This window comes from Paenibacillus sp. Mc5Re-14, from assembly GCF_001049835.1.
Taxonomy (GTDB): domain Bacteria; phylum Bacillota; class Bacilli; order Paenibacillales; family Paenibacillaceae; genus Paenibacillus; species Paenibacillus polymyxa_C.
The window spans coordinates 1,915,344-1,967,500 of sequence record NZ_CVPD01000001.1; the positions used below are offsets into that span (position 1 = coordinate 1,915,344).

A 52,157-nucleotide genomic window follows, 5' to 3' on the forward strand; every position below is an offset into this window, starting at 1 on the left:
TCGTTGATACTGAAGGTGCCAAGACCGGCTGCATACGCGATATGCCGTTCCGACCAGTTAGAGACCGGACCACCTGCGGCACCGTGGATGCTGTACCAATCCGTATCCAGCGGCGCCACAGCTCGGTAACCAAGCCCGATCAGATATCCCGCCAAATGCTGCCTTGCCGAACGCACAAAATATTCATCGCCAAAGGTCCGTAGCAGCGCCCACTCTCTGGAGGCTCTTGCTTTTTGCGCACGATTGGCCTTGCGGATCGTCTCACTGATCGGCAGCACAACACTGACAACGGTGCCTCCACCAAAACTTCCTGTGCCGAAGGTCCGTTCGAAGGCTTCCTGTGGCGTAGCATGGTCGGAGCCCACCACTGTTTTATACTGCTCAAACAAAGGATCATTGGCCTCTGCAAATTGAATAATCGGTTCCTCGTAGTACGGGCTCTGTAATTCTTGGCAGAAATTGCCCTTGTCTTCACTCACATAGGCTTTCATCTCGGCTGCGATAAGTTCTTTCATGTCCGGTACGGGCGTTACCATCCTGTCCACATCCCTCTTCTTAAGTTATTGTGAATTCTCTCGACTTCCTGGCGGATACCTGTTGACCGATGAATGGCTGCGTTACACATCCGAACCCTTTTCGTGTATATACACGAATGAGTCGGCATACCTCCCTTATTAGGCAAAAGCTAATCACAGTCGCAATTTTTCAATTTTAGATAACAGTGTGGTCAATATCTGCAAATCGGCACTTCCCAGTGACTCCTGTAAAAATAACTGCGCCTCCTCCCAGAGCTCTGCTGCATCGTTATATAGTGCTTTTCCACTCTCCGTCAGGGTAAGGCAGCGGTTCCGGCTTCCCTCGGCGGATGTATCCTCCACATACCCGCTTTGTTCCAGTGCCTTCAAATTGCGCACAAGCGTGGTTCGGTCGAGTCGCATCTCCAATGCTAATTCGCTTACACTTACCGGTCCCAGTACCGTTAAATGCTTGAGCAGCGAAAACTGGCTGATATTGAGTCCACTTGGAGCCAGATACTGGTCATACAGCCCTGTTACAGCCATCGAGGCACGACGCAGATTAATGCATGTGCAGACTGAGGGCGAGTTATTCTGTGATGTTTTTTTGTCTTTCCTTGAGGCAGTCATAGTTCTTAATTTCCTTCCATCTTTTCGTGTAACTACACTATTTCAAAATTCGAGTGCTTTGTCAGAGCAATTTATCACAGTCTCCATTTTCTGCAAATGCAAATGAGTCTAATTCATTGCAAAAAGTGCATTATTTCCAGTCTACAATCAAAAAAAACCATAAATACCTTGCGTTTTAGAATTAAGCTTGTTATACTAATAAAGTATGTATTAACCCCATAGGATTCCACGCAAGAAGCTATACTCCTAATACCGCATGGAGCTTCTCCAAATTTTATGTATAACCCTAATGTAGAATTTTGAGCTTTTGCCGAAGATTTTCACATTCACACTGGCGCGGTCATCGGAGCCGCAAGGACGAAAGAGAGGTAGGGCTTTTGTCGTTTGGAAAATGAACAGAGGAATCAGACTGCCCCTTATGAACATGCTGACCATATAATGCAAGGTAGCAGGGGTTAAATATATATTATGCCGTCAAACGATGAAGTTTGAGCAGGCCGTGCAGTATACGCAAGCTGCACACATCCTCCGGATGATCCCCGGGGGATTTTTTATATACGGAAAACGTATCTATGAACAAAAAAGTGACCCTGCCGATACATCGACAGGGCCTATAGCTTGATCAAAAAGGGGTTAATAGGGTCATTATAGTCTTGCTTTCTTAAAACTAAATGATATGCACCTTAAAAACTCATTAATTTTCCAGCTATATATCGCTACTAATAATTCGTCCAATATTCCGTACTACCAGACTGTATCGTTTGGGTAGAAGGGCGTCCAGCTTCCACTTGGGCAGGCTTGTAGGTGGAAGGACGCTCCCATCCTTCCAGTAACACAATATGCTGGGTACCTGTGTTTTTTTCCCATGTGATATAGCGCTCTTGTTCCATATGCCGCAATGCGGCTGTAATTTCAGAATCTCGCCTACCCGTTTTTGCTGACAATTCAGCCATTGTAGGCATGTGGCGATGCTGGGCAAAATAATTATACAAAATACGCAGTAGCTTCCGTTCCAAATCCGGCAACATCATTACCCCTCCTGTAAAGAACATATGTTCCCATTATAACATATAAAAATGCACCCTCCTACTGGAAGATGCATACGGGCTTGTATGCCCATGCTGAATTTAGTTTTTTTCCTTCTCCTGACGACCGATAGAGCGCAACCACCAAGAGATTCCTCCAACACTTCCAAGTGCCAGAACCGTCAAGAAAATAATATAAAACAAATGAAATGCACGATCACTCATGGCAATCGCCTCCTCACTTTATGTATACACTTTACAGCTAAGCCTGTAAACCTCTTTTTGATCCCACAATCACATTTTCGCCAAACATTTGACAATACATACTTGCTTGGGATGCATCGGTGCACACTTATTAAAAATGGTTAATATCAAATAGGAGACAGATCAAGGAGGTTATCGAATATGAAGTTTCTATTGATCGTGATCATCATTGTGCTGATCGTTGTTTTGCTCATGAGAAGACGTAGATGAACGAAAACATCCTGTATCGTTAACTAAGAATACAAAAAGGGCTTTCGGTACATCACCGAAAGCCTTTGTTCATCTGAGGTTAAGGCTGAACTACGCCTTGTTCCTTTTGCTATATTTAATAAAAGCAATCACAAGCGCTACAGCAAACAATATTCCGCTGACTACCCATGTGGTCAGAAACGCCATACCCAGACCGACATTAGCCCCCATGGTCGGATGCTTCATAGCAGTAAACACCGAGCCCTGCATCATAAATATGGTACAGAACAAAACAATGGGTGCCAAAATAATCGTGCTTGCCGTCTTCCGACTACCAGATACTGCAATCACACACAGAGCAGAAATCACCAAGATCACCCAATAGATAACTGCTTCCCAAATCGCTGAAGTGCCCACCTGTTCGACCTCTTTTCTATCCATCATATATGCCTCTTCTATTGTAACAGACGTCACACAGTGAACCAAGCCATAAATTTAATCAGAAAAGGGGTAAACCCTGCCGACAATGTAAATAATGTATGTTAGCAGACAGCCCTACATAGAAGAAATGAGAGGATTGGATCCCATGAGAAGTGCAAGTCCTTTTGTCATTGTAAACGATGTGCAGCAATCGATTGACTACTACCAATCTGTTCTAGGCGGGAAAATCAAAGTACTGAACAAGCAAGAAGGCAAGCTCTTACATGCCGAACTGCACCTGGGTAGCAGTCATATCCATTTTTCCGATTCCTACGGTAAACCACTGAAAGCACAGCATGTCCAAATCATTCTCGACTGTGAGAGTGAGGATGAGCTTAAACAGGCTTACTACTCACTATCAGAAAAAGGTACCATCACTGTAGAGCTACAAGATACCTTCTTTGGTGCGTTGCACGGCGAAGTAACGGATCATCTTAATCAGATTGGATGGGTAATGAACTATTTTAAAAGATGACCACGTTTAGCCATAACCGAATATGTTTTGTAGCCACCATCAACGTTCCTTACCCGATAGCCCGATTGGGTCAGAATTCTGGCCGCTAGATAGCCACGCAGCCCGACTTGGCAGGATACCGCGATCTCCAGATCACGAGGAATTTCCGACATCCGCTCTCTGATCTCGGCCAGAGGAATATGCATGGAACCTGGAATGGTTCCTCCCTGTAGCTCCACCGCATCCCGGACATCAATTACAAGACCATCATTGCGGTGGAAATCGTCAACTTCATGCCATTGTATCGTCTGGACCAGTCCATCCATGATATTCGAAGCCACGTAACCCGCCATATTCACAGGATCTTTAGCTGAAGAATAAGGAGGTGCATAAGCAAGTTCGATATCTGCCAATTCACGGACATTCAAATGACCGCGAATCGCCGTGGCAATAACATCAATCCTTTTGTCCGCGCCATCAGCCCCAACAGCCTGCGCCCCGTAGATCATCCCAGTCTCCGGATGAAAGAGCAGCTTCATCGAAATGGGTGACGCGCCAGGATAATAACCGGCATGTGAACCGGGATGAATATGAATAGCCTGATAAGGAACAGCCAGTCGCTGCAATGTTTTTTCATTGTTGCCTGTAGAAGCTGCGGTCAATGCAAAGGTCTTAATTACGGATGTTCCGAGCGCACCATCATAGGAAATCGCCTGACCATTAATATGATCTGCGGCCAAACGCCCCTGCCGATTGGCTCCCCAGGCCAGCGATACCATCGTTGCAAACCCATGATTGCGGTCTTTGACCTGGATGGCATCCCCTACCGCATAAATGGACGGATCACTGGTTTGCAGCTGAGCATTCACCTGAATGGCACCGCGAAAACCTAGTTCCAATCCGCATTGCTTGGCCAGCTCATTTTCAGGCACAACACCAATCGCCAGAATAACCAGGTCCGTCTGAAGCATCTCCCCGGAAGTCAAACGGAGCTGTGTACCCTGTTCTTCAAGAGCTACGACTCCTTCCTCTAAACGCACCTCCACCCCGTTCAGCTTTACATGCTGTTCCACCAGTTTAGCCATTTCGGGGTCAAGCGGATTCAACAATTGTTGTCCCTTATCCATGATGGTTACTGCAAGTCCACGCTCCCGCAAATTTTCAGCCATCTCCAGCCCAACAAATCCGGCCCCGATTACCGTGGCATGCTTGGGATGCCTTTCATCTACATATGCCTTAATAAGGTCGGTGTCATGAATGTTTCTTAACGTAAATACATTTGTAGCTTCATATAATCCGGGAATATCCGCTATCATCGGTTTGGCTCCCGGCGATAATACCACAATATCGTATGGCTGCTCATCCGTCTCTCCTGTGATCATATCGCGGTAATGGACAAGCTTATGCTCGCGGTCTATTTGTATTACCTCTTTTTGCACCCGTACATCTATATTAAAACGGTCTCTAATGCCTTGAGGCGTCTGGAGAAACAGCTTCTCCCGCGCCTGGATTGTCCCCCCAATATAGTAGGGAAGGCCACAGTTTGCAAAAGAAACATGCTCACCGCGTTCAAATAGAATAATCTCGTCTTCCTCACTCCATCTACGCAATCTTGCCGCAGCAGAAGCTCCACCTGCTACCCCGCCAATAATAATTATTGTCCTACCCAATTTCTTCCCCTCCTTATATACCCTATGGGGTATAATATATACCTATGGGGGTATGTTGTCAACATACAAAAAAGGCGAAGGTTGCCCCCCGCCTGATCAAACTCTGAATGAAAACCGATTGGAATCAAAAATCACTTGCGAATGCTACAAAACTTCCCTATCTCACTGGGCCTAACAAGACGCCAACTACTGTTTGTTATTGTTGACTGGCCGCGATTGCCTGCTCCAGATCATACAAAATATCGTCTATCGCTTCGGTCCCAACAGATAAACGTAACAGCTCCGGTTTGACTCCGGCAGCCACCTGTTCCTCTGCATCCAGTTGCTGGTGAGTCGTGCTTGCCGGATGAATAATCAAAGACTTGGAATCGCCCACATTCGCCAGATGAGAAAACAGCTTTACATTCGCAATCAGCTTGCTTCCCGCCTGGCTCCCGCCTTTGATACCAAAGGTCAGAATTGCCCCTTGTCCTTTTGGCAAATATTTTTGGGCTAACTCATAGGATGGATGGCTCGGCAATCCGGCATAGCTGACCCACTCCACATCCTTGTGACTTTCGAGATATTGCGCTACCTTCAGGGCATTCTGACTATGTCTTTCCAGCCGCAGATGCAATGTTTCCAAGCCTTGAAGCAGCAGCCATGAATTGAACGGAGAAATGGCTGCTCCCAAGTCACGCAGCAATTGCACCCGTGCCTTGATAATGTACGCAATAGGTCCCACCGCCTCGGTGTATACAACCCCATGGTAGCTCGGGTCCGGCTCAGTCAGTCCTGGAAAACGGCCACTCGCTTTCCAGTCAAACTTGCCGCTGTCCACAATCACTCCGCCAATAGACGTACCGTGTCCGCCAATGAACTTCGTTGCCGAATGCACAACAATGTCCGCTCCATATTCGATAGGACGCAATAAATAAGGGCTCGGGAACGTGTTGTCCACAATCAGTGGAATACCATATTCGTGTGCAATCGCAGATACTGCTTCCACATCCAGCACATTGCCCTGTGGATTGCCAATCGTTTCGGCAAAGATGGCCTTCGTTTTATCCGTAATGGCATGACGGAAATTCTCTGGATCATCCGAATCGACAAAATGCACCTTAATACCCAATTTAGGCAGTGTGGTAGAAAACAGATTATATGTACCGCCATACAGGCTGGAGGCCGATACAATTTCATCTCCAGCTCCCGCAATGTTCAGAATGGAGAAGGAAATCGCCGCCATTCCCGAAGCTGTGGCCAACGCACCAGCCCCGCCTTCCAGTGCGGCGATCCGTTGCTCGAACACATCCGTAGTTGGATTCATCAGACGCGTATAAATGTTGCCGAATTCTTTCAGCGAGAACAAATCAGCCGCATGCTCGGCATCCCGAAATCCATATGAAGTGGTTTGGTACAACGGAACGGCGCGGGAAAAGGTAGTAGGATCAATCTCTTGTCCGGCATGGACAGCGAGGGTTTCGAATGACAGCTTGCGTTCTTCTGACATGATTATTTCCTCCCTTGTTATACGTGCTGTATGAATCGTCTCTTCCTGTATGCGTAGTCATGGATGATTTTTCAATTATTCTCGCACAAAAAGGACGATTTGGGAAGATAATTCTCATTATTCAGGTAGGATAATATTATTTTATTTGAAGTATCAGGTTTCGGATCGGAAAGTTTTGCCCAAATGCTCACCCAAACCAAAATAATGGCGAAAATTATAGATGAGTGGGCTCCACTTTGCCGGATCAATATGATTCTCACCTAGGATGATATCCTGATGAACATGCACCTGAATGGCTTGGGTTTCGACGATCGCAAAATAAGGAGAATGATCAGGAATACGGACTTCCTTCACCTTGGCTTCAATTTGAATAGGGCACTCCCTGATTCGGGCGGGCTTGACCCTATTCGAGTCAATCGCAGTCAGTCCGCTGATCTCATACTTATCTTTTTGATATGTAAATCCATGTTTCTCTTTTTCCACTGGAACGGGATTCTTACCTGTAAAAGGAGCCAAACGCTCTACATTTTCCCACATGGAAGGCCCAGGAACATTGATTACACATTCGGGATGCCGCTCCATATTTTCTAATGCTTTGCCACCTGTTCCAATGCCTAGTACCACACAATCTCCTAATGCCCACGAGGAGGAAATAGGGCTAATATTGGTCGTTCCATCCTCATTCAGCGTGTTGAGTAAAATCACAGGGGTTCCGTAATATAAAATGCTAGGGGTTATCGTTTTTATACTTGGGCTGTAGTTCATCTGATTTATTTGATTCATTGGGTCCATGTTCTCTTCTCCTTCTGTTCAGATCTGCCTCCTTATTGTAAAATGTAAACATTTCAACCTTCATCGAAGTATGGATTACAAAGGGGGATAACCGTGCCATGAGCACCAAATCAAATGTAGCCATGATTGCTTCTCTCGTCAGTGAGCCTTCCCGGGCAGCCATTCTCACCGCTCTATTAGATGGCAGATTTCACACGGCAAGTGAATTAGCCCATATGGCAGGTATCAAACCGCAAACCGCCAGCTTCCATCTGGCTAAAATGACCGAGGCACAAGTCGTTACCGTAGAAAAACAAGGTCGGCACCGTTACTATGGCATTCAAGACCCCGAGGTTGCCCAGGTGATGGAGTCACTTTTATCCATAGCTCCACCTGTTCCAATCAAGTCATTCAAACAAGCCTCCGAAAACGAGGCCATACGGTTGGCAAGAACTTGCTACGATCATGTTGCGGGTCATTTAGGCGTACAAATCATGAGTTTTTTCATTCAAAAGGGGATTCTTTCCGAGGATCAGGACGGACTTCATATTACCCAACAAGGAGAGATTTTCTTCGCTGACTTTCAGATAGACCTCAAGAACACAAGACAAAAGCGTCGCTCCTTCTCACATAAATGCCTGGATTGGAGTGAACGACGCCATCACCTTGCCGGTGCTTTAGGAAGTGCTCTTCTGGACAGATTACTTGAATTACATTGGGTCGAGCATCTGCCCACAACCCGAGCGATACGCATTACAGCCGAGGGTAAAAGAGGTTTTAAAGAGGTATTTTCGATAGAGATCGGCTAGATAATCATAGTCTAATGCTTTTCTTGTTCTGTATTGGATGTTATGACCGGAGACAAGGACCTTTGTTTTCTGGTCAATGGCCGGACATAGGCATAATTGTTTTTTGGAGCCTTTCCTTTTGCCACACCTTCTTTATATCCTCCAGCAGCAGCCGGAATGGCAACCAAAGTCCCATAGGTTCTCATCGCCCGTTCAATTGGGAAAGATACAGAACGCGTTCCATCGGTAGATCCGGCAAAATGAACCGCGGCTGCATAATTGTTCAGCCGGTCGTTACTGTCATTCAGCCATACGGAACCCGAATCTCCAGGCCCAGTTCGTCCCTGGGTAAAACGAATGACGGTTTGATCACGGAAAGTCTTGATTCCCGAATCGCCCCTCACTCTTTGCTCCACGCCAATCGCCTCCACAACTCCTCTGGCGAAGCCATTTGTTTTAGCCATTCTTTTAAACGTCATCCCCAGACGATAGCTCAATAAGTGCCCAGGTACGGTAATGAGACCACCACTTTGGTTAATCAGATACCTCGGATTAAGCAGACTATTTGAATTGGCAATAGCTATGGCAGAGTCCTGAAAGTTAACACCTGTCGTAGTAAGCGGGACAAATTGAAAAGCTCTCCCGATCTGATCCGCCGTTCTACCCCCGTCTGCCGGAGAAGGCTGAATGGTATTGTGAAATTGGCTTGTATTCGTTGGGACTAGAACATGGGCATTACTCAAAATAAACAAAATATTATTCTTAATAACAATGAGTCCTCCGGTCCCTCCTGCAGTGGTGGGAACCGTTGTTCCTACACTGACTGCACCGGGCACGGGGCGCCATCTTTGGCGAGGGTTCGTTTGGGTAGGCGTCGCCGCTTCGCTTTTGAAGGAACCCACACCTAAAATTAGGATAGGTATCGCAGAAGCCCGACTTATATTTTGGGTTACTGCCTGCAATTTGGTTTGCGACACAGCCGAAAGATTTCTCAAGGTGTATAACACAATCGCCGCACCCTTTGCCGGTCTATTGGGATCAGCATAACCTACTCCAATCCCTGTTACTCCGTTTCGATTTAGCATCGTTCGCCAAATCCGACTCTTCAACTTGAAAGCTTGATAAAAGGTAGCCACAGCCACATGCATCTCCTTTTCATAGTCAATGATGTATATACCTATGACTAATCGGCACATCATGACTGTGCGTTTCCCCAGAACAGTGAAAAAGGTGTGGGCTAGAAGCAAACGACTGCTTTTATTGATCAACCTTCCTGAAGAACTCTACCATTTCGTTAAATGATTGCTGCGCTGAGTGTACGTGATATCGGGTAGAGTAGGGGTCACTGAATCCGTGCTGTCCGTTGAATTTATGTACCCGGATATTATAGTTGTCTAAAGTTGAAATGAGCTCATCCACATTAAATGATTTTTCTTCCTGCGGGAAAAAAAGCAGTGTTGGACAATGCGGAGTTATTTCCAAATAATTCCGAATACGAGAGCCATAGTATCCTACGATTCCATCAGCATATTTTTCTTTGCTACACAACCAGGCAATCGTTGCCCCGATGCTAAATCCGACGATAAATACCTTTTTATAGCGAGCTCGAATACTTAATAATACACTTTCGATATGATAGGAAGCGCGTTCAAACCCTACATTCCCCATAAAATGGGCATAAGCAGCCTCCTCTTGCGAATAGTCAAAAGGCGTTTCTTTGCCTATTAAATTTGGACAAATGACGTCATAACCCTGACCCGATAATAAACTACAAAAATTTTGTATATGCTGGTTAATCCCATAAATCTCATGCAGCACGACAATTAGGGTGTCCGATTTTTTATCTATGCTTATCATGTTGCTCCCCCAAACAGGTTTGAATATGGTAAAACAAATCCTCATGGATACATATATTTATACTTAGCCGTACTTCTAAGGATAACCGGTTGAACAGTTCAATGGATACAACCAGTGCTGCTCGAATATACGCTCCTCGAGCACTTGGTAAGCATTATTCATACTTTCCAGCCTCCCTTTTTTAGAAAATACTATATCCAATATGATCATTTCGCTATATATTTTTGGTTAAAATTCAGAGAAATGCTTCTCATATACATACTCATCAAGTCAGTTTCTGCATCCTCATCCTATGATATAATTCCTTCAATATCATCGTATGGAAGGATGGTGCAGATGTCGGAACAGCAAGTATACGTCCGATTCCCAGAAGAGGTGGACGTCACAGAATTGACAGCGATGTACAGACGCAATCGCGAGTTCTTTGATAAGTTTTCGCCAAACCACCAAGAAGAGCACTATACGGAGGAGCACCAGCTCCAAACGATTATTAAGAGTAAGGCTGACATGGTGGAGGATCGGAAATATTCCTTCGTGGTATGCCACAAGGAGGACGACCGGATTATAGGCAGCATAGGCCTATCGTTTGTGGTGAGGGGACCCCTTCAGAGCTGTATGATCGGATACAGCCTAGACCAAGCTTATAACGGCAAAGGTTATATGACAGAGGCGGTGAAGCAGGTGGTTCGCTACGCTTTCGATGAACTAAAGTTTCATCGGATCGTTGGAGAAGCCTCCCCTCGGAATCCAGGATCCATCCGTGTGCTTGAGAAGGCTGGCTTTCACAAAGAAGGCATTTCTCGAAGCAACGTAAAAATTAATGGAAAGTGGGAGGACCATCAGGTTCTGGCGATTATAAATCCGGCAGAGGATATCTAAGTTTAGTGAACGCTAGTAGAGCCGAGAGGTGTAGTAAATACCGGAGGATCGGAGTCAGAATTAACGGCAGCCAATAATATTGGACAACCTAACAGAATACGTTAGTGGAATAACAACAGCGGCAGTCTAAGACTTTATTTTTAAGTCTTGGTCCGCCGCTGTTTGATTTTTTTGCTCAATCTAAAACTTTATTTCCAATGCACATTTTACAGAAACTGTATTCGTTTTGTAGGGGGATCTCAGTGCATAATTTCATTCTTATTCACCTTGACACCGGATAAGGACTGATCAAACATATCGAGAATAAAAAGGAAACGCTCAGCCTCACGAAATACATGATCAGCTAATAAAGGATGGATAATGCTTTTTATTCGACACTCGTCGATCAAATCACGCGCTGTTTTCTTAAAATCTCGCAAGGACTTCACAGAGATACGGTTTTCATCCACAAATTGACTCAGAAGTGGAACCGTCTGCGACTGTGGGCGCATATAACTTAAATCAATCGCTTGAAACATCAGTGTATCAAAATCATTACTAAACTCCCTAGCTTGTTCAACCAGTTTGCGTTCGGAGGGATCCAGCAGATGGCCTATGAATTTTGCGTGATCGGCCATAATCTTTAAGAAAAATACATTTTCGTCAATAATAGCATCAGGTAAGGGTTCAAGCGTTCCTGAATTGAGTTCCCCTAAACGATTTCTGAAGTAATTTGCTTCCCGGCTTACGTGATCTACCAGTAAGGGAAAATTGGTTTGCCCAGGAAGTTTGCATTGTAATATAAGGCCCAATACCATTCTCTTAAATGCCCAAATATTCGTCGCCGCATTCTGAACTTCCGTATTAAACTCTCTAATTGTATAAGGATCTGTGTCAGTCTTAAATTCATACGATCTTTTCTCAATATCCTCGAAAATGGTGTAAAACCGATTGGCTTCTGTTTTAAGCTGAGTATCTTCTGCTCTAAAACCTAACCCCAGAAAAAAGGAATGCTCCTTCATGATCCTCGACCAAAACCGTATTTCATCTAATGAACGCGCCACGAATGCATCCAATCATATCCCTCCTCTATGTGAGCCAAAAAGCACCTACTTAGTCATATGGGATATGCCAGGTCATTATGATTATCAAAGTTCCACGTCTTATACAAATCTAATTTCGAAAATTGAGCCGGAGTTATTAGATCATTCAGGGTTTTCTCCTGCTATCAGGTCTACCCGAAACTCAAGCTGGTTTCTCATAAAAATTTTACCTGCTATCTTGACTGATTCTGGCTTAATCTCCTCTACTATTCCCCCATAGTCCTCAAATGTCACGCGTAAGTCCTCATCAACGGACACCACATATACATGCGCCTGGACCAAAGCAGCTCTAAACAACTCCATATCTGTCTTCAATATTTTATATGTACGTTTCACAACGATCACCTCAACTATTTTCAGTCAGTAAATTATAAATAGATTCCTTCTGCAATAAACATTTCTGCGTATGTTACTTATGTTCCTCCGAAACAAATTAATTTCCACAATTATACTCATATTTGAATATATATCATTTAATGTTTGGACAATTATCCCAATCCAGTTCTATAATTCACTTGTTATTACATAATTTTAGGAGGAAGTCATGAAAAATATTTATAAAAAACTAGGAACAATAGCGTTAGCCTTTCTTATTGGGATTTCGGTGTTCTCATTGTTCCCGACCGTTACAAAAGCGGAGACAACAAATGTGACTTGGACAAATGGTTCTTTAGTAAGAATTCTTGGGAGTAACGGTGATGCCGACAAAGCAACTGTTGGGAAAACCTCGGGAAAATGGTACTGGGAAGTAAGCGTAAATGATAATAGATACGATTCTATAACTCTAATAGGAATTACTGGCAAAACAGGTACACTACCCACATCGTCATGGGAAATGATGGCTAAATATGGCATGGATGGTCAACTGTTAATTAGAACAAAAAACACATCGAACAATATTCAGAGAACGGCTTATGGTAGTATATTTGGCGGCAATGACGTCATTGGTATAGCTTTAGATTTGGACAACGACAATGTTACATGGTATAAAAATGGAGTTTCCCAAGGAACAAGCATTGCAAAACCTTCAGAGCTTGCTGGATCACAAGTGTTCCCACTGATCTACAATGGCACTGGATCAGAAAAAAAACTTACTGCTAATTTTGGGGCAAGTGATTTTAAATATCCAATTCCTGAAGGATTTTTGCCTTACCAAGAATCAAATACATCAACAACACCTAATCCGTCCACAACACCGGATCCATCTACAAAACCTGGATCATCTACAACACCGGATCCATCTACGGCGCCTGGTTCATCTACAACACCTGGGTCGTCCACAACGCCAGATCCATCGGATACAGATGATTCCTCACAACCAGCTGGTGATCGCGCCATTCTGACTGTAACGATGGACAATGGATTTGATAAAGAATTCGATCTCAGTAAGAAAGAATTGAATGCCTTCATCGCTTGGTACGATGCTAAAGATGCCGGCAGAGGTGCTTCATTCTTTGCCATCGATAAACATAATAATAACAAAGGTCCTTTCAGCAATCGCAAAGACTATGTAATCTTCAACAAAATTCTCACATTTGAAGTAAGTGAGTATTCAACCAAATAAACATTATGAAGGACTTCATATCGGCTAATATGCTAATGAAGTCCTTTTTTTATATACTTTTCAGGCAAAAAGTTTGCCACCGCTTAATTCAAAAAAAAGCGCAGCTTCCAAAAAGCATGGAGGCTGCGCTTATATTTAACTAAACTGCTCTTGAATGAGTGCAAAAAATCAAACTACACTTGGCTTCCAACTTGGTTTGGATTAAGATCCATATTTTTAGTGTACACCTTGTTATTAATGAGACTGATGATACTGTTAACAATAATTGAAGTAAGTACCGTTAACAATGTTAACCACAACAAGATCAAGATAGATACCTTGGGGAAGAAAACAATACTCTGAAAATAATAATAACAAAAAAAAGGTGTGGGTTAACCAAATATTCATTGAATTTTTGCCTAGGTAAGCGAAAAGTCTGGTTAGTTTTAATTTATTCATTAAATGAATACTAACGAGGATAACTACAGGGGCTATGATCATATCAATCGTTGTCTTCTCAAACCATTGACTCGTAGTACGAAAACGGAATAACAGCACAAGAACAACAATATCAAATAGTATATTATTGAAAATAATAGAATTATAAATCTTATTCATCCATGAGTACAATTTATATTTCGCAAAGAACAGCCCTCGGTACAGTTTTATGTCCTGCTGTAGAAGCAATGTTGACGAAATGTCCGGAACCCAGCTTGCGAAAGACAGGCAGTGCTGCGGCGATGCCGTACAAAACACCTTTAATGTTGACGTCGATCATGTCCTCCCAATCCTCAACACGCAAGTCGTCAAGGGGAGAAATCGGCATCACGCCGGCGTTGTTCACGAGAACGTCAATCGTGCCGAATCGCTCACATGCCAAATGGATGAGCTTGGTTACATCCTCCCGCCGTCTGACGTCTGTGCTAGCATACACGACTTCACCGCCAACCTCCGCGATGCGGGCCGCAAGAGCTTCAAGGCGCTCAGGTCGCCGTGCCCCAAGTACGACTTTTGCCCCATGCTCAGCCAGTAAAAGTGTAGTTGCTTCACCAATCCCACTGCTTGCACCCGTAATGACAACAACTTTATCTTTGATTCCGGACAGGGTTGCATTCTGGATTAATCTCATTTCCGAATCCTTCTTTCATCTGGAAATTTGTCTTTCGCCTTGAATTATAAGAAATATCAAAATAAAGCAGATAGACGATTCATACGCGTTCCTTGCCTATTCCTGTCCGGTTTGAATTACAATATTCATATCAGATTAAATGAAAAAGGATTGGTGAATAAGTTTGAACCAACTCATTACGGAGTTAGCTAAGCAAATAGCACGGCATACGCCTAAGGATGGTTTACACCAAACAGCGATTCCAGAGCTTTGTTTCAGGCGCGCATCCGCGGAGTCGAAACCGACGCATACCCTCAACATGCCCTCTATTTACATAATTGCCCAAGGCTCTAAAACCGTCACGTTTGTTGGGGAAAGCCTCATGTGCGATTCGTCCAGTTATATGGTTGCATCCGTACATCTACCAGTGATTGGGAAAATCACTCATGCTTCTCCACAGTTGCCGTACCTAAGTTTACAATTAACACTTAGCCCTGATGTCATTATAGATATATGCACGAAATCTAGTTTGCAGAAAAAGGGAGACACGGGAAGGGGCATTCTGGTTAATCGGTCCACTTCCTTTCTGTTAGATGCGATTTTACGCCTCGTCAATCTTTTAGATTCACCCACGGATATCGAGATACTAGCTCCACTCTACATCCGGGAGATATTTTATCGTGTGCTGGAGGGAGAGCAAGGAGCGTTACTCAGGCAGTTCGCCGTGATCGGAAGCTATGCACAAGGTATTTCAAATGCAATACATGTAATCAATCGTGACTATTCTGAACAGCTAGTCATTGAAGAGTTAGCAAAAAAAGTGAACATGAACCCAACAACCTTTCACAAGCACTTCAAAAGAGTAACGGGAATGAGCCCCCTTCAGTATCAAAAGATCATTCGATTGCAGAGCGCACGTCGACTGATGCTCACGGAAGGGTACGATGCTGCAACGGCAGGATTTCAGGTCGGTTACGAAAGTCCTTCTCAGTTCAACCGAGAATACGCTCGCTTATTCGGACGCCCACCGATGAGAGATATCAGTCATCTACGTGACATAGAACTACATCCCAGCTAATTTAGAAGTTTACCAACGTCAGGCAGATGAGTCAGCTGATGATGATGTCTTTTATCTGCCTTAAATAGAACATAAATAGCCCATCGCCCTGTAAATTGGAAGTAAAGAAGCACTGCCAGTACACTGTTAAGCTAACGGGCATCTCCACAATAAACATAGCTGCAATGGATTGATATGCGACCATCTTTTGACAAGAACAGTACATACAAACCGTGAAATAGTAGCATATTACAGTTGACTGATATCTAGAAGGGAACTATATGGCCATGGTTGACAAGTTAAAAAAATGGCTGTTTAAACAGCCTTCACGATCTAAAAATGGCAGCAGCCCTAAGCCAGTTGATGATGAAAAATCGACTGAGTTATCCAAGGAGCTGAGTGGCACGCTTAAGGACAACGTGACCCTGCTGAAGCAGGAAATAGGACATAGCACGGATTTCATTCTTCGTTGTTTGAACGATAAACAGGGCAATCCGGTTCTCGCTGTAGGTTTTCTTCAAGGCCTGATTGATCAGCAAATTTTAACGACACTGCTGGAGGAACTTACTGCAGGTATTCGAAATGGGAATCTCTCTGATCGTAATGTTGAAAGTTGGTTGATGGATCGTATTCCTATTGGGGGCATCACTTGCCTTAAAAATGAGGAAGCACTTATCCATGCCGTTCTTTATGGACAGGTGGTTCTCCTTGTCGAAGGCAGCACCAAGGCCTTTGCTGCTTCTATGAGCGGGGGGGCTAAAAGAGCGGTTGAGGAGCCAACATCGCAGACAGTAATTCGCGGCCCTAAAGAGGGGTTTACAGAGGATATATCCACCAATATCGCACTCCTCCGGAGAAGGATCAAATCAACTGACCTCCACTTTGATTCTCGAATTATCGGATCATACACGCAGACGAAGGTATCGGTGGCATTTATTCGAGGCATAGCAGATCCGGAGGTAGTTAAGGAAATTTCCAGACGATTAGATTACATCAACACGGACAGTATTCTCGAAAGTGGATATATCGAGGAATTTATTCAAGATGGGGTATGGACACCTTTTCCAACTATATACAACACCGAACGCCCGGATGCTGTAGCAGGGGGCTTGCTTGAAGGGCAAGTAGCGATATTGGTTGATGGGACCCCATTTGCCCTGATTGCTCCCGTAACCTTTTTTCGTTTCATCTCTTCCAGTGAGGACTACTACCAACGTTATGATCTGGCATCTTTTCTTCGGATCGTTCGGATGGCATCCTTTTTCTTGGCATTGCTATTACCCTCGTTCTTTATTGCAACAACTACGTTTCACCAAGAAATGCTGCCTACAACACTGCTTATCACTTTGGCTGCACAGAGAGAGAATACACCATTGCCAGCCCTACTTGAGGCAATGCTAATGGAGCTCACCTTCGAAGTTATCCGCGAAGCAGGAGTACGAATGCCGCGTGCCGTAGGGCCTGCAATCTCTATCGTTGGGGCTTTGGTTCTTGGACAAGCTGCCGTTCAGGCGGGTTTGGTTTCCGCTGCTATGGTGATTGTGGTATCATTCACAGCCATCTGCAACTTTGTGCTACCTGCCATCAATATGGCGGGAGCTGTTCGTTTACTCAGATTTGGACTCATGCTGTTAGCGGGTTTGTTTGGATTATACGGCGTTTTGGCGGGCGTGGTTCCCATCCTCGTTCGATTAGTATCTATGAATTCGTTTGGCGTTCCTTATATGATGCCGCTAGCACCTTTCTATAAGAGCAATATGAAAGACCTGTTTGTGCGTGTACCTTGGTGGAAGATGAAGAAACGGCCGAAAATGATTGGGGATGTCAATCCAGTAAGACAGGCAACGGAACAGGAATCATTTGCAGAACAGGCAGGGGAACACGGCCGAGATCCTATGGCGTAAGGAGGACCGATATGTCCCAATTAGGAAGGTTTTTTATGATCTTGGTCGTGTTATTCAGTTTGGTGGGTTGCTGGAACCGAGTCGAACTGAATGAACTGTGGGTAACTGCAGCTACAGGAGTAGATATGATGGACGACGGACAGTGGATGGTGTCCTATCAGATTATTGTTCCCTCCGCCCTTGCAAGTGGTACCGGTGGAGGAACAGGAGGGGCTTCCCAACCGGCATCCCATGTATTCTCTGTAAAGTCTAAAACCTATAACCAGGCGTTATCATACAGCAATTTAAAAACATCAAGACGAATTTACGTAGCACATAATCGTGTTGTATTTATCGGTAGGAGAGCGGCTGAGAAAGGAATGGACCGTTTAATCGATTTTTATCTTCGTAATACGGAAGCGAGGGAAATGGTAAATATGATTGTAACGGACGGACTAGCATCCGATCTATTAAAGAAATTATTGCCGCCTGAAAAACTTCAAGGCGCCGCTATGGCTGAATTGGTCGACAAAGAGAGCGATATTTTATCGTTGTTTCCGAAAGTTAGGGTTTATGATTTCGTATTAAGCATGAACTCGGATTCCAAATCTATTGGAGTACCAGTCGCCGAGTTGATTGGAGAAAGAGAATACCAGGACGAGAAGGAAGCAGAGAGTCTGGATGTTTTCAAAAAAACCTCAACCCCGCTCAAGCTGGCACTGACTAAATTGGCGGTGTTCCAAAAAGGGAAGCTCAAAGGGTTTCTCAACAAGAAAGAGAGTCTGGGAGTATCTTATCTGTCTCAAAAGGTTAACAACACTGAAGTTTCGTTTCCATGCGGTGAACAATCTAATAGGGAAATGTACTCTTCCCTGCTAGTAAACTCTGCTGATGTAAAGCTTACACCCAGAAAAACGAATTCTCATTACACTATGCAGGTTGGAGTGAAAATTAACGGGACTTTAAATGAAACTACATGCACTAAGGATATTTCCAAGACGAAGACAATACATGATCTGGAAGAACAAATAGCAAAAGAAGTGACCAGTACGATAAATGAAGGCTGGGCTAAACTTCAGGAACTTGGGGTAGATGCAACTGGTTTCGCTGACCGGATTCACCGGAGTTTCCCAAAAAAGTGGAAGACAGTGGAAAAAGACTGGGATCAGGAATTCAAGAGGATAGAACTGGACATTCGAGTGGATGCACGGATTAAGCGTCCTGGACTCCTACAAAAGCGTATCGGAAGTCAAACCTAAACCAATTTGTATGAAGGGACTCAAAAAATATGAGGGAAACCGTCACCAGGGTATCCGGGTTAGCTATCGCCTTTTCCTTGTTTCAGGTTGGCAGTACAACATTATTCCTATTGGGGGCTAAAGCCAAGCAGGATGCATGGCTAGCCATGCTGACCGGTGCACTTGCAGGCTTCGTCCTGCTAATCATGTATTTATACATGCATAAGCTTGACCCACACCGGGATTTGTATGAACTCCTATGCCATTATTGGGGAAAATGGGTTGGTAGTCTGGGTGGTCTTCTGTTCATCAGTTACTTTGCTTATGAAGCTTCCAGGAGTGTCAGGGACATTGGTGAGCTCGGCGCATTGACATTACTGAACAGAACTCCTACCGAAGTTATTACGTTTATAGCGTTAATTGTCTGTGCCGATGTAGTGTGGTTTGGACCGAGGGTCTGGTTCCTTCTATGTCATATCTTCCTTCTTCTATTGGTTTTTGGTTATGGCATTTTATTATTGCTTACTCCTTTTACAGGACTCATTCACTTTGAATTTTTGTTTCCTGTATTGGAGAATGGTCTAACTCCCGTAGTGAAGGCTGCCATTCCCGAGATCGTGTCTTTTCCCTTCGGGCAGACGGTACTTTTTCTTGTGCTGTTCAAGATTGTCACGGACAAACGTAAATTACAGCGATCGATCGTCATTGTTTACTGGATCACTGCTGTGTTCCTTATCGTTATGAATGAACTATCAGTCCTGGTTCTAGGTCCAGAATGGGCGGCATCAAGCACCTATCCCTTGTTTGAGGTTACTCAACTAATTCAGCTTCCGAAGATTGTTGAGAGAGCTGATGTCCTGTTTACGATGATTCTATTTATTGGAATCGGAGTCAAAACGGCGGGGTTTATGTTTGGTGCCGTCATAGGGCTTCAAACGATAACCCCCTTTAGATATAAGCCTGCGTTACTGTTGCTAAGCATCATCATATATGCTCTTACGTTTCTCTCCCCTAGGTTAACCGAATTTTTGTGGTTCGGTCTTCATGTAGCCTTGGTTCGAGTCTGGCCTATTTTTCAGATTGTACTGCCTGTCCTCCTTTTGCTGACCATGCTAATTCGGAAGAAGAAGAGGAGGGCTTATAGTTAGTACCTATTTTTTCTTTTGGTTAATAAGCAGGTAAATAACCATATTATTGAAGTGCACCCCTTCGACTATTTATCTGATCTTTATGGTTACTTTGTCTTAACCTGCCAATTTTATTAATCATAACAGACAGCTTATTTTGTATACATTATTTGTATTACAGCATTGCTTTTAATTACACATTAATTCATCACTTCTGGGAATCATAAATTTGTACAAGGGGTACTGTACAATACACTGTCCTTAGATTGTTCAACAAAAATTCCCGCCAACCAGTTCAGGTTAGCGGGGATTTGCTTTGCTTACGTTTAAGCTCCTCCAATGGTAACCTGAGGCTGGATACTATGGTGATTTAAGGCTTGATCCGGCACAGTTATAATAAATAACCAAAAGCTAGCCGCGATAATCAGCAGTACCGTTTTTTTCAACATTAGTCATCCACACCTTTTCAATAAGATTTTAAAAAACAGCTTTGGTTTCAGAACTGTATGATTCCGAAAATGCGAAAATAGCCCCACCTTTACTAGACTAAAGGTTAGAAAAATGGTAGAAGATTGTCCAAAATCACAAAAAAAAGCGCGGTCTCCGAAAAGCTTGGAAGCCGCGCTGTGCTTGAGTTTTATAAGATGCTGGTGAAGGGAATTGAACCCCCGACCTACGCATTACGAGTGCGTTGAAATACAGTTTTGATGGGTTTTACAAAGCTCCTATAGCCTGTCCAACAATAAATAGGGTTCCGTCAGGTATTACAGATATCCGTATTTCGGTAGAAGATTTGGTAGAAGAAAATAATTGAGGCAACAAGTACAAGGCAGATGCCTTAATGGTCTCAAGTCCCTCTTCTCATCTCCAGATCCTTCATAGCAGCATCCTACGGTCGCCTGCTGAAAACTGTAGACTGAACCGCGACGTTAAGCTAACGGGCAGGATAGTTCAAATACGTGGTATCATGTGGTGAGTAATTAATGGAGCCCTCTTTTACAATGTTGAGAATGGGGGAAATCGTGGTCGGCTTGGAATGGGAAGGTTTGTATAGAGAATTGTTGGGAGATGGAAACCAATTGCTTATGGAAGGCGCAATGGATGTCTGTCATCGCTTATCAAAGACCCATCGAATGTTCGTAATCACGAATGGTATCACTCACACGCAAATCAAACGCTTGAAGCAGTCTGGGCTATATAAGTTTTTCGAGGATATCTTTGATTCGCAAAGCATTGGTTATCAAAAACCGAAGGAAGAATTTTTCAATTACGTCATAAGTCATATTTCAGAATTTAATAGAAAGGATGCGCTTGTCATTGGAGATTCATTAAATACAGATATCAAAGGTGGTCTTCAGTCGGGCATTGACACCTGTTGGGTCAACAGAACCGGACAAATAAGTCCGGCAGAAATTAAAAGCACATATACAATCTCAAACTTAATGGAGCTCACTTCCATCTGTTAGGCTGTAAAAACAAACGCTTGTGCCGCCTCAATTATCACTTTTTGGTGACTATATCACAAAAAAGTGGGTACTGTTTTTCTTGTAACTTTTCCCCCATACTATCGTTCATAGGAGGTTCATGAAGCAGACAGAGCATTCTATACCATATAAATCATTATAAAAGGAGTGTAATAGAATGGGGAAATTTGACGGGAAGGTAGCAGTTGTAACCGGAGGTACAAGCGGCATCGGTCTCGCGTCGGCACAACAGTTCGTAAAAGAAGGGGCTTACGTTTTTATCACGGGACGCAGACAACGTGAACTGGATGAAGCAGTAAAGCAGATCGGAAAGAATGTTACAGGTGTCCGAGGTGACATATCTAAATCGGAAGATCTAGATATATTATTCGAAACAGTTAAGCGAGAAAAGGGACACTTGGACATTCTCTTTGCAAATGCCGGACTAGGGTCATTTCTTCCATTAGGAGAAATTACAGAAGCACAATACTACAAGACTTTCGATGTCAACGTGAAAGGAACCATCTTTTCAGTACAAAAGGCATTAGCTTTGTTTCCAAATAAAAGAGGTTCGATTATTCTAACGGGATCCACTGCTGGCTCGACGGGGATGCCAGCGTTTAGTATCTATGGTGCATCCAAGGCAGCGATCAGACAGCTCGTCCGCAGCTGGATTCTTGATATGAGAGGGACCGAAATTCGTATAAACATCCTTAGTCCGGGAACAATCGTAACGCCGGCGTACGATGAGTTATTTGGCTCTGAACTAGATCATTTACTGGAACAGGCAAAAAATGATATTCCGCTCGGCAGAGTGGGGCAGGTTGAAGAGATCTCCAATGCTGTCATGTTCCTAGCCTCTAATGAAAGCAGCTATATGAACGGCGTTGAATTATTCGTAGATGGCGGAGTAGCTCAAGTTTAACCAGGACATAACAATTTTCAAACGACAAAGATTTTTAAATCAACTTAAATGCGATTGTATTATCCCCTCCATGTAACGTTCAATTTTTCCTTCAGTGATCTTTGAAGGATCAAGCGATACATGAAGGGGATATTCTTAGATCGGGAGATGGTGCATTGATATGAAAACATTTTTCTGTGAACTGGAAGTTACACTAGAGGTTATCGGAGGAAAGTGGAAGGGGCTTGTTCTGTACTATTTAATAAAAGGACCTAAACGGACGGGAGAGCTTAAGCGACTCGTTCATAATATATCGCAAAAGATGCTGATTCAAACTCTTCGGGAACTGGAAACAGACGGATTAATTCGCAGAAAGATGTACAATCAGGTACCGCCTAAGGTGGAATATTCAACGACGGAACTGGGTCAATCACTTGAACCCATTTTGAGATCGCTTTGTGATTGGGGGGGGAATTACGCAGAGCAATCCTTCGCTCCGGGCGAGATTGAAATTTTGTATCTGGATTAACTGTCGGGGGACAAGAGCATAGTCCCATTTGAAGTCGCTATTTTAGCGGCTTTTTTGTTTTATCGTTTTACGTTGATGTTTTCGAGTGATGAGCAATATTCTAGTACAGGTTACTTCGTAATTAACAAGGTGCACTACAAAACTAAGGACACAAAACTTGTCTCAGAGATTAATAAGTACGTCTTGGATTATGGCAAAAGCATCATGCCCCAGCTGTTGCCAGGAGTCTGAGCAAACAGGTAAGCGGATTAAGAACATACGTTCCGTTTATAAAATGCAGGTGGCCGCCGTAGCCCGTGAGGGTAGAGGCCACCCTGCAAAGGATTTATTTAAACAGCAGTTGATTGAACCGTTTGCTCTTTAACGCGCTCTTTGTATTTGTTCAACTTTCAAGTGAGCTGTCCATAAGATAGGCCGACACTACGAGCCAATCCCCAAAATGTTCCTCGATGCTGCATTTGAAGATCAATACTTTATGGCCTTCGAGCTCGCTGCTTCTACTGGCATGCGTCAAAGTGAGATACTTGCACTACCCCGATCAGAGGTAGATTTACAGAAAAAACAGCTTCGGTTCGACAAGCATATACCATTTCTGAAATAGGACATGGTCTTGATGATACTAAGAATGATAGCAGCGTTCGCTCCATCGCACTGTTTACTAATACCGCTAAATTTTTGGAAAGCACTTTAGAAAGCAAGAGCATGAGCAAACCAGAAATAAGCTATATAATGATTCTGGTTTAGTAATTCAAACGAGTGTGGAAACGCCTCTTGGACCCCGCAATTTAATGAGACATTACTATCGTATTTTGGACAGAATTGTAAAGGAACATCCCGATTTTCATCGGATTCGTTTCCACGATTTGCGACACACTCATGCAACACTACTTCTCAAAGCTGGTATCCATCCAAAGATTGTTCAAGAACGACTTGGACATTCGTCTATCAATGTAACTCTGGATACCTATTCACATGTCCTTCCGAATCTCCAAGAAGCGGTGTTAAAAAACATTGGCGATTCAATTACAGGAGAGAGCATTAGCACTGAAGAACCTACTTTACTAGACTAAAGGTTAGAAAAATGGTAGAAGATTGTCCAAAATCACAAAAAAAGCGCGACCTCCAAAAAGCTTGGAAGCCGCGCTGTGCTTGAGTTTTATAAGATGCTGGTGAAGGGAATTGAACCCCCGACCTACGCATTACGAGTGCGTTGCTCTACCCCTGAGCTACACCAGCAGGTCAGTGTGACTGACAACAAAAACTATTATACTCTTAGTTACATAAAAATCAATCACTTACATCAACTTTATCAACTAGGATTTGGATTTAATTCTGTAACATTCCCTGCCGTGGCTCCGGATAGTTTATCTGCAACGGATCTGAGCTTTTGACGACTGGATGAAGGCTTATCACGGCGATCATCAATTTTGACCGAGGTGGAAACACGCTTGGCTCCTGCCAGGAATGGCGCTTCGTGCAGCGCAGCAATAGCGGTGAACACATCATCCAACGAACCCTCAATAATCGTACTCATGGAGGTAAGCTCATAGGTAATTCCTTTTTGCGTCTTCAACACTTTTTGCATTTGAGCAACATAGTCGCTCAGGCTCGTACTCCCCGTTCCAATCGGGATCACAGTCACTTCTGCAATAGCCATCACCAAGTTCCTCCTTTAATTTAAAAAAATCTTCTTTTTTAAAATTCTAAAACCCAGTCCATAAAGCAACCTTGTTTTGCAAGAAAAGTTCCATATGTATACCGCTTGTTTCTGTAGGAAGCATCTATATTATTTATTGTACCGTCCACTCCGTCTCAATTCAAATACGGCTCGCGACTTCTCTGCATATTTTGATTTTCCATTCCTTTTCCTTTACGTATGGCTTCGAATGTTGCTATAATACTCCTTGCACTTATTTGAAATTTTAAGTTTATATACACAATATGTTGGGTTAAATATTCATAACACCTCTAAATATAGTGATGTAGCCGATAAATCCTACGGGAACCATCTTTTTCCCCTTCATTGGCAGGCGCATCGCTATTTCTATGTTATTGGATTACATACAGCCCCAAAATGCTGTCTGACCATCGCTTTTTTCATCATTTTCTTTTCTCAGATCATTTTCATGCCTATTCCCTAAGTATGAATTCCAAATCAAGAAAGCGAGGAATTAATCCTATGCCACAACTCGTAACCAAACCAAACAATCGCCAGTTGGCTTTTGATGAAATACGTATATCCGTATATGCTGACCGTGTGCTCAGCGGGCTGGACAAGCTGGATAAAGATCGGCTCATTCGCGGTGTAACCAGTAAGCTGCGCCGGGATGAAGTCACGGGGGATGAAATTAGCAATGCATTTGCAATGGCTGCCCTTGAACTGGTTAGCAAGGAAGAACCAGACTGGAAATTTGCCGCTGCGCGTGCTTTGCTCACTTCTTTATATAAAAAAGCAGCTACTCACCGCCGTTACAAATCGTATGCAGACGAGCCTTACGGCGCTTTTTACCCACTGATCACCGATTTAGTTCAAAAAGGAATCTACCGTCAAGAGCTGCTTGACTGCTACACCAAGGAGCAGATTGATGAACTCGGCGATTCCATATTGCCGCAGAATGACCTGCTGTTCGACTATATCGGACTGTTGACGCTGTCTGAGCGCTATTTGGCCAATGATTTTGACGGACGCGTGATGGAACTTCCGCAGGAACGCTACATGATTATCGCAATGTACCTAATGCATCAAGAGCCTGCCGACAAGCGTATGGAGCTGGTTAAGGAAGCATACTGGGCGATGAGCAACATGTACATGACAGCAGCTACACCTACCATGTCTAATGCCGGAAAAAAGGTGGCTGGACAGCTTTCCAGCTGCTTTATTGACACTGTAGATGACTCATTGGAGGGTATTTTCGATTCCAATACCGATGTAGCCCGTCTTAGCAAAATGGGCGGCGGCATCGGCGTATACCTCGGTAAAGTACGGGCACGCGGCTCCGATATCCGCGGACATAAAAATACAAGCTCTGGTGTTATTCCTTGGATTCGCCAGTTGAACAATACAGCTGTTAGCGTAGACCAACTGGGTACACGCAAAGGGGCAATTGCCGTTTATCTGGATGTATTCCACAAAGACATTCTGGCATTCCTGGACCTAAAGCTGAACAACGGTGACGAGCGGATGCGTGCGCATGACGTATTCCACGGCGTATGTCTGCCCGATCTGTTCATGGAGCGGGTCGAAGCACGGGGCGAATGGAATCTGTTCTGTCCGCATGAAGTGAAGAAGGTCATGGGCTGGAAAGATGACAAGGGTCGTCCACTGGGACTGGAAGATTTTTATGATGAAGCCTTCGGTTCAGGCTCCTTCCGCGAGAAGTATGAGGAGGCGTCACAGCATCCGATCCTTTCTCGTATTACGGTGCCTGCCATTGACATCATGAAGCGTCTGATGAAATCACAGTTGGAAACAGGTACGCCGTACATGTTCTACCGCGATACGGTAAACCGGGCTAACCCGAACCGTGCCCATGGTATGGTGTATTCCTCCAACCTGTGTACGGAAATTATGCAAAATCAATCTGCAACGGTAGTAGAAAAAGAAGAACTGGTCACCAAGGACGGACAAACACGCATTGTTATTTCCAAAATTCCTGGCGACTTTGTGGTGTGCAACCTGAACTCCATTCATCTGGCTCGTGCTGTTCCGGCAGGTGTGCTGGATCGTCTCGTACCGATTCAGGTACGTATGCTGGATAATGTTATTGATATCAACAACATTGAGGTGCTGCAAGCACAATACACGAACAGCCAATATCGTGCAGTCGGCTTGGGTACATTTGGGCTGCATCATCTGCTCGCACTTGAGGGCATCCGCTGGGAGTCCGATGAAGCGGTAACCTATAACGATCATTTGTATGAAAAAATCAACTACCTGGCTGTAAAATCCAGCATGGAGCTGGCGAAAGAAAAAGGCCGTTATGCCAAATTCGAGGGTTCCGACTGGGCGACCGGGCATTATTTCACTTCCCGTGGCTATACAGACGGTACACGTGAAGGCAAATTCGTCACTACGTCCGAGTGGAGTGAGCTTGCGGAAGAAGTCCAACAAAACGGTGTCCGTAACGCATGGCTGTTCGCCATCGCGCCTAATGGTTCCACGTCCATCATTGCAGGCTCTACCGCTAGCATTGATCCACTGTATGAGTTGCTTTCCTATGAAGAGAAAACAACCTACAAGATCGCTAACCCTGCACCAGACTTGAATGAAAAAACCATCTGGTACTACAAAACAGCTTTCTTGCTGGATCAACATGCTTCGATCAACATGGCTTCTGCACGTCAGCGTCATATTGACCAAGGTCAAAGCTTTAACCTGTATGTGCGCCCAGATATTAAAGCTACCGAATTTTTAGAGCTGCACATCCATGCTTGGAAATCAGGTATGAAGTCGACCTATTATGTACGCAGCCGCGCACTGACGATTGAAGAATGCGAAAGCTGCGCATCCTAAACTAAAGGAGAGAGCCTCTCATGCAGTTACAAAAGATTTTTAACACAGAAGCGCCTAACCGCTCTACCCGTATTATTGAAGGCGAAAACTCCGGTATTCTGAACTGGAACGATATTCGGATGCCGCATATGTACAAACTATATAAAGTACTGCTACTGAACCACTGGATTCCGGATGAAATTCCGATGTCCAAGGATGCGTCCCAGTTCCCTATGCTGGATGCCGAAGAACAGCGCACCTTCAAAATTAACATCGGTCTGCTGGCTGTACTGGATTCCATGCAAACCATGTTTGTCGGAGATGTAAAAAGATATTTTACCGATTCATCGCTGGAAGCCATTTCGGCCATTATCGGACAACAGGAAGTCGTGCATAACCAGTCCTACTCTTACGTGCTATCTTCCCTGGTATCGGAACAGGAGCAGAAAGAAATTTTTGAATACTGGAAAAACGATCCTGTCCTGCTGGAGCGCAACACATTCATCTCGGCGATCTACCAGGAGTTCCGCGATGAGCAGAACCCGCAAACCTTTTTCCAAGCGATGGTAGCGGATTTAATTCTGGAAGGTATTTTCTTTTACAGTACGTTTGCTTTCTTTTACAATTTGGCTCGTGACCAAAAAATGATGGCTACCAGCCAGATGATCTCGTATATTCAGCGCGATGAAAATCAGCATTGCTACTTCTTTGCCGAAGTGTTCAAGCAGCTTTTGGCTGATTTCCCTGAGCTGAACACAAAAGAGAACATGGACTACGTCTATCGTATGATCAACCGCGCTGTGGAACTGGAAACGAATTGGGCGCATTATACGCTCAAGGAGGTTCGTGGCATTGACTTGAACGAGCTGAGCGATTATATCAAATACATGGCAAACATGCGCCTGAGACTTCTGGGTATGGACAAAGCCTATGAAGGTGTAGATGTAAATAGTATGCCTTGGATCAAGCCATTTTCGGATGAAGCCCTGAATGCAACAAAAACGGACTTTTTTGAAGCAAAATCACGCAATTATGGCAAAGTCGGAGATGACAACGGATTTGACGATTTGTAAGTCATACGCTACAAGCCTTAACTCGGTTATTACTGAGTTAAGGCTTTTTTCTATGGGATGAAATTTGCACAAATGCGCAGAATTTTCATGAAACATATGAATTACTATTCATATTTCCCTACTTGAACACGATATTATATGAAGGTGAAATAATATAGTAAGGAGCATATTATGAAAAGCAAAGTCAAAAAAAGAATGGGATTACAATCCAAACTCTACTTCATCTTGCTCATTCCTTTAGTTGTGATTGGCGTCATGATTCTGTGGACGACCAAACTGTCTATTCAGAATGCTTCTCTATCAACCATGCAGCTCAACAATGAAGCGCTGGCAGTGAATACGGCCAAGCTATTGGACAAATCAGCCGTCAAAAGCTTAAATACGAATCCATCCGAGCAGAGCAGCGAGTATAAAGAACTTCGGAACGAGTTAAATACGCTTAGGCTGCAAAGCGGAGTCCTGTATATGTATATGTACAACCGTGTTGGCGATGAGTGGAAGCTCACGGTGGACGGAGCTGCTTGGGACGACAAAGACTACAGTCCTTTTGGAAGCCCTGTTAGTTTCACCCGTAAAGAAACGGCAGATAGATTGAAACAAGGGGAGACGGTCACTACAGATATCACAACGGACCCTGATTGGGGAACGATGTTTTCTTCCTTTACACCCATTAAGGATACAGATGGAACCATCATAGGCTATCTGGGAATTGACAGATCCCTTGCCTCTGTAACTGAAGTATACGAGAAAACCCTGCCTGAGGCCTACCGGCTAGTTATCCCTGTGGTCTCCATCATTCTGATCATTTCCATTGCGGCAATGGTGCTGGTAACCCGTCGAATACTGCGTCAGGTGCGATTCATTAAAAATACACTGGAGCAAGTAGCCGACGGCAATCTTACGGTTACATCGCAGCAAGTTACGTATGATCAGCTAGGTGAAATCAGCGGCTTGACGAACCGAATGGTGGAAGCCATGTCCAATATGATTGTGGACATTCAAAGCAGTTCAAGTACACTTCAGCAAGCATCAGAGAATATCGTCGTGACAACAGAAGGAACACTCCACCAGACTGAGGAACTGTCCCGCACACTCCAGCAAATTGCTGATGTATCTACAAACCAAGCGGATCAAACGTTAGAATCGGTTCAGCAATCTGACCGCTTAGGGCAAACGCTGGATGAAGTCGGAAGCCATGTGCACCAGTTTACGGATACGGCGCGCCATCTCAATGAGGTCCGTAATCAGGTAGCCAGTGAACATGAACTGCTATTGGAGAAGGGACGAGAAAGCGCCCTGCGAATCAAGCAGATGCAGCGTATGTCACACGCACTAACCGAAAAATCCCGTGAAGCAGCTAACATCGGGCAGCAGGTACAGGGCATCGTAAAGCAGACGCAGATTTTATCCTTTAATGCCTCGATTGAGGCCTCGCGTGCAGGGGAAGCTGGTAAAGGCTTTTCTGTCGTAGCTCATGAGATGGGACAACTTGCCCAACAATCTGCCATGTCCATTCGTGAAATCGACCAAATCCTAAGCAGCTTTGTCGAGCAAATTGAGCAAATGGGCGATCAATTTGATCAAAATATAAACACTGTCAATGAACAAGAAAAACAAATTGCATTATGTTTACAGTCTGTTGACGAAGTCACCCAGGTTTCAGAGGAAGTTCAGGAACTTGCTGCACATTTGGCCCAATTGACGACAGAAATGCACGAGGTACGTCACAGCGTAGATCAACATCTGAATCACACAGCCAGCGCGGCGCAGCAAACTGCCGGAATGACGGAAGACGTATCCGCAAGCGCACAGAAGCAGGCTTTAGCGGTAAAAGAACTATCCGCAGTAGCCCGTAATCTGACTACACTATCAAACAATCTACAGCGTCATGCTGATCAGTTCCGGGTAAAGAGTTCAGACCAATAATGATTTCGGTGAACTGTGACCCGTAAGATGGACACTTGACCTAAAGTGTCCATCTTACGGGTCATTTTACAGACGAAAGGGAGTACATTCAAAAGGAGCATTCGCTAACATAGCGAATGCTCCTTTTGAGGTTAGAAAGTCGGGCTGAGTACACCTTTATCCAGTTAGATGCATACATATATAACCTAGAAGGTCTATTAAAGGTACTTAAGAGTTGTGCCGTTATTCTCACGATGGAGGAGCCGCGGCTGTTTTCATCGGTTTCATATAAGAAGGATAGCCTCCCGTATGCTGAAGCATTTCAATTTCACGCAAAATACGCGGCAAGTCAGCGACTGAGTTCATCACGATGTGGGCCCCTGCTCTTTTCAAGCCATATATACTCTGTCTACGTCGTTCCTCAGATACTCTGTCATCCGTTTCACAGCTTGTAGTGTGATCCGGGGGCAAGGCACCCTCGTTATGGTTCAACACACCAATCGTCCAAACGCCGGCATTCCGTCCTTCTTGCATATCGGCTGCTGTGTCTCCTACCTTCACAATATCGCTAAGCGGGAATACCTGCAGGCGATGTGCAATTTCATAGATCATCCACGGATAAGGCCTCCCCTGCGAAACTTCACAAGGGGCTACCATACAATCCAGTGTATAGGGTGACTGTGCAGGCGTGAATACGTGACTCAGCATCTCCATCGGGCAAGATGCAGTAGCGCCTGACTGAATGCGGCGATCTTGAAGCTCCTGCAGCGCCCTATCTATACCGGTAGCAGTCTCAGCCCCTTGGATCAAAGAGCGAAGAACAGGGACAAGCTCAAGATAAATATGCTCAATATCCACTCTGCCAGGATGCGCACCAAAGCACTCCAGCCATTTTCTACGAACCTCTGAAAGTCCGAGCACATTCGCAATATGATCCCGGATGGGCAGTCCCCGTCCATGAGATACCTGCTCTTCAGTTACCTGTATGCCCTTCCATCTGAAGATGTCGCACATTCCCTGGATTAAGCCCCGTCCCCCGGGGTCTAACAATGTACTTTCAAGATTAAAAATAACCGCCTGTATCATGCAATCCCCGCCTTTCCGTACCGCGGCTATCCGCAATCTTTATTTTGCTTAGGAACATGATACACAGCTAACGTAAACTCAAATGTCGCAAACGGTAAGCGGATTGTAATTGAAAATAAATTCCTTGAATGGTTTTGATTTACCGAGTGAAATGAGGAGGGAGTCGCAATATGAGACAGCCTTGGAATGAGTTTAATTCCAAAATGCCTTGGCGGATGGAGCTTGGTTGTTATGCCCTGAATAAGCTAGCCTGTGGAGGATTGGTTTTTGGTCTCTTATGGGTCTACTGCTATCTGACAGAGGAAATCACGGGATTGCCTGTGAGTATAGCAGGCAATAGCGGTGAACTGACCGCGCAGTTGTGGGCCTATGGCTTTGCCCTTCCGGCGGCTCTTGCCGCTGATGCGCTACGTGATCTTTTACCCTGGCTTCGCAAGCCTGAGCAGTTCACGCTATACCTTGCCGTAGGGTTCAGTGTCTTTCTTCTGCTAGGATCTCTGATGTCGCCTGCTGGAACAGGTATATCATGGAGCAACGGCATAGCAGGTGCAGGGATTACACTACTCTATTATGGGGGAAGGCACTGGCTGAACCGTGAATATGGAATACAGATCATGCTGGCCTTCCTCCTGCCACTGCTGCTATGGGTTATAGGGCTTCAATAATATCGCCGGCTACTACTGAAGCGGGATGCTGGCGATGATGCGCGGCCGTTTCCCCAGCCACGCCATGCAGATACACGCCAAAGCCTGCTGCCTGCGAAGCGTTCAAGCCTTGGGCCAACAACCCTGCGATGATGCCTGTCAGCACATCGCCGGCACCGCCTGTCGCCATGCCGGCATGGCCTGTGGTATTGACGTAGGCGTTTCCGTCGGGACACGCGATGACCGTGCGTGCTCCCTTGAGCACCAGCGTGACTCCGCGTGTCCGGGCGTATTCCCGGGCATGGCTGATTCGGTCACGCTGCACCTCTGCTGTCGGTATGCCCAGCAGACGAGCCATTTCACCGGGATGCGGCGTTAGCACGACCGCCGCAGCCCTCGACTTCCAGGCATCCAGCTCAGGCCCCGCCGAGGCAAGGATGTTCAAGGCGTCCGCATCAAGCACGAGCGGACCGCTGTATTCCTCCCACAGGCGGCGCAGCCAGTCAGTGTCCCCTGCGAAGCGGCCGAGGCCGGGCCCGACGGCCAGCACATCGCGCGCCTGCGCGAGCTGTAGCAGCTCGGCTGCGGAGTCGGCGTTCCATTCGCCGTCTCCGCCTGTTGCTGCGGCAGCGAGCATCAGCTCCGGCGCGGCGCCAATGACGCGCGGAAGCAGTGCCTCAGGCACCGCCCACGTCACAAGGCCGCTGCCGATGCGCAAGGCGGCGCGTGCAGCCAGTAGGCCTGCACCGCTCATGCGTAGACTTCCTGCTGCGACCAGAACGTGGCCGTAGGTGCCCTTGTGCCCGTCCGGCACCCGGCTTCGGCTGACATCCACGTCCAGCACGTCGCGCAGCGTATCGCTGGTCAGGAGCCGCAGCTGTACGCCGCGCTCACGGGCAAGGCTGGGCGGAATACCGATGTAGCGTACCACCACATCACCAGCGTTTCCGGCGCCCGGATATTGGGCGAGCCCACACTTCAAGTAGGCGAGGCATACGGTGACACGCGCATGAATGCACGGCTCGTGCAGTGCACCTGTGTCGGCGTCGAGGCCGCTAGGCACGTCTACCGACACGATTGGCGCGCCGCTGGCATTGGCCTCGCGGATTAGCGAGGCATAGGGTTCACGCGGTGGACCTTGCGTGCCCGTGCCCAGCAGGGCATCGACGATGCCGGAGGCACCGTGCAGTTCGAGGTTATCCCGACCATAGAGGATAACCGGGATATCCAGCGCCGCGATGATGTCGCGCTGGGCAGCCGCTTCACCGCGTAGCGTTTCAGGCGGCTCGGCATACACAACAGTGACGCGCAGACCTGTATCGGTCAGATGGCGGGCTGCCACCAGTCCGTCACCGCCGTTGTTGCCTTTACCAACGAGGATATACCAGTGTGCTCGTTCACATACATCATATCGCCCTCGGCTCGATGAATCCGTCCGTATAACACTGCCATGTCCCGGTACATCCCCCGCTCCTGTGTGTGTAACCTCATTTATGCCACCGCTTTTTCCACGTCTCTCAGCACAAAGTTTCAGTACCTCGTCAGCTACTGCTCGCCCGGCATTTTCCATCAAGGTCAGGGCCGGGATCCCCAGCTTATCAATCGTGTACCGATCCAGTTGCCGCATTTGTTCGGCGGTCACCATATACATGCTTATTCGCCTCCCATATAGCCATCCCTGTGATTAATATCCGACGGTAAAGCGGGAATTGACAAATTCCCCTTCTACTAACTCATCAATCAGGGCTACCGCATAATCCTCTACAGAGATGCGACTATGGCCTAATTCGTCCACTACCAAATGATCCAAACCAATACGGAACTGCCCTGTACGTTTACCCGGTTCAATAATTCCGGCAGGACTACAATATGTCCAGTCTACATCCGCAGCACGGTACAACTCCAGTGCATCAGCGTGCGCCGCCGCCAGTGGCTTCACTTCCTCTGGAAACTCAGCGGTATCCATGAGACGCTCACCGTTTTCTGTTTTCAGACTACCCGCTCCGCCAACGACAAGTATGCGCTCCGCACCGGAACGCCGAGTTCCTTCCAGTAAAGAACGAGTCGCTTCGAGCAATTCCTCCTCAGCTCCAAACTTGGGACCATAGGCGCTAATGATAGCATCGTGCCCTTTGGCTACCTCCGTAACGGAATTCGGGTTTAGAATATCCGCCTGAACCACCGTCAAATATTCATTTTGCTCTGTCACTCGTTGCGGATCGCGCACTGCCGCCGTCACCTCATACTTACGCTTGATTGCTTCCTTTACTAACGCTTTGCCAATTGTTCCTGTTGCTCCGAAAATAATCACTTTCATATTAACGTGCCTTCTTCCTATCTATAATTTTCTTACTGTTATTTATCCGTTTTATAACCAGCTCAAACTCGTGCAGGATTTCAGCTTACAGTCCTCCCGGCTTTCGCCAATACATCCCTTCCGACCTTGGACTGACCAGTTGGAAACCGAACTGCGCATATAACCGGTCGGCTGGCTTATCCGCAATCAGTGTTGCAAAGCTGCCCACAGGAACCTCACGTTTCAAATACTCCATAATCTCTTCCATAAGCTTACGTCCATAACCCTTCCCCTGATGGGAAGGCATGACTGCAATATCCGTAACCAGAAAAAACACACCGCCATCACCGCTCACCCGGCCCATCCCGATCAATTCCTGTCCAAGCCGTAGCGTTACAGCAAATAGGCTGTTCGGCAAGCCCTTAGCTGCCGCTTCTTCCGTAATTTGCGACAAACCAGCCTCCTTGCGTAAAGCCTGATATTCCTCCACGGCTGGAATAGCGTAATCTACGCGAAGCAGCTCGTACGGTTGATTCGATGTCTCATGATGTTCTGTTGCAAAATCTATATTTTTATTCATGCCGAATCTCCCTTCCTGCTGTAATCTTGTCTATTTTACCAAAAAATACTTCATAGTTCTTGGTTTAGAGATATACATGCCCTTGAAATGCCTGTGTGGTCTGTGCAATAGTGTAGAAAGAACAATGGAAGGAGGGATTGCGGGTGTCCCCGACGGACTTCGCGGCATTAGCCGCATATATCTCACCCGGTCTGATCGCCTTCCTGCTGGCGTTATCCTTTCTGGTATGGCTGTATGTTCACAGTGCAGCCCAGCTTCGCAATTCGCGTCAGCAGCGGCTCGAAGAATTACAGGAATCACTGCGTATCTATGGGCGGTTAGCTGGTTATCTCCAGACTGCTACCCAGAACGCGATCAACAACAGCGAAAAGCATCAGCACCAGCATGGACTAATCCATGCTCTTCAGGAGGCTAAAGCAGCCCCCTATTTGACCCCTCACCTTCAAGAGCAGGTTCAAGCATCCCTTCGGGAATGTGATCCATTCCGCCGGGAATTGCTTCTCAAGTCACTGGAGCGTGAAATGAACAAACTGATCGAGGAACGGCGACTTGTTCTGCTGGAATCCCATGCTCCAGGCTGGGGAACAGCATTATGGAAGCTATTGCGACCAGCGGCCGGTCCGCTGACGCTGGCGGGGATCGTCTGGTTGACCTCAAGACTGGTTGTGGAACTGATGACTTACAGTCATGTCGATGTTAGTCTACCCGACACCACACAATCTGTATCATGGCTTATAGGGTATGCATGGACAAGGTTCGTTTCTGGCTTGATCGCCTTGCTGTATGTCTATCGTCTGATGACCCTGCGTAGACAAAATGATCTGGACGTGACGGCATCCCATTTCCCAACAAGCCTGTTATGTATGGTCATTGCCGTTGTCGCCCTGTTTCAGTGGCTTGGGCCAGAAGCGTCTCCCTACATACTGGCTGCACAGCTTGTGCTGTTCTTGATTGGCTTCCGACTTACCCGAGGCCGCTCGCGAAGTGATCGTCCTTATGTAGGTCATCCCGGCTTGATGAAGGCCGATGCTTCGCAGCATCAGGAATTACACGCAACTGACAAAGATACAACCGCCGATTCTTCTTTGGCTGATGAACATATGCGGTCCTAAACACCCGTTGCGCCTGAAATTAGATCCCATATACATCCCGCAAATCACATACCATCACAGGACATCCCAACACACAAAGAAAGAGTTTATGGGGTGTCCTGTTTTTTGAACAATTTTTGGCTTTTTACGGGGTTAGGCTTGTGCCAGCGATCAAGGAAAGGGTATATTGTTTATATAAATGTAAATCATATCGTTTTATATGTATGAATATTGAAAAAAATCCATATATGTTAAACTACCATCAATTTATGATGCGCGTTAGAATTGGAGGAACTATGCAACTGGACATTTCTGAAAAATCACTTCCCGTTTATGAAGCGCTGGCCAGTGAGGTTCGGCTGAACATGATTGTTCTGCTTGCGGAGAAGCCTATGAATATACGTGAGCTGGCGGAAGCCCTGGGACTCAGTAGTGCGATTATGACCATGCATGTTAAGAAACTGGAGAGAGCATCCATTATTTCGACTAAAATGCTGCCCGGACGAGGCGGGGTTCAGAAGGTATGCTCATTGGCTACGGACAAAATTGAAATCGCCATGCCACGCTATCAGCAGGATGTACGGCAATTTCATCAGACGGAGATTTCCGTCGGACACTTTACAGATTTTGAAATTCAGGCAACCTGCGGCCTAGCTACCGTCGAAAAGATTATCGGAGAATTCGATGAGCCTCGTTCATTCTTAGACCCTGAGCGCTTCAATTCCAAAATTCTGTGGTTTAGCCAAGGGTATATGGATTATAAAGTGCCGAATTTCCTATTGTCCAGTCAAAAAGCTGAGGAACTGGAAATTTCGATGGAATTATCATCGGAGGCCCCTTTTACCAATGATAATTGGCCTTCAGACATCACGTTTTTTCTAAATGATGTGAATTTGGGCACTTGGACCAGCCCGGGGGATTTCGGTGATAATCGTGGTAAATATACACCTTCATGGTGGCCTGATTTTATCAATCAATATGGCCTGCTTAAGAGACTTCGCGTGACGTCCGAAGGTACGTTTATGGATGGCAAGCAGATATCCGATGTGACTCTAAGCGACGTACTGATTGATCAGAAGCAATGGAAATTTCGTATTGCCATTTTGGATGATGCACAGCATGTTGGAGGGGTAACCCTGTTCGGTACCGGATTCGGTAACTATAACCAGGATATCCTGTTCCGTTTGTACTACAAACCTGCGGAAAACCATACCAAAACAGCAACGGTAGAAGCTGGCGATAGCAGCAAATAATCATTAGACCATTCAAAACCTGAACACGGCGTTTTGCCCATGCCTTTCTTGGGAGACAAAGCGCCGTGTTTTACTTTCTCATCCTCTTTTACCGGCCCCTTTTTGCCATGCGCTGTGTAATTAGCGTACAGGTTCAATACAAACTGGTGAAGGAACCTCCAATACATATCCCGTTCGGGTCAACCGTCCATCATCCCCATGGATAGCAAAGGATACGACGTTGTTTCCCTCTTGATTCGCCACTAGCAAATAACCAGACAAGATGTTGAAGTTACGCGGCGTACTGCCGAAAGTCTCGACCCATTCAATCGTCTTTAGCTTGCCGCTGTCTAGATCGACATGGTAGAGTACGATGCTGTCATGTCCTCGATTGGATACATACAGAAAACGTCCACAGGGTGTAATTCGAATATCCGCTGCTGTATTTTCTACATCTATAATGCCTTCTGGCAGTGTGGACAGACTTTGCAGCAAGGTAAGCTTACCATTACGTTCGTTATAACCAAACACAGTAACGGTATTATTCAATTCATTGGCGACAAAGGCATATCGACCTGAGGGATGAAAAACCAGGTGACGCGGGCCGGAACCAGGTGGCAAATCTGTCTCACGGTGGGTCACCAGTTTCCCATCCTCGGTCAAACGATATACTATAATCTGATCCAGCCCCAGATCACATACCATGGCATACTGTCCTGAAGGATCAGGAATAATCGAGTGTGGATGTGGCGCATCCTGGCGGTCCTGACGAATCCCTGACCCCGTATGCTGAACCTGCCCTGACATGTCTCCCAACCCTCCTGCTTCTGTCGCAGGGAATACAACGGCATTGCCCCCAGAATAGTTAGAAGCCAGCACATATTGTCCATCTGTTGTTACGGATACATAGCAAGTATGTGCGCCCTCCGTTCCTTTTCGATCCATAGGATGCAATTCCCCCGTCTGGGTGTTCACCTGATACGTGTACAGTTGGCCTGGTTCTGTTTCACTGGCAGCATACAACTCCGCCCCATTCGGATGCAGTGCCAGAAAAGAAGGTCTCTCGATTCCTTCCACACCTCCAACCATACGCAAATCACCATTGTCCGTATGCAAAGCTCCTATATAAATTCCTCTTTCCTCACGAGACGCATAAGTTCCTATATAAAATAACTGCTCATTCCGCTCTTTCATCCGATCTCAGCTCCTTTTAGCGTATTCCTCACAAGTTATCCGACTTTTAAGTTCTACTTTCTAACTGGTTATAAACTTATCATGCATTATTACCCAAGATTCTGCCGTTTCATTAACATTTGGCTATGTATGCAAAAAAATAGCCTCTTCCACTGTAATCTGTAGTAGTTCATAAGAACGCCACAGTTCACACCAAAAGAGACTATTTTTACAGAAAAAACAACATTAAACCGCTGTGGATTGCGTATCTCTGCTTTTCCATTTTACAGCCAGCCCCAAACTAAGCATGAGAATGACCGCCCCAAAAATGTACGGCAAATTGATATGCACCTCAAACAGTGTACCGGCGAGCGCAGGTCCCAGGATATTACCAATACTCATATAAGCATTGTTCATCCCGGCTGCAACTCCCTGCTCATCCCCTGCCATTTTGGATAAAGCAGTATTAATGGCTGGTCGCAGCAACGACGTAGCGGTAAAGAAGATAAGCGATACTCCGAGTACATAATAGAAGTTCCCTGAGAGCAACATAAGCACAAGGGAAATCGCGGAAAACAGAAAAGAACCGATAATCACACCTTTTTCACCAAAACGGTTCAACATCGGACTAATGACCACAGCTTGAATTATAGTTCCGACCAACGCACCTACCGTAATAATGATAGCAATATCACGTTCATTGTAATGAAACTTGCCTGTTACAAAGAACGGAAACATCGTTTCAAAATGCGTCAGGCCAAAGGTTAACGTGAATATCATAATCAACAGCATAAAGTACGGCTTACGGAAAGACAGCGCAAACTGTTTAATCACATTGTCCCGTTTCACCTTAACATTTCGAAACTTCAACTGCTTCTCCAACGACAAGGTTTCGGGCAGTAAAATCAATGAAATCAGTGCCGCTAAACCTGATACCGCCGCCGAAACGTATAAGGGTGTACGAAGCGAGATATCTGCCAGCAAACCACCTACACCAGGACCGATCACAAAACCAAGCGACATCGCGGCCCCCAACAGCCCCATTCCTCTGCCTCGGTTATGGACTGTTGTGATGTCGGCAATATAAGCCATCATTGGAGGGATCATAAATGCCGCTCCTGCGCCTCCAAGCAAACGGGAAATATACAGCATCGTCAATGAGTGTCCAATTGCAAACAATACAGAAGACACCGTCATGATGACCAAACCGATAATAATCATTTTTTTACGTCCGTATTTATCGGACCATTCCCCCGCTAACGGCGAAAATATAAACTGGGTCAAGCCAAACACGGCAACCAGATAGCCTCCCGTTTCACCACTGCCTCCCAAGGAACCCATGAACTTGGGGAGGATTGGAATAATGATTCCAATTCCCAGCATGGCAATAAACATATTAATCATCAAAATGACGAGCGGCCCCATTTTCAACTGTTGTGAATCCGACATGTTGCGTTTTGTCCTCCTCAGGTTCTTTATTTCGTATACGAAATTCTTATTTTGCAACCATTTCAGCAAAACTCTTCATTATATTAATAGAGCGGGAGGCAAATAACAATCATAAAATACTTCCGATACCCCTGAATGTTACTCCTTTATTTTTGTACAATAGCAATCGCAATATCATAATCAAATTTCTGAATTTCTGCGGATGGAATATCAAAAGGATTCACCGGCTTTAGTCGATTCGACTCGATCCAATATACCCCCTCTGTCGTATTACGCTCATAGCCATTACGGTCCAACCAAGCAAATAGATCATCATAAATCGTATTTAGTCGTTCTCGATCTCCCTGAAAACGGGTCACTGCATACTCTCCTTCGGGCACCTCGATGCGTTCAAGACTATCCGGTACTTCATTCCACGAGGACACTTTAACGCCCACCTTGACCGCAGTACTTCCGTTCTCCTCAACAACTGTCCATTGGGGAGTTAACACATAGCCCATATCCGCGTCCAGACGACCTGAGTGGTTCTCTGGGACGTTCTGTTGCACTTGTTGCCACTGTCTGCGTACCTCATCACCCAATTCGGCAAAAGGGGCTCGCGCAGTCAGCGCTGCTACCTTGAAAGCCGATATCCGCTGAATAACTACATCGAGATTTGAACTCATACGGTTTCCTCCTCATCAAAGTGAATACTACCAAACTTACTATATCCTTATGGTGAATCTTCGAATAGCTCCTGCAATAACCTTTCCTTGTTATTCAGAAATTGTTTGGTAATGATAAAATGATCGGTTTCCTCTAGCGTCCGTGTGTCGATCCCTTCATGTGTCAGATGATACAGGACCGAATCTGGATAAGACATCAAGATGGGGGAATGGGTAGAAATGATAAACTGTGATCCCTGTTGCACGAGCTCATGAATCCGGGCAAGCATGGCCATCTGACGCAAAGGCGATAGCGCTGCCTCTGGCTCATCCAAAATATACAATCCTTGTCCCCCAAACCGGTGCACAAATGCAGCAAAAAAAGACTCGCCATGTGACTGCTCATGCAGCGACTTCCCCCCGTACGAATCTCGAATAGGTCGCCCTCCTCCTTCTCGATCCAGCTCGTCGATATGAGTCGCCACATTATAGTAGCTCTCCGCCCGGAAAAAGAAGCCATCCCTCGGCTTTTCGATCCCTCTCACCAACCGGATATGCTCATGCAGCGCGGAATGCGTGGCTTGTGTAGAAAAGTTGAAATTTTTAGTGCCACCCTCTGGATTAAAACCCCACGCGACCGCGATTGCCTCCATAAGCGTCGATTTACCTACACCGTTTTCTCCAACAATATAGGTAACGGAAGGATGGAATTTGAGTTCGTTCCACTGTTGAAGAGCCTTTAAGTTAAAAGGGTATTGGCTCCTGTCTGCATCTGGAGGCCATAATAGCTCCAATCGACGTATAAAAAGATTACGATCCCATATACTCATGTCCAGTCAGCTCCATTGCCAAGCAATTTACTAGGTATTCCATCATTATATTGCAATTATTTACAGCAATCAATCTCAACTCCCATTTCGTAACCCTTCTGTTGTTATTCAAGCTATTATTACAGGTATAATATAACGAAGCCTTTTATTTGGGCAGGAAGTTTTCGCGCATTATCAGTCTCAATCTTATCCTTTTCAAGCAGGTGAATCTATGAATTCAAATCACAAATCGTTCCAATCCTTTAAAATCGTACAGTACATGATGACCATCTACAGGCAGCGATTGACGCGTATTTTGCTACCGCTGGCTGTACTGGCTTTTATTATATGGGAGGCTGGACGAGAGCTAAAAGACTTTAATCTGGCACGGATGCTTCATGAGTTGCGGCGAATGGATGCCACGTTTCTCATCGAAATTGGCTTGTTCTCCCTGGTAGCCGTGGCTGCTATGAGTGCTTACGATTATGTAATCAGGCATCATTTCAAGCTTCAAGTCAAGCCTGGAACGACATTTCGGTACGCCTGGATCTCCAATACCTTCAATAATGTCTTCGGCTTTGCAGGCTTTACAGGAGCTGGACTACGTACTGTACTGTATAAAAAGAGCGGTGTGCCATTGGGTGTCATCACCTCGGCAGTCGTATTTCTTTCGCCTGTCGTCATTACCGGACTATCTTTGCTAGCTTGGGGTGCTATTGTCCATTTGTATCCGGTGCAGCCTGTGCTTGATGCTCACCCATGGCTTCATTGGGCACTATGGGGAATGGCACTTTACCTGCCTCTATTTCTGATCATGCAGCGCTCCAAAAGGTATGCCACATGGTTCAACAAGGGAGAAGGACAGCTCTCCTGGTTCACCATCTCTGCCTCCATTGGCGCCTCTCTGCTGGAATGGCTGCTGGCTGGTCTTACCTTTGCATGGATCGGCTCGCACTTGCTCCATGAGCTGCCGCTCCATTCTGTGTTCGGTATTTATGTAATAGCCGCAATTGCAGGGTTAATCAGCCTCGCACCCGGAGGAGTCGGCGCATTCGATATTATTGCCCTGCTCGGGCTGCAAATGGCAGGAGCCAACTCGGACCGGGCGCTGGCTGTGCTGCTGGTCTTTCGCGTCTTTTATTACATCATTCCGTGGCTCATCGGCTTGGTATTAGCCGCGCTGGAAATGATTCCGCGTAATGAGCGCTTGAGCCAGCTCGCTGAGACAGGCTGGGATTACTCCCTTAATGCCTGGCAGAAGGTATGGGGCTGGCCTGGTCAATTCCGGTTTTTGGCCGATCTGGGGGTATGGGCACTTGGGAAACTGGTACTCATCTCCGGCGTGGTGCTTCTGTTGTCGGCCGCTACGCCTGGTCTGTTGTATCGGCTTCGTTTTGCTGAACATTTGCTCAGCCTGCCCGTTATGCGCTTATCGCACGAAATCTCGGTCATCATCGGAATTATGCTTGTCGTTCTGTCCCACGGAATCTCTCTGCGTATTCGCAGAGCATTGCGGCTGACCTTGATACTGCTGCTGACAGGAGCCATTTTCACCTTCACTAAAGGTCTGGATTTTGAAGAAGCCTTTTTCCTGCTGTTCGTGGCATTAATGCTGTGGATTTCGCGTTCACGGTTTTATCGGGTCAGTGCGCCGCTGAATCGGCACAACATTTTAATATGGGGCGGATTATCTCTACTCGTAACCGGCGCTTATTTTATGATCGGGGCAGGCTCCAATACACCATTTATGCGTCATATACATGCCAAGGTCCATCTGGACTTTTTTATGAACCGCAGCGATTACGGAGTTACAGCCGTATTTAGTTTGATTTTGGCGTGGGTATTCCTGACGGTGTATTTCTTTCTTCGTCCTCAGCGTAGCATCAGCAATCTACCCGACGCACAGGAGCTGGTTAAGCTAAAAGAATTTTTGGAACGACAGGGTGGTAACCTCGTTTCTCATATGCTTTTTCTGGGCGATAAATATCTGTATTGGACCAAGGACGAACAGGTGGTTCTCCCCTATGCTCGCAGCCGGGACAAACTGATTGTATTAGGTGACCCTCTCGGTCCAAAAGAACGTGTGAGTGAAGCCATTCAGGAATTCCAACGGTTCGCGGATCGATATGCATTGACGGCTGTATTTTACCAAGCATCACCGGAATATTTGTCCATCTATCACGAGAACGGCTATCGCTTTTTTAAATTGGGCGAGGAAGCGCTCGTGCCGCTGGAGTCCTTTACACTAACAGGCAAAAGCAATCAGGCGCTGCGCAGCGCCAAAAATCGCTTTGACCGCGAAGGCTATTCATTCGAAATGGTCCAGCCGCCTCTAGAGGCGTCATTGATTGAGGAGATGCGTCATATTTCGGATATTTGGCTGGATGGGCGCAAGGAGAAGGGATATTCTCTCGGCTGGTTCAAAGAATCTTACCTTCAGTTGGCTCCAATTGCATTGCTGAAGGACTCTGAAGGGAAGGTCATTGCTTTCGCTACGATGGCCCCAGCTTATGATCATGGGCAGACGGTCTCTATCGACCTGATGCGTCACCTGCCCGACACACCCAATGGAACGATGGATTACTTATTCACACGGGTCATTGAGTGGGCCAAGGAAAGTGGATATACGACATTTAACCTGGGCATGGCCCCGCTGTCCCAGGTAGGACAAAGCGAAAAGGCATTGCGCGAGGAAAAGCTGGCTCGACTCGTTTTTCAATACGGGGGGCATTTTTACGGCTTCCAGGGACTTCGACGCTTTAAGGATAAATTCAAGCCGCAGTGGGAGCCGCGCTATCTGGCCTATCCAGCTTCTGTTTTTCTGCCGATCCTGACGCTGGAGCTGGTATATCTCGTGTCCAAACGCTCGGACTAAACAAGGTACGATACAAAAGGATTTTGACAGTTTAAAACGACGTAAAAAAGGGTGTTCCTCACCAGTAAATGGTTGCAGGAACACCCTTTTATATTCACTATTCTTCTTAGAAGCTGCCTTTTACAACAACGTCAGACAGTGGGAAACGTCCTGATGGACGTGCTGGCACTTGTGCCTTACCTACACTAATGAGCATGGTTGGCAGGTATCGTGCTGGAATATTGAATTGCTCGATCAATTGTGCTGGAATAAATCCGCCCATTGCGCAAGTATCGTAGCCCAAAGATTTAGCAGCCAGCATAATGTTTTGTGCTGCAAGAGCAGAGTTCAGGATCGCTGCATCGCGAGCTACCTGCGGGTTTTGATAAGCGCCATTGATTTGACCTACCAATGCGTCACGGATTTCCGCTGGCAATGCGCCTGCTTCTACCGCTTGATCATAAATGACAGCATTGCGGTTCGCTTCCAAATCACCCAGTACGGCAATCGTAACAGAGCTCTCTGCTACTTGACCTTGGTTGTAGGCGATAGGCAGCAATTTTTGTTTGTCCGCTTCACTTTCGATAACAAGGAATTTCCAATGTTGAAGGTTCCAAGCGGAAGGAGCTTCTACCGCGGCAGTCAAGATAGCTTCCAGATCTTCCTCTGGCATTTTAAAATCCTTTACATAGCTTTTTACCGCGTGTCTTTCACTAATAACAGATAAGGTTTCATTTTTCCGGCTGCTCGACATTCTGGGCACACTCCTAATTTCTTAATATATATCTTGAATCTTTATTAACTTCCCAAACTACTGCAATTATAAAAATGATAGTGAATGATGTCAATATGTTTAAGTATGACCCCGCACTCAAAATACAGTACAATACGGATAAAGACATGCATATCGGCAAATGCCTGCCGATGGGACAAGACACGATGAGTTCATACTGTTCTCATTTGAATTTAAAAAGGAGCGTTACTATGATCGGATCGTTTAAAAAAACGGATATTGCTTTATTTGCCGCGTGGGTAGTAGCTTGTGTGGCGACATTGGGCAGTCTGTATCTCAGCGAAATTTTGGGGTATGAGCCTTGTAAGCTGTGCTGGTTTCAGCGCATTCTAATGTACCCCCTGACCCTTCTGCTCGGAATTGCATATTTTCGAGGCGATACGAAGATACGCATTTACGTTATGCCATTAGCCGTCATCGGTGGTGCGATTTCGGCCTATCATTTTATTATTCAGCGCATCCATGCAGCCGCCAAAGCTGCCACACAAACTTCAACGGCCTGCGGCAGAGTGTCCTGTGAACAGGATTATTTGAACTGGTTGGATTTCATCACCATTCCGTTGCTCGCACTCATTGCTTTTATCCTTATTATTGCAGCGATGGTTTATATCATGCGCCAAGAGAAAAAATCAGCCGCAGGTGAGGTACAAGCACAAGAACTCGCATAAGATGAAAGAGACCCGATTATAGGGCCGGTTACCACCAAAAGGCGTATAATCCGCTTGCCGGAGGAAAGACTGTAACTAAATATATCCATTGCATATGTGCTATAATGTAAAAGGTTTGCAGTCTGTCCAATAACGCTTATATTCCTTATAGAGGGGGCCAGTCCATGTTTCATATCAGCACCCCATTGCTGCAATATGGCGCAACTTTCGGTATGATCTTAATCGCTATATCGGCTATTTTCATCCGTATGAAGACAGGTCATCGCCCGATTAATGCCAAAAAAATCATCATTCCTCCGCTCGGCATGAGCACCGGCTTTATGATGTTTGTGGTGCCAGAAGTACGGGTTCCCTGGCTTTGGGCGCTGGGCGCTTTTCTGATCGGCTGGTTTATTTTTTCCTACCCGTTGATCCGCAGCACCAAATTTGAGTTACAAGAAGGGCTGGTTTTCGTGCAACGCTCGCGCACCTTCTTTTTTATCCTGATCAGCCTGCTGATCGTCCGATTGCTGCTGCATGAATTTATTCAGCATTACATTACCATCCCGCAAACAGCAGGGCTATTTTTCATACTAGCCTTCGGGACGTTGTTACACTGGCGGCTCCGTATGTATTTTCAATATCGTCAGTTCGTTCCGGATGAGACGGAAATCCGCATCTGACCAACCGATATTTAACGTGCATACTCGCATGTTGCTGTGTAGACCCAAAAGACCCGTTCTCCTAACAGGAGGTCGTGTCTTTTGGGTCTTTTTAGTCTATCAGGGGCCAATTCATTAAGGTGGTGCTTTTTGTTGTCGTTCTTGAAAACGTCCCACTCTCCCAAGGCTCTGCGGTCAGCTTGAGATTAACGCATTGATGCCGTGCTGCCTGGACGCCGGGCGCTAGGCACTTACTGGGAGCTCTCCTTTGTAAACAGCACGCTGCCGTTTGTGTTATTCTGCGGAGCATAAGCGCCATCCCAGGTGATAAAGAAGCTTGCTCCAGTGTAGACTTCATTCAGGGCGTTGTTCCAAAGCGAATAATCGAATTCCTTGAGCTGATTATTGTTGCGATCCACATGGTCGCCACCCACGGCTGGTCCAATTTCGCAAAAGCCGTAAGTTTTGCCAAGTCCTTTGATGTCATTGTAAGCCATCTTGATTTCATTGTCATTGGACGGATCATCGCTGTAAGCATCGATGCCAATCCATGTGACATAGCTAGAGCCGGGGTAATAAGCAGCCGCGTTAGCTCCTTTATTTGGGGCATAGACAAAATTGACGTTGGACATGCCATTGGTCGTCACGATGTAATTGTACAAATTGATGTACAGGTTCTTATAGTCTGTCGTATTCTTGTTTCCCCACCAGAACCAGCCTCCGTTCATTTCATGGAAGGGTCTGTAGTAAACGGGGGATGAGTTAAACTTTTGCAGACCGGTCACAACATTGTCAACCTGGGCCTTATAATTTTGTAGCCATGCGGGGCTGGACGAATTGATGGATGAAATGTCTGTATTGGCCAAGATATTAAAATCGGAATCAGACATTGGGGCGTTTACATTTCCACCCTGAGGATTGGGCATGTGGGTGGAAACGGTGACGATTTTCCCCAGGTCTTGGATGACGGAGGCGCTATTAGAGGTAATGGAGGCTGCATCGGTGCCCCCCTGGTTCCAGTTCAGCAGATCATAGGAGACAATGTCAGGGTTGTAGGTCCAGACAGGGCTGGTGTTTACACTTCCGTCATAGCCCAGGAACATGCCTGTATAGTTGATATTGCTCTCCGCGCCTGCCGTCATTGGTAGCGAGAATAATAGTGCAGCCCCGGTCAGGGCGCTGATCAAGCTCTTCGTTTTCTTGAATGAATTCATATTGGTTATCCTCCTAATGTTTATATCTTGCTGCTTGTAATCGCAAGGCTTATGGTCAATCACTTCATCCAGCAACTTTTATCATTCTTTTTGTCCATAACATAACCTCCGTTTTTCCTCAATTCTGAGTTCCGTAATGAGTCTTTTTTCTAGTACACCCCTCCTGTTCAATAAGACAATTCTGATTCGCAACCTACATATTTTTCGTTTTAGCGAGTTGATCTCCATTTGCCTAAAGGAATACACTTTTGTGACCCTCAATTATATCGACATCAAGGGAAAAGGTTGAAATAGTTCTATTAGATCAAAAAATAATTCACATAACAATAAACAAACAACCTTCGCAAAGTGTGGTAGAGACTAAGTGTGTAATAAAGGAAATACTTTTATTTCACTCTTATGAATTCAGATTCAAATTATTGCTATTTTTGGACTATGTAGAAGATTCATAATCACACACTTAACGTATCCTGTTATCAGTAGTCTAGAGAATAAACACACGTGCAGAATAGTTAGCAACGGTGGATCACTAGCGTCTATCAGAACTAACTGATCACTCTGAAAACATAGCGTTTATTTTCTTTAAAATGTTGGCTTGGCACTCATGAAACAAAAAAAAACGATATTCGGCCTTTGGGCCAAATTCGGTTTTTAGAGGTGAAACTATTATTCCCCAGTTTCCTATTCTTCTTCCTGCGATTTATGTGGAATAATGTAATGCCATAACTCCGTTTCGTTCGTTCCAGCATTCGTACAACCAAACAATTAGGAAATGATCTGGCAAAGCTTGTACTCACCAACTCTATTCAAAGTGGGACGGATTCAAAGAAATCAAATCTTCAGAGAAATCATACAACTACAATCGTGCTATCGAGTTATGGGATTGGAGCTCCGAGCGACTTGAATTAGAAAAGGAGTTTTAAAATAGTGGGGCAACTAACGGGGCATGTTAGCTTAGTAAGGACGATGAGTAACCAGTCTGTGTAAATCGATGAAGTATAACAATTGCAATCTCATCGATTTAGACTATAATGTTCTAACTCTTGAGCTTTATTGACTAGAACACGATATTTTTTAAAAGTACAAAAAAAAGAGATGGCATAAGCCGTCTCTTTTTTCATCTATATAAAGCGGGTGATGGGAATCGAACCCACGCTACCAGCTTGGAAGGCTGGAGTTCTACCATTGAACTACACCCGCAAAAAAATGGTCGGGATGACACGATTTGAACATGCGACCCCCTGGTCCCAAACCAGGTGCTCTACCAAGCTGAGCTACATCCCGTAATAGATGCCGGTGAGAGGACTCGAACCTCCACGGTTTCCCTCACGATTTTGAGTCGCGCGCGTCTGCCAATTCCGCCACACCGGCTTATGAAATTAATGGCGCGCCCTGAGAGATTCGAACTCCCGGCCTTTTGATTCGTAGTCAAACGCTCTATCCAGCTGAGCTAAGGGCGCAAATATGGAGCGGACGACGGGAATCGAACCCGCGACCCTCGCCTTGGCAAGGCGATGCTCTACCGCTGAGCCACGTCCGCAAAAACAATATGCGCGTGGAGGGACTTGAACCCCCACGTCAAAGACGCTAGATCCTAAGTCTAGTGCGTCTGCCAATTCCGCCACACGCGCATACAATGATAATGGTGAGCCATGAAGGACTCGAACCTTCGACACCCTGATTAAAAGTCAGGTGCTCTACCAACTGAGCTAATGGCTCTTAATGGCTGGGGATATAGGATTTGAACCTATGCATGACGGAGTCAAAGTCCGTTGCCTTACCGCTTGGCTAATCCCCATTATGTATTTAACAGGGCGATCAATGGGCCTTGGACCCACGAATGCCGTAGCCACAATTCGGTACGTTAATCCATTCGTCACGACCACCATAATAATAAAACTGGTGGAGGATGATGGATTCGAACCACCGAACCCGTAAGGGAGCAGATTTACAGTCTGATGCGTTTGGCCACTTCGCTAATCCTCCAAAATGGTGCCGGCGAGAGGACTTGAACCCCCAACCTACTGATTACAAGTCAGTTGCTCTACCAGTTGAGCTACACCGGCATATTAAGTTAAATGGCGGAACTGACGGGATTCGAACCCGCGATCTCCTGCGTGACAGGCAGGCATGTTAGGCCTCTACACCACAGTTCCAGAGGCATTTCCATCAGGAAATTAATTGCGGGGGCAGGATTTGAACCTACGACCTTCGGGTTATGAGCCCGACGAGCTACCGAACTGCTCCACCCCGCGACATTGAAGGTACTTCTCAATATTATTAATGGTGGAGGCTGAGGGGATCGAACCCCCGACCCTCTGCTTGTAAGGCAGATGCTCTCCCAGCTGAGCTAAGCCTCCATACTACTATGACCCGTAGGGGATTCGAACCCCTGTTACCTCCGTGAAAGGGAGGTGTCTTAACCCCTTGACCAACGGGCCACATATCTATTATAAGAGCTGGCGGAGAGAGAGGGATTCGAACCCTCGAGACGCTTTTGGCGCCTACACGATTTCCAATCGTGCTCCTTCGGCCAACTCGGACACCTCTCCATATGGCTCCCCGAACAGGACTCGAACCTGTGACAACTCGATTAACAGTCGAGTGCTCTACCAACTGAGCTATCAGGGAATATTGGTGGAGCCAAGGGGGATCGAACCCCTGACCTCCTGCGTGCAAGGCAGGCGCTCTCCCAGCTGAGCTATAGCCCCATCTTAGAAATAACCATTAAAATTCTGATTATGTAGAGGTTAGTCTTACAGGCGAAAAAAAATCCCCAGAGAAGGGGCTTATGCTTGGCGGCGTCCTACTCTCCCAGGACCCTGCGGTCCAAGTACCATCGGCGCTGGAGGGCTTAACGGTCGTGTTCGGGATGGGTACGTGTGGAACCCCTCCGCTATCGCCACCAAACATGAATTTGCCTCGCAAATTCTAACTTCAAGGTTACACCCTGAAAACTGGATCCGAAACTTCATTGCGCTTTATCTTAGGATAAGCCCTCGACCGATTAGTATTGGTCAGCTCCATGCATTACTGCACTTCCACCCCCAACCTATCTACCTCGTCGTCTTCAAGGGGTCTTACTAATTGGGAAATCTCATCTTGAGGGGGGCTTCACGCTTAGATGCTTTCAGCGCTTATCCCTTCCGTACATAGCTACCCAGCGGTGCTCCTGGCGGAACAACTGGTACACCAGCGGTACGTCCATCCCGGTCCTCTCGTACTAAGGACAGCTCCTCTCAAATTTCCTACGCCCACGACAGATAGGGACCGAACTGTCTCACGACGTTCTGAACCCAGCTCGCGTACCGCTTTAATGGGCGAACAGCCCAACCCTTGGGACCTACTTCAGCCCCAGGATGCGATGAGCCGACATCGAGGTGCCAAACCTCCCCGTCGATGTGGACTCTTGGGGGAGATAAGCCTGTTATCCCCAGGGTAGCTTTTATCCGTTGAGCGATGGCCCTTCCATGCGGTACCACCGGATCACTAAGCCCGACTTTCGTCCCTGCTCGACTTGTAGGTCTCGCAGTCAAGCTCCCTTCTGCCTTTGCACTCTTCGAATGATTTCCAACCATTCTGAGGGAACCTTGGGGCGCCTCCGTTACTCTTTAGGAGGCGACCGCCCCAGTCAAACTGCCCACCTGACACTGTCCTCGTACCGGATCACGGTACCAAGTTAGAACCTAGATACGATCAGGGTGGTATCCCAAGGATGCCTCCCTTCAAGCTGGCGCTCAAAGTTCTACGGCTCCCACCTATCCTGTACAGATCGTACCCAAATTCAATATCAAGCTGCAGTAAAGCTCCATGGGGTCTTTCCGTCTTGTCGCGGGTAACCTGCATCTTCACAGGTATTAAAATTTCACCGGATCTCTCGTTGAGACAGCGCCCAAGTCGTTACGCCATTCGTGCGGGTCAGAATTTACCTGACAAGGAATTTCGCTACCTTAGGACCGTTATAGTTACGGCCGCCGTTTACTGGGGCTTCGGTTCATAGCTTCGCCCGAAGGCTTACCACTCCCCTTAACCTTCCAGCACCGGGCAGGCGTCAGCCCGTATACTTCGCCTTGCGGCTTCGCACAGACCTGTGTTTTTGCTAAACAGTCGCTTGGGCCTTTTCACTGCGGCCCCCTCGGGCTATTCACCCTACCGAGGCACCCCTTCTCCCGAAGTTACGGGGTCATTTTGCCGAGTTCCTTAACGAGAGTTCTTCCGCGCGCCTTAGAATTCTCTTCTCGCCTACCTGTGTCGGTTTGCGGTACGGGCACCTTCTCCTGGCTAGAGGCTTTTCTTGGCAGTCTGAGATCATGACCTTCGCTACTACAATTTTCGCTCCCCATCACAGCCCAGCCTTACGATGTGCGGATTTTCCTACACATCAGCCTCACTGCTTAGACGGACATCCATCAGTCCGCGTCACTACCCTACTGCGTCACCCCATCGCTCATAACGGATTACGGTGGTACAGGAATTTCCACCTGTTGTCCTTCGACTACGCCTATCGGCCTCGCCTTAGGTCCCGACTTACCCTGAGCGGACGAACCTTCCTCAGGAACCCTTAGGCT

45 protein-coding genes, 18 tRNA genes, 2 rRNA genes and 1 pseudogene (2 of these 66 cut by a window edge) are annotated in these 52,157 nt (G+C 46.1%); 21 read left to right on the forward strand and 45 right to left on the reverse strand.

Annotated features, from left to right (window positions below):
* The 5 genes from BN1546_RS08680 to BN1546_RS08695 all read right to left on the reverse strand — a co-directional run.
* A protein-coding gene (locus tag BN1546_RS08680) for a (Fe-S)-binding protein (protein WP_090737134.1) crosses the window boundary here: on the reverse strand, window positions 1-536 show its 5' portion. The gene continues 343 nt to the left of window position 1, outside the view; 536 of the gene's 879 nt are visible here — the first part of the coding sequence; the start codon lies at window positions 534-536; its stop codon lies off the left edge, out of view.
* A 153-nt stretch (window positions 537-689) separates the two neighbouring features.
* Window positions 690-1,145 carry a MarR family winged helix-turn-helix transcriptional regulator gene (locus tag BN1546_RS08685; RefSeq protein ID WP_014599429.1) on the reverse strand — a complete coding sequence of 152 codons (456 nt, stop codon included), beginning with the start codon at window positions 1,143-1,145 and terminating at the stop codon, window positions 690-692.
* A gap of 719 nt (window positions 1,146-1,864) precedes the next feature.
* Window positions 1,865-2,173, reverse strand: coding sequence for a LexA family transcriptional regulator (locus BN1546_RS08690; RefSeq protein WP_090737136.1), 309 nt, complete (start codon window positions 2,171-2,173; stop codon window positions 1,865-1,867).
* Between the two features lie 99 nt (window positions 2,174-2,272).
* Window positions 2,273-2,395, reverse strand: a complete 123-nt coding sequence (locus BN1546_RS27805; RefSeq protein WP_255305280.1) for a hypothetical protein — start codon at window positions 2,393-2,395, stop codon at window positions 2,273-2,275.
* A 339-nt stretch (window positions 2,396-2,734) separates the two neighbouring features.
* On the reverse strand, window positions 2,735-3,067 hold the full coding sequence (locus BN1546_RS08695; RefSeq protein WP_013369166.1) for a hypothetical protein: 333 nt from the start codon (window positions 3,065-3,067) through the stop codon (window positions 2,735-2,737).
* A 142-nt stretch (window positions 3,068-3,209) separates the two neighbouring features.
* Here BN1546_RS08695 and BN1546_RS08700 point away from each other — a divergent pair, with 142 nt between their 5' ends.
* The gene (locus tag BN1546_RS08700; RefSeq protein WP_013369165.1) at window positions 3,210-3,578 is read left to right on the forward strand and encodes a VOC family protein; all 369 of its coding nucleotides are present in this window, start codon (window positions 3,210-3,212) and stop codon (window positions 3,576-3,578) included.
* Here BN1546_RS08700 and BN1546_RS08705 read toward each other — a convergent pair.
* From BN1546_RS08705 to BN1546_RS08715, 3 genes are all read right to left on the reverse strand, one after another.
* Complete coding sequence (locus BN1546_RS08705; protein WP_090737138.1) at window positions 3,563-5,227, reverse strand: FAD-dependent oxidoreductase; 1,665 nt, start codon at window positions 5,225-5,227, stop codon at window positions 3,563-3,565. The genes BN1546_RS08700 and BN1546_RS08705 overlap by 16 nt on opposite strands.
* 196 nt (window positions 5,228-5,423) lie before the next feature.
* Window positions 5,424-6,716 carry a homocysteine synthase gene (locus tag BN1546_RS08710; protein ID WP_040102256.1) on the reverse strand — a complete coding sequence of 431 codons (1,293 nt, stop codon included), beginning with the start codon at window positions 6,714-6,716 and terminating at the stop codon, window positions 5,424-5,426.
* A gap of 153 nt (window positions 6,717-6,869) precedes the next feature.
* Window positions 6,870-7,508 carry a flavin reductase family protein gene (locus tag BN1546_RS08715; RefSeq protein ID WP_090737140.1) on the reverse strand — a complete coding sequence of 213 codons (639 nt, stop codon included), beginning with the start codon at window positions 7,506-7,508 and terminating at the stop codon, window positions 6,870-6,872.
* Between the two features lie 98 nt (window positions 7,509-7,606).
* Between BN1546_RS08715 and BN1546_RS08720 the strand changes: the two genes are divergently transcribed.
* Complete coding sequence (locus BN1546_RS08720; RefSeq protein ID WP_090737142.1) at window positions 7,607-8,296, forward strand: ArsR/SmtB family transcription factor; 690 nt, start codon at window positions 7,607-7,609, stop codon at window positions 8,294-8,296.
* Between the two features lie 11 nt (window positions 8,297-8,307).
* On the opposite strand, the gene BN1546_RS08725 is transcribed toward BN1546_RS08720, so the two are convergent.
* On the reverse strand, window positions 8,308-9,474 hold the full coding sequence (locus BN1546_RS08725) for a hypothetical protein (protein WP_090737143.1): 1,167 nt from the start codon (window positions 9,472-9,474) through the stop codon (window positions 8,308-8,310).
* A 58-nt stretch (window positions 9,475-9,532) separates the two neighbouring features.
* Entirely contained in the window at window positions 9,533-10,132 is a 600-nt protein-coding gene (locus BN1546_RS08730; RefSeq protein ID WP_025676228.1) for a dienelactone hydrolase family protein, read from the reverse strand.
* A 336-nt stretch (window positions 10,133-10,468) separates the two neighbouring features.
* Between BN1546_RS08730 and BN1546_RS08735 the strand changes: the two genes are divergently transcribed.
* Window positions 10,469-11,011, forward strand: a complete 543-nt coding sequence (locus tag BN1546_RS08735; RefSeq protein ID WP_090737145.1) for a GNAT family N-acetyltransferase — start codon at window positions 10,469-10,471, stop codon at window positions 11,009-11,011.
* 239 nt (window positions 11,012-11,250) lie between these two features.
* Here BN1546_RS08735 and BN1546_RS08740 read toward each other — a convergent pair whose 3' ends face one another.
* The gene (locus tag BN1546_RS08740; RefSeq protein WP_058830610.1) at window positions 11,251-12,066 is read right to left on the reverse strand and encodes a DUF2935 domain-containing protein; all 816 of its coding nucleotides are present in this window, start codon (window positions 12,064-12,066) and stop codon (window positions 11,251-11,253) included.
* Between the two features lie 129 nt (window positions 12,067-12,195).
* Complete coding sequence (locus BN1546_RS08745) at window positions 12,196-12,429, reverse strand: hypothetical protein (RefSeq protein WP_172800029.1); 234 nt, start codon at window positions 12,427-12,429, stop codon at window positions 12,196-12,198.
* A 208-nt stretch (window positions 12,430-12,637) separates the two neighbouring features.
* On the opposite strand from BN1546_RS08745, the gene BN1546_RS08750 reads away from it, so the two are divergent.
* Window positions 12,638-13,657 (forward strand): SPRY domain-containing protein, encoded by a 1,020-nt coding sequence (locus BN1546_RS08750; RefSeq protein WP_090737147.1) that lies wholly within the window; start codon window positions 12,638-12,640, stop codon window positions 13,655-13,657.
* A 634-nt stretch (window positions 13,658-14,291) separates the two neighbouring features.
* Here the strand turns inward: BN1546_RS08750 and BN1546_RS08760 are convergent.
* Window positions 14,292-14,765 (reverse strand): annotated as a pseudogene (locus tag BN1546_RS08760) (SDR family oxidoreductase); the annotation flags it as partial.
* 163 nt (window positions 14,766-14,928) lie between these two features.
* Between BN1546_RS08760 and BN1546_RS08765 the strand changes: the two are divergent.
* The 4 genes from BN1546_RS08765 to BN1546_RS08780 all read left to right on the forward strand — a co-directional run bounded on the left by BN1546_RS08765 (window position 14,929) and on the right by BN1546_RS08780 (window position 20,070).
* Window positions 14,929-15,822: an AraC family transcriptional regulator gene (locus BN1546_RS08765; RefSeq protein WP_090737149.1), complete on the forward strand. Its 894-nt coding sequence runs from the start codon at window positions 14,929-14,931 to the stop codon at window positions 15,820-15,822.
* A 266-nt stretch (window positions 15,823-16,088) separates the two neighbouring features.
* A complete protein-coding gene (locus BN1546_RS08770) occupies window positions 16,089-17,705 on the forward strand; it encodes a spore germination protein (RefSeq protein ID WP_090739144.1) in 1,617 nt (538 codons plus the stop codon).
* A gap of 11 nt (window positions 17,706-17,716) precedes the next feature.
* Window positions 17,717-18,943: a Ger(x)C family spore germination protein gene (locus BN1546_RS08775; protein ID WP_040102271.1), complete on the forward strand. Its 1,227-nt coding sequence runs from the start codon at window positions 17,717-17,719 to the stop codon at window positions 18,941-18,943.
* A gap of 29 nt (window positions 18,944-18,972) precedes the next feature.
* A complete protein-coding gene (locus BN1546_RS08780; protein WP_090737151.1) occupies window positions 18,973-20,070 on the forward strand; it encodes a GerAB/ArcD/ProY family transporter in 1,098 nt (365 codons plus the stop codon).
* Between the two features lie 305 nt (window positions 20,071-20,375).
* Here BN1546_RS08780 and BN1546_RS27810 read toward each other — a convergent pair whose 3' ends face one another.
* A complete protein-coding gene (locus BN1546_RS27810) occupies window positions 20,376-20,498 on the reverse strand; it encodes a hypothetical protein (protein ID WP_255305281.1) in 123 nt (40 codons plus the stop codon).
* A gap of 552 nt (window positions 20,499-21,050) precedes the next feature.
* Here BN1546_RS27810 and BN1546_RS08785 point away from each other — a divergent pair.
* From BN1546_RS08785 to BN1546_RS08800, 4 genes are all read left to right on the forward strand, one after another.
* Complete coding sequence (locus BN1546_RS08785; RefSeq protein ID WP_226888891.1) at window positions 21,051-21,515, forward strand: HAD-IA family hydrolase; 465 nt, start codon at window positions 21,051-21,053, stop codon at window positions 21,513-21,515.
* Window positions 21,516-21,690: 175 nt separating this feature from the next.
* The gene (locus BN1546_RS08790; protein ID WP_090737153.1) at window positions 21,691-22,437 is read left to right on the forward strand and encodes an SDR family NAD(P)-dependent oxidoreductase; all 747 of its coding nucleotides are present in this window, start codon (window positions 21,691-21,693) and stop codon (window positions 22,435-22,437) included.
* Between the two features lie 160 nt (window positions 22,438-22,597).
* A complete protein-coding gene (locus BN1546_RS08795) occupies window positions 22,598-22,945 on the forward strand; it encodes a winged helix-turn-helix transcriptional regulator (protein WP_019685981.1) in 348 nt (115 codons plus the stop codon).
* Window positions 22,946-23,733: 788 nt separating this feature from the next.
* Window positions 23,734-24,015, forward strand: coding sequence for a tyrosine-type recombinase/integrase (locus BN1546_RS08800; RefSeq protein ID WP_090737155.1), 282 nt, complete (start codon window positions 23,734-23,736; stop codon window positions 24,013-24,015).
* Window positions 24,016-24,109: 94 nt separating this feature from the next.
* On the opposite strand, the gene BN1546_RS08805 is transcribed toward BN1546_RS08800, so the two are convergent.
* Window positions 24,110-24,181: transfer RNA gene (locus BN1546_RS08805), tRNA-Thr, on the reverse strand.
* A gap of 73 nt (window positions 24,182-24,254) precedes the next feature.
* Window positions 24,255-24,602 carry an MTH1187 family thiamine-binding protein gene (locus tag BN1546_RS08810; RefSeq protein WP_013369137.1) on the reverse strand — a complete coding sequence of 116 codons (348 nt, stop codon included), beginning with the start codon at window positions 24,600-24,602 and terminating at the stop codon, window positions 24,255-24,257.
* A gap of 522 nt (window positions 24,603-25,124) precedes the next feature.
* Here BN1546_RS08810 and BN1546_RS08815 point away from each other — a divergent pair.
* The 3 genes from BN1546_RS08815 (at window position 25,125) to BN1546_RS08825 (ending at window position 30,436) form a co-directional block, all read left to right on the forward strand.
* On the forward strand, window positions 25,125-27,458 hold the full coding sequence (locus tag BN1546_RS08815; RefSeq protein WP_025676244.1) for a ribonucleoside-diphosphate reductase subunit alpha: 2,334 nt from the start codon (window positions 25,125-25,127) through the stop codon (window positions 27,456-27,458).
* Window positions 27,459-27,478: 20 nt separating this feature from the next.
* On the forward strand, window positions 27,479-28,510 hold the full coding sequence (locus BN1546_RS08820; protein ID WP_025676245.1) for a ribonucleotide-diphosphate reductase subunit beta: 1,032 nt from the start codon (window positions 27,479-27,481) through the stop codon (window positions 28,508-28,510).
* A gap of 171 nt (window positions 28,511-28,681) precedes the next feature.
* Entirely contained in the window at window positions 28,682-30,436 is a 1,755-nt protein-coding gene (locus tag BN1546_RS08825; protein WP_090737157.1) for a methyl-accepting chemotaxis protein, read from the forward strand.
* Between the two features lie 228 nt (window positions 30,437-30,664).
* Here BN1546_RS08825 and BN1546_RS08830 read toward each other — a convergent pair whose 3' ends face one another.
* On the reverse strand, window positions 30,665-31,501 hold the full coding sequence (locus BN1546_RS08830; protein WP_090737158.1) for an HAD hydrolase-like protein: 837 nt from the start codon (window positions 31,499-31,501) through the stop codon (window positions 30,665-30,667).
* A gap of 170 nt (window positions 31,502-31,671) precedes the next feature.
* Here BN1546_RS08830 and BN1546_RS08835 point away from each other — a divergent pair, with 170 nt between their 5' ends.
* Window positions 31,672-32,166: a hypothetical protein gene (locus tag BN1546_RS08835; protein ID WP_025676247.1), complete on the forward strand. Its 495-nt coding sequence runs from the start codon at window positions 31,672-31,674 to the stop codon at window positions 32,164-32,166.
* Here the strand turns inward: BN1546_RS08835 and BN1546_RS08840 are convergent.
* The 3 genes from BN1546_RS08840 to BN1546_RS08850 all read right to left on the reverse strand — a co-directional run bounded on the left by BN1546_RS08840 (window position 32,150) and on the right by BN1546_RS08850 (window position 35,021).
* Entirely contained in the window at window positions 32,150-33,796 is a 1,647-nt protein-coding gene (locus BN1546_RS08840; protein WP_090737159.1) for an NAD(P)H-hydrate dehydratase, read from the reverse strand. The two genes, BN1546_RS08835 and BN1546_RS08840, sit on opposite strands and share 17 nt — an antisense overlap.
* Window positions 33,797-33,829: 33 nt before the next feature.
* Window positions 33,830-34,462 (reverse strand): NAD(P)-dependent oxidoreductase, encoded by a 633-nt coding sequence (locus tag BN1546_RS08845; RefSeq protein ID WP_013369130.1) that lies wholly within the window; start codon window positions 34,460-34,462, stop codon window positions 33,830-33,832.
* An 85-nt stretch (window positions 34,463-34,547) separates the two neighbouring features.
* Window positions 34,548-35,021, reverse strand: a complete 474-nt coding sequence (locus BN1546_RS08850) for a GNAT family N-acetyltransferase (protein ID WP_090737161.1) — start codon at window positions 35,019-35,021, stop codon at window positions 34,548-34,550.
* A 143-nt stretch (window positions 35,022-35,164) separates the two neighbouring features.
* Here BN1546_RS08850 and BN1546_RS08855 point away from each other — a divergent pair, with 143 nt between their 5' ends.
* Complete coding sequence (locus BN1546_RS08855) at window positions 35,165-36,133, forward strand: FliJ family protein (protein WP_090737163.1); 969 nt, start codon at window positions 35,165-35,167, stop codon at window positions 36,131-36,133.
* A 275-nt stretch (window positions 36,134-36,408) separates the two neighbouring features.
* Window positions 36,409-37,365, forward strand: coding sequence for an ArsR/SmtB family transcription factor (locus BN1546_RS08860; RefSeq protein WP_013369127.1), 957 nt, complete (start codon window positions 36,409-36,411; stop codon window positions 37,363-37,365).
* Window positions 37,366-37,485: 120 nt separating this feature from the next.
* Here the strand turns inward: BN1546_RS08860 and BN1546_RS08865 are convergent, their stop codons facing one another.
* From BN1546_RS08865 to BN1546_RS08880, 4 genes are all read right to left on the reverse strand, one after another.
* A complete protein-coding gene (locus tag BN1546_RS08865; protein WP_090737165.1) occupies window positions 37,486-38,538 on the reverse strand; it encodes a lactonase family protein in 1,053 nt (350 codons plus the stop codon).
* Between the two features lie 225 nt (window positions 38,539-38,763).
* The gene (locus tag BN1546_RS08870) at window positions 38,764-39,966 is read right to left on the reverse strand and encodes an MFS transporter (protein WP_090737167.1); all 1,203 of its coding nucleotides are present in this window, start codon (window positions 39,964-39,966) and stop codon (window positions 38,764-38,766) included.
* 146 nt (window positions 39,967-40,112) lie between these two features.
* On the reverse strand, window positions 40,113-40,631 hold the full coding sequence (locus BN1546_RS08875; protein WP_058711009.1) for a GyrI-like domain-containing protein: 519 nt from the start codon (window positions 40,629-40,631) through the stop codon (window positions 40,113-40,115).
* Between the two features lie 47 nt (window positions 40,632-40,678).
* The gene (locus BN1546_RS08880; RefSeq protein WP_025676049.1) at window positions 40,679-41,440 is read right to left on the reverse strand and encodes an AAA family ATPase; all 762 of its coding nucleotides are present in this window, start codon (window positions 41,438-41,440) and stop codon (window positions 40,679-40,681) included.
* Window positions 41,441-41,651: 211 nt separating this feature from the next.
* Between BN1546_RS08880 and mprF the strand changes: the two genes are divergently transcribed.
* Entirely contained in the window at window positions 41,652-44,294 is a 2,643-nt protein-coding gene (gene mprF, locus BN1546_RS08885; RefSeq protein ID WP_090737169.1) for a bifunctional lysylphosphatidylglycerol flippase/synthetase MprF, read from the forward strand.
* Window positions 44,295-44,400: 106 nt separating this feature from the next.
* Here the strand turns inward: mprF and BN1546_RS08890 are convergent, their stop codons facing one another.
* Window positions 44,401-45,027: a nitroreductase family protein gene (locus tag BN1546_RS08890; RefSeq protein WP_013369121.1), complete on the reverse strand. Its 627-nt coding sequence runs from the start codon at window positions 45,025-45,027 to the stop codon at window positions 44,401-44,403.
* A gap of 230 nt (window positions 45,028-45,257) precedes the next feature.
* Here BN1546_RS08890 and BN1546_RS08895 point away from each other — a divergent pair, with 230 nt between their 5' ends.
* On the forward strand, window positions 45,258-45,734 hold the full coding sequence (locus BN1546_RS08895) for a disulfide oxidoreductase (RefSeq protein WP_090737171.1): 477 nt from the start codon (window positions 45,258-45,260) through the stop codon (window positions 45,732-45,734).
* 164 nt (window positions 45,735-45,898) lie between these two features.
* Complete coding sequence (locus BN1546_RS08900) at window positions 45,899-46,396, forward strand: CcdC family protein (protein ID WP_090737173.1); 498 nt, start codon at window positions 45,899-45,901, stop codon at window positions 46,394-46,396.
* A 230-nt stretch (window positions 46,397-46,626) separates the two neighbouring features.
* Here BN1546_RS08900 and BN1546_RS08905 read toward each other — a convergent pair whose 3' ends face one another.
* The 20 genes from BN1546_RS08905 to BN1546_RS09000 form a co-directional block, all read right to left on the reverse strand.
* Window positions 46,627-47,589 carry a glycoside hydrolase family 26 protein gene (locus BN1546_RS08905; protein ID WP_090737175.1) on the reverse strand — a complete coding sequence of 321 codons (963 nt, stop codon included), beginning with the start codon at window positions 47,587-47,589 and terminating at the stop codon, window positions 46,627-46,629.
* 1,129 nt (window positions 47,590-48,718) lie between these two features.
* Window positions 48,719-48,789: transfer RNA gene (locus BN1546_RS08910), tRNA-Gly, on the reverse strand.
* A gap of 7 nt (window positions 48,790-48,796) precedes the next feature.
* A tRNA-Pro gene (locus BN1546_RS08915) sits at window positions 48,797-48,873 on the reverse strand.
* A 7-nt stretch (window positions 48,874-48,880) separates the two neighbouring features.
* A tRNA-Leu gene (locus BN1546_RS08920) sits at window positions 48,881-48,960 on the reverse strand.
* Window positions 48,961-48,972: 12 nt separating this feature from the next.
* Window positions 48,973-49,049, reverse strand: a tRNA-Arg gene (locus tag BN1546_RS08925).
* A 5-nt stretch (window positions 49,050-49,054) separates the two neighbouring features.
* Window positions 49,055-49,129, reverse strand: a tRNA-Gly gene (locus BN1546_RS08930).
* A gap of 10 nt (window positions 49,130-49,139) precedes the next feature.
* Window positions 49,140-49,220, reverse strand: a tRNA-Leu gene (locus tag BN1546_RS08935).
* A gap of 12 nt (window positions 49,221-49,232) precedes the next feature.
* Window positions 49,233-49,308, reverse strand: a tRNA-Lys gene (locus BN1546_RS08940).
* 4 nt (window positions 49,309-49,312) lie between these two features.
* Window positions 49,313-49,387 (reverse strand) — tRNA-Gln (locus tag BN1546_RS08945).
* A gap of 102 nt (window positions 49,388-49,489) precedes the next feature.
* Window positions 49,490-49,575 (reverse strand) — tRNA-Tyr (locus BN1546_RS08950).
* 4 nt (window positions 49,576-49,579) lie between these two features.
* A tRNA-Thr gene (locus BN1546_RS08955) sits at window positions 49,580-49,655 on the reverse strand.
* Window positions 49,656-49,668: 13 nt separating this feature from the next.
* Window positions 49,669-49,745: transfer RNA gene (locus BN1546_RS08960), tRNA-Asp, on the reverse strand.
* Between the two features lie 25 nt (window positions 49,746-49,770).
* Window positions 49,771-49,844: transfer RNA gene (locus BN1546_RS08965), tRNA-Met, on the reverse strand.
* A 29-nt stretch (window positions 49,845-49,873) separates the two neighbouring features.
* Window positions 49,874-49,949 (reverse strand) — tRNA-Val (locus BN1546_RS08970).
* A gap of 9 nt (window positions 49,950-49,958) precedes the next feature.
* Window positions 49,959-50,030: transfer RNA gene (locus BN1546_RS08975), tRNA-Glu, on the reverse strand.
* A gap of 19 nt (window positions 50,031-50,049) precedes the next feature.
* Window positions 50,050-50,141 (reverse strand) — tRNA-Ser (locus tag BN1546_RS08980).
* 3 nt (window positions 50,142-50,144) lie between these two features.
* Window positions 50,145-50,220, reverse strand: a tRNA-Asn gene (locus BN1546_RS08985).
* Between the two features lie 4 nt (window positions 50,221-50,224).
* Window positions 50,225-50,300, reverse strand: a tRNA-Ala gene (locus tag BN1546_RS08990).
* Window positions 50,301-50,382: 82 nt separating this feature from the next.
* Window positions 50,383-50,499: ribosomal RNA gene (rrf, locus tag BN1546_RS08995) — 5S ribosomal RNA — on the reverse strand.
* A gap of 77 nt (window positions 50,500-50,576) precedes the next feature.
* A 23S ribosomal RNA gene (locus BN1546_RS09000) occupies window positions 50,577-52,157 on the reverse strand (it continues 1,345 nt past the right edge of the window).

Excerpts from the sequence above, each read along its gene's own strand:
- BN1546_RS08685 (WP_014599429.1), bottom strand. The coding sequence starts at position 1,145 with ATGACTGCCTCAAGGAAAGACAAAAAAACATCACAGAATAACTCGCCC.
- BN1546_RS08690 (WP_090737136.1), bottom strand. The coding sequence starts at position 2,173 with ATGTTGCCGGATTTGGAACGGAAGCTACTGCGTATTTTGTATAATTAT.
- BN1546_RS27805 (WP_255305280.1), bottom strand. The coding sequence starts at position 2,395 with ATGAGTGATCGTGCATTTCATTTGTTTTATATTATTTTCTTGACGGTT.
- BN1546_RS08695 (WP_013369166.1), bottom strand. The coding sequence starts at position 3,067 with ATGATGGATAGAAAAGAGGTCGAACAGGTGGGCACTTCAGCGATTTGG.
- BN1546_RS08700 (WP_013369165.1), top strand. The coding sequence starts at position 3,210 with ATGAGAAGTGCAAGTCCTTTTGTCATTGTAAACGATGTGCAGCAATCG.
- BN1546_RS08710 (WP_040102256.1), bottom strand. The coding sequence starts at position 6,716 with ATGTCAGAAGAACGCAAGCTGTCATTCGAAACCCTCGCTGTCCATGCC.
- BN1546_RS08715 (WP_090737140.1), bottom strand. The coding sequence starts at position 7,508 with ATGGACCCAATGAATCAAATAAATCAGATGAACTACAGCCCAAGTATA.
- BN1546_RS08720 (WP_090737142.1), top strand. The coding sequence starts at position 7,607 with ATGAGCACCAAATCAAATGTAGCCATGATTGCTTCTCTCGTCAGTGAG.
- BN1546_RS08725 (WP_090737143.1), bottom strand. The coding sequence starts at position 9,474 with ATGATGTGCCGATTAGTCATAGGTATATACATCATTGACTATGAAAAG.
- BN1546_RS08730 (WP_025676228.1), bottom strand. The coding sequence starts at position 10,132 with ATGATAAGCATAGATAAAAAATCGGACACCCTAATTGTCGTGCTGCAT.
- BN1546_RS08735 (WP_090737145.1), top strand. The coding sequence starts at position 10,469 with ATGTCGGAACAGCAAGTATACGTCCGATTCCCAGAAGAGGTGGACGTC.
- BN1546_RS08750 (WP_090737147.1), top strand. The coding sequence starts at position 12,638 with ATGAAAAATATTTATAAAAAACTAGGAACAATAGCGTTAGCCTTTCTT.
- BN1546_RS08770 (WP_090739144.1), top strand. The coding sequence starts at position 16,089 with ATGGTTGACAAGTTAAAAAAATGGCTGTTTAAACAGCCTTCACGATCT.
- BN1546_RS08775 (WP_040102271.1), top strand. The coding sequence starts at position 17,717 with ATGTCCCAATTAGGAAGGTTTTTTATGATCTTGGTCGTGTTATTCAGT.
- BN1546_RS08780 (WP_090737151.1), top strand. The coding sequence starts at position 18,973 with ATGAGGGAAACCGTCACCAGGGTATCCGGGTTAGCTATCGCCTTTTCC.
- BN1546_RS27810 (WP_255305281.1), bottom strand. The coding sequence starts at position 20,498 with ATGTTGAAAAAAACGGTACTGCTGATTATCGCGGCTAGCTTTTGGTTA.
- BN1546_RS08785 (WP_226888891.1), top strand. The coding sequence starts at position 21,051 with ATGTTGAGAATGGGGGAAATCGTGGTCGGCTTGGAATGGGAAGGTTTG.
- BN1546_RS08790 (WP_090737153.1), top strand. The coding sequence starts at position 21,691 with ATGGGGAAATTTGACGGGAAGGTAGCAGTTGTAACCGGAGGTACAAGC.
- BN1546_RS08795 (WP_019685981.1), top strand. The coding sequence starts at position 22,598 with ATGAAAACATTTTTCTGTGAACTGGAAGTTACACTAGAGGTTATCGGA.
- BN1546_RS08800 (WP_090737155.1), top strand. The coding sequence starts at position 23,734 with ATGAGACATTACTATCGTATTTTGGACAGAATTGTAAAGGAACATCCC.
- BN1546_RS08810 (WP_013369137.1), bottom strand. The coding sequence starts at position 24,602 with ATGGCTATTGCAGAAGTGACTGTGATCCCGATTGGAACGGGGAGTACG.
- BN1546_RS08815 (WP_025676244.1), top strand. The coding sequence starts at position 25,125 with ATGCCACAACTCGTAACCAAACCAAACAATCGCCAGTTGGCTTTTGAT.
- BN1546_RS08820 (WP_025676245.1), top strand. The coding sequence starts at position 27,479 with ATGCAGTTACAAAAGATTTTTAACACAGAAGCGCCTAACCGCTCTACC.
- BN1546_RS08825 (WP_090737157.1), top strand. The coding sequence starts at position 28,682 with ATGAAAAGCAAAGTCAAAAAAAGAATGGGATTACAATCCAAACTCTAC.
- BN1546_RS08830 (WP_090737158.1), bottom strand. The coding sequence starts at position 31,501 with ATGATACAGGCGGTTATTTTTAATCTTGAAAGTACATTGTTAGACCCC.
- BN1546_RS08835 (WP_025676247.1), top strand. The coding sequence starts at position 31,672 with ATGAGACAGCCTTGGAATGAGTTTAATTCCAAAATGCCTTGGCGGATG.
- BN1546_RS08840 (WP_090737159.1), bottom strand. The coding sequence starts at position 33,796 with ATGTATATGGTGACCGCCGAACAAATGCGGCAACTGGATCGGTACACG.
- BN1546_RS08845 (WP_013369130.1), bottom strand. The coding sequence starts at position 34,462 with ATGAAAGTGATTATTTTCGGAGCAACAGGAACAATTGGCAAAGCGTTA.
- BN1546_RS08850 (WP_090737161.1), bottom strand. The coding sequence starts at position 35,021 with ATGAATAAAAATATAGATTTTGCAACAGAACATCATGAGACATCGAAT.
- BN1546_RS08860 (WP_013369127.1), top strand. The coding sequence starts at position 36,409 with ATGCAACTGGACATTTCTGAAAAATCACTTCCCGTTTATGAAGCGCTG.
- BN1546_RS08865 (WP_090737165.1), bottom strand. The coding sequence starts at position 38,538 with ATGAAAGAGCGGAATGAGCAGTTATTTTATATAGGAACTTATGCGTCT.
- BN1546_RS08870 (WP_090737167.1), bottom strand. The coding sequence starts at position 39,966 with ATGTCGGATTCACAACAGTTGAAAATGGGGCCGCTCGTCATTTTGATG.
- BN1546_RS08875 (WP_058711009.1), bottom strand. The coding sequence starts at position 40,631 with ATGAGTTCAAATCTCGATGTAGTTATTCAGCGGATATCGGCTTTCAAG.
- BN1546_RS08880 (WP_025676049.1), bottom strand. The coding sequence starts at position 41,440 with ATGAGTATATGGGATCGTAATCTTTTTATACGTCGATTGGAGCTATTA.
- mprF (WP_090737169.1), top strand. The coding sequence starts at position 41,652 with ATGAATTCAAATCACAAATCGTTCCAATCCTTTAAAATCGTACAGTAC.
- BN1546_RS08890 (WP_013369121.1), bottom strand. The coding sequence starts at position 45,027 with ATGTCGAGCAGCCGGAAAAATGAAACCTTATCTGTTATTAGTGAAAGA.
- BN1546_RS08895 (WP_090737171.1), top strand. The coding sequence starts at position 45,258 with ATGATCGGATCGTTTAAAAAAACGGATATTGCTTTATTTGCCGCGTGG.
- BN1546_RS08900 (WP_090737173.1), top strand. The coding sequence starts at position 45,899 with ATGTTTCATATCAGCACCCCATTGCTGCAATATGGCGCAACTTTCGGT.
- BN1546_RS08905 (WP_090737175.1), bottom strand. The coding sequence starts at position 47,589 with ATGAATTCATTCAAGAAAACGAAGAGCTTGATCAGCGCCCTGACCGGG.